The sequence below is a fragment of the Nocardia arthritidis NBRC 100137 genome, from assembly GCF_001612765.1.
Classification (GTDB): domain Bacteria; phylum Actinomycetota; class Actinomycetes; order Mycobacteriales; family Mycobacteriaceae; genus Nocardia; species Nocardia arthritidis.
The window spans coordinates 57197-112595 of record NZ_BDBB01000015.1; the positions used below are offsets into that span (position 1 = coordinate 57197).

60 protein-coding genes, 1 tRNA gene and 1 pseudogene (2 of these 62 cut by a window edge) are annotated in these 55399 nt (G+C 69.1%); 18 read left to right on the forward strand and 44 right to left on the reverse strand.

The window, feature by feature from the left end:
• Nucleotides 1-169, forward strand: the final stretch of a protein-coding gene (locus NA8_RS12250) for a LysR family transcriptional regulator (RefSeq protein ID WP_063050507.1). It extends 731 nt beyond the left edge of the window; only the last 169 of its 900 coding nucleotides appear in the window; the start codon falls outside the window, past its left edge; the stop codon is at nucleotides 167-169.
• A 6-nt stretch (nucleotides 170-175) separates the two neighbouring features.
• Here NA8_RS12250 and NA8_RS12255 read toward each other — a convergent pair whose 3' ends face one another.
• The 4 genes from NA8_RS12255 to NA8_RS12270 all read right to left on the reverse strand — a co-directional run bounded on the left by NA8_RS12255 (nucleotide 176) and on the right by NA8_RS12270 (nucleotide 4174).
• Nucleotides 176-928, reverse strand: coding sequence for an amino acid ABC transporter ATP-binding protein (locus tag NA8_RS12255; RefSeq protein WP_063050595.1), 753 nt, complete (start codon nucleotides 926-928; stop codon nucleotides 176-178).
• A gap of 32 nt (nucleotides 929-960) precedes the next feature.
• The gene (locus NA8_RS12260) at nucleotides 961-1920 is read right to left on the reverse strand and encodes an amino acid ABC transporter permease (protein ID WP_063050508.1); all 960 of its coding nucleotides are present in this window, start codon (nucleotides 1918-1920) and stop codon (nucleotides 961-963) included.
• A gap of 3 nt (nucleotides 1921-1923) precedes the next feature.
• Complete coding sequence (locus NA8_RS12265; RefSeq protein WP_245663799.1) at nucleotides 1924-2787, reverse strand: ABC transporter substrate-binding protein; 864 nt, start codon at nucleotides 2785-2787, stop codon at nucleotides 1924-1926.
• A 292-nt stretch (nucleotides 2788-3079) separates the two neighbouring features.
• Entirely contained in the window at nucleotides 3080-4174 is a 1095-nt protein-coding gene (locus NA8_RS12270; protein ID WP_063050510.1) for an isocitrate/isopropylmalate dehydrogenase family protein, read from the reverse strand.
• 78 nt (nucleotides 4175-4252) lie between these two features.
• On the opposite strand from NA8_RS12270, the gene NA8_RS12275 reads away from it, so the two are divergent.
• On the forward strand, nucleotides 4253-4783 hold the full coding sequence (locus NA8_RS12275) for a 2'-5' RNA ligase family protein (protein ID WP_063050511.1): 531 nt from the start codon (nucleotides 4253-4255) through the stop codon (nucleotides 4781-4783).
• 47 nt (nucleotides 4784-4830) lie between these two features.
• Entirely contained in the window at nucleotides 4831-5202 is a 372-nt protein-coding gene (gene trxA / locus NA8_RS12280) for a thioredoxin (protein WP_063050512.1), read from the forward strand.
• A gap of 174 nt (nucleotides 5203-5376) precedes the next feature.
• On the opposite strand, the gene NA8_RS12285 is transcribed toward trxA, so the two are convergent.
• Entirely contained in the window at nucleotides 5377-5814 is a 438-nt protein-coding gene (locus NA8_RS12285) for a 2-isopropylmalate synthase (protein WP_063050513.1), read from the reverse strand.
• A gap of 96 nt (nucleotides 5815-5910) precedes the next feature.
• Complete coding sequence (locus NA8_RS12290) at nucleotides 5911-6117, reverse strand: hypothetical protein (protein WP_157106661.1); 207 nt, start codon at nucleotides 6115-6117, stop codon at nucleotides 5911-5913.
• A 123-nt stretch (nucleotides 6118-6240) separates the two neighbouring features.
• On the opposite strand from NA8_RS12290, the gene NA8_RS12295 reads away from it, so the two are divergent.
• A complete protein-coding gene (locus tag NA8_RS12295; protein WP_063050515.1) occupies nucleotides 6241-6555 on the forward strand; it encodes a DUF6191 domain-containing protein in 315 nt (104 codons plus the stop codon).
• Nucleotides 6556-6624: 69 nt separating this feature from the next.
• Here the strand turns inward: NA8_RS12295 and NA8_RS12300 are convergent, their stop codons facing one another.
• The 9 genes and pseudogenes from NA8_RS12300 to NA8_RS12335 all read right to left on the reverse strand — a co-directional run bounded on the left by NA8_RS12300 (nucleotide 6625) and on the right by NA8_RS12335 (nucleotide 18364).
• Entirely contained in the window at nucleotides 6625-7122 is a 498-nt protein-coding gene (locus NA8_RS12300) for a beta-class carbonic anhydrase (protein ID WP_063050516.1), read from the reverse strand.
• 196 nt (nucleotides 7123-7318) lie between these two features.
• Complete coding sequence (gene polA / locus NA8_RS12305) at nucleotides 7319-10063, reverse strand: DNA polymerase I (protein WP_084466727.1); 2745 nt, start codon at nucleotides 10061-10063, stop codon at nucleotides 7319-7321.
• A 109-nt stretch (nucleotides 10064-10172) separates the two neighbouring features.
• On the reverse strand, nucleotides 10173-11849 hold the full coding sequence (locus tag NA8_RS12310) for a DUF885 domain-containing protein (RefSeq protein WP_245663793.1): 1677 nt from the start codon (nucleotides 11847-11849) through the stop codon (nucleotides 10173-10175).
• A 108-nt stretch (nucleotides 11850-11957) separates the two neighbouring features.
• Entirely contained in the window at nucleotides 11958-12653 is a 696-nt protein-coding gene (locus tag NA8_RS35015) for an ABC transporter ATP-binding protein (RefSeq protein ID WP_245663800.1), read from the reverse strand.
• A gap of 165 nt (nucleotides 12654-12818) precedes the next feature.
• Nucleotides 12819-13775 (reverse strand): annotated as a pseudogene (locus NA8_RS35020) (ABC transporter ATP-binding protein); the annotation flags it as partial.
• Nucleotides 13772-15190: a branched-chain amino acid ABC transporter permease gene (locus NA8_RS12320; RefSeq protein ID WP_063050518.1), complete on the reverse strand. Its 1419-nt coding sequence runs from the start codon at nucleotides 15188-15190 to the stop codon at nucleotides 13772-13774. The gene NA8_RS12320 and the pseudogene NA8_RS35020, both read right to left, overlap by 4 nt.
• Nucleotides 15187-16224: a branched-chain amino acid ABC transporter permease gene (locus NA8_RS12325; protein WP_063050519.1), complete on the reverse strand. Its 1038-nt coding sequence runs from the start codon at nucleotides 16222-16224 to the stop codon at nucleotides 15187-15189. The genes NA8_RS12320 and NA8_RS12325 overlap by 4 nt, the downstream gene beginning before the upstream one ends.
• A 94-nt stretch (nucleotides 16225-16318) precedes the next feature.
• Nucleotides 16319-17560, reverse strand: coding sequence for a branched-chain amino acid ABC transporter substrate-binding protein (locus NA8_RS12330; RefSeq protein ID WP_439957381.1), 1242 nt, complete (start codon nucleotides 17558-17560; stop codon nucleotides 16319-16321).
• Between the two features lie 186 nt (nucleotides 17561-17746).
• Nucleotides 17747-18364 (reverse strand): ANTAR domain-containing response regulator, encoded by a 618-nt coding sequence (locus NA8_RS12335; protein ID WP_040866041.1) that lies wholly within the window; start codon nucleotides 18362-18364, stop codon nucleotides 17747-17749.
• Between the two features lie 224 nt (nucleotides 18365-18588).
• Here NA8_RS12335 and NA8_RS12340 point away from each other — a divergent pair.
• From NA8_RS12340 to NA8_RS12355, 5 genes are all read left to right on the forward strand, one after another.
• Nucleotides 18589-18675: transfer RNA gene (locus NA8_RS12340), tRNA-Leu, on the forward strand.
• A gap of 718 nt (nucleotides 18676-19393) precedes the next feature.
• Nucleotides 19394-20092, forward strand: coding sequence for a hypothetical protein (locus NA8_RS33720; protein ID WP_157106662.1), 699 nt, complete (start codon nucleotides 19394-19396; stop codon nucleotides 20090-20092).
• A gap of 416 nt (nucleotides 20093-20508) precedes the next feature.
• A complete protein-coding gene (locus NA8_RS12345) occupies nucleotides 20509-21021 on the forward strand; it encodes a monooxygenase family protein (RefSeq protein WP_063050520.1) in 513 nt (170 codons plus the stop codon).
• 232 nt (nucleotides 21022-21253) lie between these two features.
• Nucleotides 21254-21874: an arsenate reductase/protein-tyrosine-phosphatase family protein gene (locus NA8_RS12350; RefSeq protein ID WP_063050521.1), complete on the forward strand. Its 621-nt coding sequence runs from the start codon at nucleotides 21254-21256 to the stop codon at nucleotides 21872-21874.
• A gap of 195 nt (nucleotides 21875-22069) precedes the next feature.
• Nucleotides 22070-22456 (forward strand): hypothetical protein, encoded by a 387-nt coding sequence (locus NA8_RS12355; protein WP_245663794.1) that lies wholly within the window; start codon nucleotides 22070-22072, stop codon nucleotides 22454-22456.
• 2 nt (nucleotides 22457-22458) lie between these two features.
• Here NA8_RS12355 and NA8_RS12360 read toward each other — a convergent pair whose 3' ends face one another.
• The 12 genes from NA8_RS12360 to NA8_RS12415 all read right to left on the reverse strand — a co-directional run bounded on the left by NA8_RS12360 (nucleotide 22459) and on the right by NA8_RS12415 (nucleotide 34146).
• Nucleotides 22459-23367, reverse strand: coding sequence for an acyl-CoA thioesterase (locus NA8_RS12360; RefSeq protein WP_174550071.1), 909 nt, complete (start codon nucleotides 23365-23367; stop codon nucleotides 22459-22461).
• Nucleotides 23367-24785, reverse strand: a complete 1419-nt coding sequence (gene pyk, locus NA8_RS12365; RefSeq protein ID WP_174550072.1) for a pyruvate kinase — start codon at nucleotides 24783-24785, stop codon at nucleotides 23367-23369. Before pyk ends, NA8_RS12360 begins: the two co-directional genes overlap by 1 nt.
• Nucleotides 24786-24794: 9 nt before the next feature.
• Entirely contained in the window at nucleotides 24795-25556 is a 762-nt protein-coding gene (locus NA8_RS12370) for an amino acid ABC transporter permease (RefSeq protein WP_281199014.1), read from the reverse strand.
• A gap of 12 nt (nucleotides 25557-25568) precedes the next feature.
• Nucleotides 25569-26321, reverse strand: coding sequence for an amino acid ABC transporter substrate-binding protein (locus tag NA8_RS12375; protein WP_063050523.1), 753 nt, complete (start codon nucleotides 26319-26321; stop codon nucleotides 25569-25571).
• A gap of 181 nt (nucleotides 26322-26502) precedes the next feature.
• Nucleotides 26503-27021 carry a TM2 domain-containing protein gene (locus tag NA8_RS12380; RefSeq protein WP_063050524.1) on the reverse strand — a complete coding sequence of 173 codons (519 nt, stop codon included), beginning with the start codon at nucleotides 27019-27021 and terminating at the stop codon, nucleotides 26503-26505.
• Between the two features lie 251 nt (nucleotides 27022-27272).
• Complete coding sequence (gene lgt, locus NA8_RS12385; RefSeq protein ID WP_245663795.1) at nucleotides 27273-28421, reverse strand: prolipoprotein diacylglyceryl transferase; 1149 nt, start codon at nucleotides 28419-28421, stop codon at nucleotides 27273-27275.
• The gene (locus NA8_RS12390) at nucleotides 28418-28684 is read right to left on the reverse strand and encodes a hypothetical protein (RefSeq protein ID WP_063050525.1); all 267 of its coding nucleotides are present in this window, start codon (nucleotides 28682-28684) and stop codon (nucleotides 28418-28420) included. Before NA8_RS12390 ends, lgt begins: the two co-directional genes overlap by 4 nt.
• Before the next feature lie 20 nt (nucleotides 28685-28704).
• The gene (gene trpA / locus NA8_RS12395; protein WP_063050526.1) at nucleotides 28705-29505 is read right to left on the reverse strand and encodes a tryptophan synthase subunit alpha; all 801 of its coding nucleotides are present in this window, start codon (nucleotides 29503-29505) and stop codon (nucleotides 28705-28707) included.
• Complete coding sequence (trpB, locus tag NA8_RS12400; RefSeq protein WP_063050527.1) at nucleotides 29502-30767, reverse strand: tryptophan synthase subunit beta; 1266 nt, start codon at nucleotides 30765-30767, stop codon at nucleotides 29502-29504. Before trpB ends, trpA begins: the two co-directional genes overlap by 4 nt.
• Nucleotides 30764-31582 (reverse strand): indole-3-glycerol phosphate synthase TrpC, encoded by an 819-nt coding sequence (trpC, locus tag NA8_RS12405; protein WP_062970871.1) that lies wholly within the window; start codon nucleotides 31580-31582, stop codon nucleotides 30764-30766. Before trpC ends, trpB begins: the two co-directional genes overlap by 4 nt.
• A 183-nt stretch (nucleotides 31583-31765) precedes the next feature.
• A complete protein-coding gene (locus tag NA8_RS12410; RefSeq protein WP_084466731.1) occupies nucleotides 31766-32590 on the reverse strand; it encodes a TIGR02234 family membrane protein in 825 nt (274 codons plus the stop codon).
• A complete protein-coding gene (locus tag NA8_RS12415) occupies nucleotides 32587-34146 on the reverse strand; it encodes an anthranilate synthase component I (protein WP_063050528.1) in 1560 nt (519 codons plus the stop codon). Before NA8_RS12415 ends, NA8_RS12410 begins: the two co-directional genes overlap by 4 nt.
• Nucleotides 34147-34334: 188 nt before the next feature.
• Between NA8_RS12415 and NA8_RS12420 the strand changes: the two genes are divergently transcribed.
• The 4 genes from NA8_RS12420 to NA8_RS12435 all read left to right on the forward strand — a co-directional run bounded on the left by NA8_RS12420 (nucleotide 34335) and on the right by NA8_RS12435 (nucleotide 36537).
• Nucleotides 34335-34646 (forward strand): hypothetical protein, encoded by a 312-nt coding sequence (locus NA8_RS12420; RefSeq protein WP_063050529.1) that lies wholly within the window; start codon nucleotides 34335-34337, stop codon nucleotides 34644-34646.
• A 159-nt stretch (nucleotides 34647-34805) separates the two neighbouring features.
• Nucleotides 34806-35261 carry a peroxiredoxin gene (locus tag NA8_RS12425; protein ID WP_063050530.1) on the forward strand — a complete coding sequence of 152 codons (456 nt, stop codon included), beginning with the start codon at nucleotides 34806-34808 and terminating at the stop codon, nucleotides 35259-35261.
• A 61-nt stretch (nucleotides 35262-35322) separates the two neighbouring features.
• Nucleotides 35323-35877: a hypothetical protein gene (locus NA8_RS12430; RefSeq protein ID WP_063050531.1), complete on the forward strand. Its 555-nt coding sequence runs from the start codon at nucleotides 35323-35325 to the stop codon at nucleotides 35875-35877.
• Nucleotides 35878-36078: 201 nt separating this feature from the next.
• Nucleotides 36079-36537: a MarR family winged helix-turn-helix transcriptional regulator gene (locus NA8_RS12435; protein WP_084466743.1), complete on the forward strand. Its 459-nt coding sequence runs from the start codon at nucleotides 36079-36081 to the stop codon at nucleotides 36535-36537.
• A 12-nt stretch (nucleotides 36538-36549) separates the two neighbouring features.
• Here NA8_RS12435 and hisI read toward each other — a convergent pair whose 3' ends face one another.
• The 6 genes from hisI to NA8_RS12460 form a co-directional block, all read right to left on the reverse strand.
• Entirely contained in the window at nucleotides 36550-36897 is a 348-nt protein-coding gene (hisI, locus tag NA8_RS12440; protein WP_063050533.1) for a phosphoribosyl-AMP cyclohydrolase, read from the reverse strand.
• A gap of 42 nt (nucleotides 36898-36939) precedes the next feature.
• Nucleotides 36940-37062 (reverse strand): hypothetical protein, encoded by a 123-nt coding sequence (locus tag NA8_RS35520; RefSeq protein ID WP_281199015.1) that lies wholly within the window; start codon nucleotides 37060-37062, stop codon nucleotides 36940-36942.
• A 110-nt stretch (nucleotides 37063-37172) separates the two neighbouring features.
• Entirely contained in the window at nucleotides 37173-37946 is a 774-nt protein-coding gene (gene hisF, locus NA8_RS12445; RefSeq protein ID WP_063050534.1) for an imidazole glycerol phosphate synthase subunit HisF, read from the reverse strand.
• Nucleotides 37947-37950: 4 nt separating this feature from the next.
• Complete coding sequence (locus NA8_RS12450; RefSeq protein WP_063050535.1) at nucleotides 37951-38766, reverse strand: inositol monophosphatase family protein; 816 nt, start codon at nucleotides 38764-38766, stop codon at nucleotides 37951-37953.
• Nucleotides 38763-39494, reverse strand: coding sequence for a bifunctional 1-(5-phosphoribosyl)-5-((5-phosphoribosylamino)methylideneamino)imidazole-4-carboxamide isomerase/phosphoribosylanthranilate isomerase PriA (gene priA / locus NA8_RS12455; protein WP_062970890.1), 732 nt, complete (start codon nucleotides 39492-39494; stop codon nucleotides 38763-38765). Before priA ends, NA8_RS12450 begins: the two co-directional genes overlap by 4 nt.
• Nucleotides 39495-39557: 63 nt before the next feature.
• The gene (locus NA8_RS12460; protein ID WP_063050536.1) at nucleotides 39558-40019 is read right to left on the reverse strand and encodes a MarR family winged helix-turn-helix transcriptional regulator; all 462 of its coding nucleotides are present in this window, start codon (nucleotides 40017-40019) and stop codon (nucleotides 39558-39560) included.
• Between the two features lie 99 nt (nucleotides 40020-40118).
• Between NA8_RS12460 and NA8_RS12465 the strand changes: the two genes are divergently transcribed.
• Nucleotides 40119-40637 carry a nuclear transport factor 2 family protein gene (locus tag NA8_RS12465; protein WP_063050537.1) on the forward strand — a complete coding sequence of 173 codons (519 nt, stop codon included), beginning with the start codon at nucleotides 40119-40121 and terminating at the stop codon, nucleotides 40635-40637.
• On the opposite strand, the gene NA8_RS12470 is transcribed toward NA8_RS12465, so the two are convergent.
• A complete protein-coding gene (locus tag NA8_RS12470; protein ID WP_063050538.1) occupies nucleotides 40638-41141 on the reverse strand; it encodes a hypothetical protein in 504 nt (167 codons plus the stop codon). It lies immediately after the preceding gene.
• Nucleotides 41142-41483: 342 nt separating this feature from the next.
• Here NA8_RS12470 and NA8_RS12475 point away from each other — a divergent pair, with 342 nt between their 5' ends.
• The gene (locus tag NA8_RS12475; RefSeq protein ID WP_063050539.1) at nucleotides 41484-41945 is read left to right on the forward strand and encodes an Rv1363c family protein; all 462 of its coding nucleotides are present in this window, start codon (nucleotides 41484-41486) and stop codon (nucleotides 41943-41945) included.
• Nucleotides 41946-41987: 42 nt separating this feature from the next.
• On the opposite strand, the gene hisH is transcribed toward NA8_RS12475, so the two are convergent.
• The 9 genes from hisH to NA8_RS12520 form a co-directional block, all read right to left on the reverse strand.
• Nucleotides 41988-42623: an imidazole glycerol phosphate synthase subunit HisH gene (gene hisH / locus NA8_RS12480; protein ID WP_063050540.1), complete on the reverse strand. Its 636-nt coding sequence runs from the start codon at nucleotides 42621-42623 to the stop codon at nucleotides 41988-41990.
• Complete coding sequence (gene hisB, locus NA8_RS12485) at nucleotides 42620-43234, reverse strand: imidazoleglycerol-phosphate dehydratase HisB (protein WP_040866019.1); 615 nt, start codon at nucleotides 43232-43234, stop codon at nucleotides 42620-42622. The genes hisH and hisB overlap by 4 nt, the downstream gene beginning before the upstream one ends.
• Nucleotides 43235-43279: 45 nt before the next feature.
• Nucleotides 43280-44413 carry a histidinol-phosphate transaminase gene (locus NA8_RS12490; RefSeq protein ID WP_063050541.1) on the reverse strand — a complete coding sequence of 378 codons (1134 nt, stop codon included), beginning with the start codon at nucleotides 44411-44413 and terminating at the stop codon, nucleotides 43280-43282.
• Complete coding sequence (hisD, locus tag NA8_RS12495) at nucleotides 44410-45747, reverse strand: histidinol dehydrogenase (protein WP_063050542.1); 1338 nt, start codon at nucleotides 45745-45747, stop codon at nucleotides 44410-44412. The genes NA8_RS12490 and hisD overlap by 4 nt, the downstream gene beginning before the upstream one ends.
• Before the next feature lie 253 nt (nucleotides 45748-46000).
• Nucleotides 46001-47632 (reverse strand): serine/threonine-protein kinase, encoded by a 1632-nt coding sequence (locus NA8_RS12500; RefSeq protein WP_084466732.1) that lies wholly within the window; start codon nucleotides 47630-47632, stop codon nucleotides 46001-46003.
• Between the two features lie 99 nt (nucleotides 47633-47731).
• Nucleotides 47732-49546, reverse strand: coding sequence for a penicillin-binding transpeptidase domain-containing protein (locus NA8_RS12505; RefSeq protein ID WP_439957382.1), 1815 nt, complete (start codon nucleotides 49544-49546; stop codon nucleotides 47732-47734).
• Complete coding sequence (locus tag NA8_RS12510; RefSeq protein WP_063050603.1) at nucleotides 49531-50397, reverse strand: arylamine N-acetyltransferase family protein; 867 nt, start codon at nucleotides 50395-50397, stop codon at nucleotides 49531-49533. Before NA8_RS12510 ends, NA8_RS12505 begins: the two co-directional genes overlap by 16 nt.
• 68 nt (nucleotides 50398-50465) lie before the next feature.
• Nucleotides 50466-51356: an alpha/beta hydrolase family protein gene (locus NA8_RS12515; protein WP_245663796.1), complete on the reverse strand. Its 891-nt coding sequence runs from the start codon at nucleotides 51354-51356 to the stop codon at nucleotides 50466-50468.
• 123 nt (nucleotides 51357-51479) lie between these two features.
• Nucleotides 51480-52703, reverse strand: a complete 1224-nt coding sequence (locus tag NA8_RS12520; RefSeq protein WP_063050544.1) for an MFS transporter — start codon at nucleotides 52701-52703, stop codon at nucleotides 51480-51482.
• A 104-nt stretch (nucleotides 52704-52807) separates the two neighbouring features.
• Between NA8_RS12520 and NA8_RS12525 the strand changes: the two genes are divergently transcribed.
• From NA8_RS12525 to NA8_RS12535, 3 genes are all read left to right on the forward strand, one after another.
• Entirely contained in the window at nucleotides 52808-53146 is a 339-nt protein-coding gene (locus NA8_RS12525) for an ArsR/SmtB family transcription factor (RefSeq protein ID WP_063050545.1), read from the forward strand.
• A gap of 114 nt (nucleotides 53147-53260) precedes the next feature.
• Nucleotides 53261-53743 (forward strand): TerB family tellurite resistance protein, encoded by a 483-nt coding sequence (locus NA8_RS12530; protein ID WP_169810496.1) that lies wholly within the window; start codon nucleotides 53261-53263, stop codon nucleotides 53741-53743.
• A 28-nt stretch (nucleotides 53744-53771) separates the two neighbouring features.
• Entirely contained in the window at nucleotides 53772-54950 is a 1179-nt protein-coding gene (locus NA8_RS12535) for a winged helix DNA-binding domain-containing protein (protein WP_063050547.1), read from the forward strand.
• A gap of 385 nt (nucleotides 54951-55335) precedes the next feature.
• On the opposite strand, the gene nadC is transcribed toward NA8_RS12535, so the two are convergent.
• Nucleotides 55336-55399, reverse strand: partial view of a carboxylating nicotinate-nucleotide diphosphorylase gene (nadC, locus tag NA8_RS12540; protein WP_063050548.1) — the end only. It continues 797 nt past the right edge of the window; the window shows 64 of its 861 coding nt (coding positions 798-861); its start codon lies off the right edge, out of view — the gene reads right to left on this strand; its stop codon occupies nucleotides 55336-55338.

Sequence of the window (55399 nt, forward strand, 5' to 3'; positions counted from 1 at the left end):
CGAACTCACCGCCGAGGAGGCCGCGGCTTTCGGCGTGCGGACCGTCCGCATCGTCGAGCCGGAGCTGCGCGGGCGCCTGGCGCTGGCCTGGCGCACCGACCGTCCCGCGAGCCCGGCGGCCAAAGTGCTGCTCGGGCAGCTGCGCCTCGCCCTGCGTGCCGACGCGTGAGCCGGCTCAGAGCAGGCGCGAGAGGAACGCCTTGGTGCGCTCGTGCCGCGGATCGGCCAGTAGCTCCCGGGGCGCTCCCGCTTCCACGACCACGCCGCCGTCCATGAAGACCAGCTGATCGGCGACCTCGCGGGCGAAGCCCATCTCGTGGGTCACCACGACCATCGTCATGCCCGAGCGGGCGAGTTCCCGCATGACCGTGAGGACCTCCCCGACCAGCTCCGGATCCAGCGCGGAGGTCGGCTCGTCGAACAGCATGAGCTTGGGGTCCATGGCCAGCGCACGGGCGATCGCCACCCGCTGCTGCTGACCGCCGGACAGCTGCGCCGGGTAGGCGTTCGCCTTGTCCGCCAAGCCGACCCGGTCCAGCAGTTCCCGCGCCCTGGTCACCGCGTCGGCCTTGCGCAGCTTCTTCACCTGGGTGGGCGCCTCGATGACGTTCTCCAGCGCGGTCCGGTGCGGGAACAGGTTGAAGTGCTGGAACACCATGCCGATCTCGCGGCGCTGCTTGGCCGCGTCGCGCGGGTGCATCTCGTAGAGTTTGCCGTTCTTCTCCCGGTAGCCCACGATCTCGCCGTCGACGTAGAGCCGGCCCGCGTTCACTTGTTCCAGGTGATTGATGCAGCGCAGGAAGGTGGACTTGCCCGAGCCGGACGGCCCGATCAGGCACAGCACCTCGCCGCGGCCCACCTCGAGGGACACGCCCTTGAGCACCTGCAGCGCGCCGAAGTTCTTGCAGACCCGGTCCGCGACGATCATCGGAGCAGCGGTGGTCTTCTCGACATTCACGCTCATTTCGCCTTCTCCACCTGCTGAGCGTCGGCGAGTTCCTGCAGCTGCTTGCCGGTCAGCCTGCGGGAGACGCCGCGCGAGTAGTAGCGCTCCAAGTAGTACTGCCCGACCATGAGCACACTCGTGATGGCCAAGTACCAGGTGGCGGCGACCAGCAACAGCGGGATGGGCTGGAAGTTCACGCCGTAGATGTCGCGCGCCCGGCCGAACAGATCGGTGCTCAGCGGGATGCCGGTGACCAGCGAGGTGGTCTTCAGCATGCCGATGAGCTCGTTGCCGGTCGGCGGGATGATCACACGCATGGCCTGGGGCAGCACCGTGCGGCGCATCGTCTGGCCCCACGACATGCCGAGGGCCAACGATGCCTCCCGCTGCCCCTCACCGACGGAATTGATTCCGGCCCGGACGATTTCGGCCATGTACGCGGCTTCGTTGAGGCCGAGGCCGAGCACCGCGAAGGCGAACGCGGCCTGCAGGTGCTGCACGTCGAACTCGAAGAACTGCGGCCCGAACGGAACGCCCAGGTGGATCTGCCGGTACAGCGAGGGGACCAACCCCCAGAACACCAGCTGCACGAACACCGGGGTGCCGCGGAAGATCCAGAGATACACCCACGCCGTGCTGCGCAACACCGGGTTCGGCGACAGCCGCATCACGGCGAGCGTCGTGCCGAGCGCGACCGCGATCGCCATCGCGCACACGGTCAGTTCCAGCGTCACGAGGGCGCCCGCGGTGATCCGGGTGTCGAACAGGTATTTCCCGTAGGTATCCCAGCGATAGGCCGGGTTCGTCGCCGCGCCGTAGACGAACAGCGCCACCAAGACGAGGATGACCGCCGCCGCTATCCAGCGCCCCGGCCTGCGCAGCGGAACCGCTTTGATCGGCTCCGGCTCCCGCGCCTGGTCCGCTCCGCCGGGCCTGGGATCGCCGGGCGCCGGCCGAGTGTCGTCGTCCGCCATCGATCAGCTCACAGCGCCGTTGACGACGGACTTGGTGATGGCGCCTTCCTGGACGCCCCAGTTCTTCGTGATCTCGAGGTACTTGCCGGTGTCGATCAGGTGCTGGACCGCTTTCTGCAGCACGGCGGCCAGCGGCGCGCCCTTGGGCACCGCCCAGCCATAGGGCGCGGAGTCGAACACCGGGCCCGCGTTCTCGATCTTGCCGCCGCTCTGCTTGATCGCGTACGCCGTCACCGGGGAGTCGGCCGACATGGCGTCGACCTGACCGAGCACCAGCGCGTTGGTCGCGGCGCTCTGCTCGTCGAACGGCTTGATGTCGATGGCGGGCTTGCCCTCGGCGACGCACTTGGCGCTCTTGGCGGGCACCTCGTCGGTGTGCTCCACCGTGGTGGCCTGCACGGCGACCTTCTTGCCGCAAGCGTTCTCCGGGTCGACCGGCTTGCCCTTCTGCTGGGCCCACTGGACGCCCGCGTTGAAGTAGGTGGTGAAGTCGACCTGCTGCTCGCGTTCCTTGGAGTCGGTGATCGACGACATGCCCACGTCGTAGGTTCCGGCCTGGATGGAGGGGATGATCTTCTCGAAGGCCGACTCGACGTATTCGGCCTCGACGCCGAGCACGGAAGCGACCGCGTCCATCAGATCCACATCGAAGCCGACGATCCGGCCGCTCGCGTCCTTGTACTCGTTCGGCTGATAGGGGATGTTCACGCCGACGGCGAGCTTGCCGGACTGTTTTATCTTGTCGGGGAGTTGCGCGGCGATCTCGTCGACTTTGTCCACCTGCACCTTGGCCGCCGAGGGTCCGGTGTCCTCGGTGTTCGTAGTACAGCCCGTCAGCACCAACGCACCCGCGGCGAGCGCACCCATGGTGGCTCGCAGGGCGCGCCTGCCGAGAAACGAACGATCAGACACAACAGCCCTCCACATTTCGGCTCCACGCAACCCGGGCGTCATCACCCGTTTGGCAATCTAAGCGACCGGGACGCTCCGCGCTGGACAGTAATGCAACAGCAACACGACCGGTCGCGCCGTCCGATGCCGGTTCACCGGCGGGACACCCTACCTTCCTCATCACTGACCTGCGAATTCAGGACCGGGTGCGGGCCGTGCGGCGCTCCGGGCGAGCGAACGCCGACGGCGTACGAATGACCGGGTCCGGCTACCGGCGGTGCACCCTGGCGCACACCTGCTCGGTGAATTCACTGGTGGAGGCCAGTCCCCCGAGGTCGGCGGTGGCGATGCCCGCCTCGAAGGTCGCGGCCACGGCCCGCTCGATCCGCTCACCCGCCCGCGCCAAGGTCACCTCGGCGTCCCGGGTTGCCAGCCAGCGCAACAGCATCGCCGACGACAACTGCAGCGCCGCCGGGTTCGCCCGGTTGTGCCCGGCCAGCGACGGCGCCGCGCCGTGCACCGCCTGCGCCATCGCCGTGGTGGCCGAACAGTTCAGCGACGCGGCCAGCCCGAGCGATCCGCTCAGTTCCCCGGCCAGGTCGGACAGGATGTCACCGAACAGGTTCTCGGTGACCAGGACGTCGTAATCGGCGGCGGCTCGGACCAGGTGCGCGGCCGCCGCGTCGACGTGTTCGTCGTCCACCTCGATCCCCGGGTACGCCTGGCCGATCTCGTGGCAGACGTCGCGGAACAGCCCCATCGTCAGCGGCAAAACATTGGCCTTGTGCACGATGGTCACCCGCTTGCGGCGGGTCGCGGCCAGCCGGAAAGCCTGGTGCGCGATCCGCTCGCAGGCCGCACGGGTCACCAGCCCCACCGACATCGCGACATCCGGCGTCGGCCGGAACTCCCCCGAGCCGGCGAACATGTTGCGGTCGGCGTAGAACCCTTCGCTGTTCTCCCGGACGATCACCAGGTCGATATCCGGCGCCACCGCGTGCACACCGGCGAAGGCCCGCGCGGGACGGATGTTGGCGTAGAGGCCGAAATGCTTGCGGATAAGGCCGCCGGGCGCGACACGATGTTCGGCCGGATAGGACGCGTTGTCGTGCGGGCCGAGAATCCACGCGTCCACTCCGGCCAACTCCTCGAGTGTCCGCTCGGGCAGTGGGGCGCCGAACTCGGCGATGGCGCGATGCCCCATGAGCAGCGGCACCCACTCGACCGGCGCGGCTCCCGCCGCGGCCATCGCCTCGTCGACCACCTGCCCGGCTGCTCGCACCACCTCGGGGCCGATCCCGTCGCCATCGATCAGGCCGAGCCGCAGCGCCCGGTTCCGGCGGGGTTGGTTCGCGTCGTTCACCGGAACATCCTCCCGCCGGCGCGCCGTGCTGCCGGAAGCGGCCCGCGGACACGCCGATCGCGGTTACCTTCGGGGACCATGGTGCAGTCGGTCGAACTACTCCTCGACGAGGCCGCCGACACCGAGATCCGCCGGCAGTGGCAACTGCTCGCGGAGGCCGGTGTGCGGAGCCTCGCCGCGCGCACCGACGAGTCCAATCGTCCGCACATCACCGCCGCGGTGGCCAGGCAGATCTGGCCGCGCATCGAGCAGGCGCTGGACGAGCAGGTGTTCGCGCCGATCCCGGTACGGCTCGGTGGCGTGGTGGTCTTCGGTGCGCGCCGTCCCATCCTGGTGCGGCTGGTGGTTCCGACCGAGGCGCTGCTCACCCTGCACCGCCGGATCTTCCACACGATCTCCCCGTGCCCCGGCGTACCGGCCAACGTGCAACCGGACGCGTGGACCCCGCACATCACCCTGGCCAGGCGCGTGCCGCCGCACCAACTCGGCGAGGCGATCCACGCCGTCGCCAGGGACCGGGATTTTCCGGCGACCGTGCTGGGTATCCGTCGATGGGACGGGGATCAGCGGCGCGAGTGGCCGGTCGGCCGGATCCGCCGTGGAAGATAACCGGAGCAGCCCGCGTTGTAGCAGGCACACCGAAACGAGAGGACGTCATGGCCACCCAGACGCTGACCCAGCAGAATTTCGACGAGGTAGTCACCGGAAACGACGTGGTAGTCGTCGATTTCTGGGCCGATTGGTGCGGTCCGTGCAAGAGTTTCGCACCGACTTTCGAGGCCTCCTCCGACAAGCACCCCGACGTGGTGCACGGAAAGGTCGACACCGAATCCGAGCAGGGCCTCGCGGCGGCCGCCAACATCCGCTCCATCCCGACGATCATGGCTTTCCGGGAGGGCGTGCTGGTGTTCGCGCAGCCCGGCGCACTGCCGCCCGCGGCGCTCGAGGATCTGGTGACCCAGGTCAAGGCGCTGGACATGGACGAGGTGCGCAAGCAGATCGCCGAGCAGCAGCAGGCCGCCGAGTAGCAGACCCACGGTGGACCATGCGGCGGGATAGGCCTTGCGCCGCAAGGGTATTCATTCGGGCCCGGATATCGACGCGTGCAAGCGCCAGTCCGTATCCGGGCCCGCCTGCACGTCCGGGGCCGGCCAGCGTCCAACCGCGGGACGTGATGCCGCCCCGCGGCCGGACGCCGGATCTCAGGACACGCCGAGCAGATTGACGCCCGCGATCATGGCGCGGACCGTCGACTCGGCGCCGTCGTCCGCGATCGCCGCGCCCCAGCCGCGCCTGCCGTTGCATTCGCACTGCACGAACGTGGCGGTGCCCTCCGCGGTGCGCCGCTGGTGGAATTGCAGGATCTCCACGGGATAGCCCTCCTCGTAGAGGGCAGAGGTCATCGCCGCGACGGGGCTGCCGGTGGCGATGACGGTCCGCAGATGGCCTGTGAACTCCAGCGTGGCGGTGAACTCCGCGGTCCTTGCGCCCGCGGGCGACCATTCGCCGAGGCGAATCGGACCGCCGTGCGCACAGTAGCGGCTGTGGAACTGCGCCGAGGTCAGGCCAGCCGCTTCGGCACGTAGGGCCTTGGGAGCGGCGGCGCGGAACAGGTCTGTATCAAGAGTCAGAATGGTCATTGAAAGTAGGTCTTCCCGAATAATGTCGTGGCTCAGTTGACAGAGGGGACCAGCACTAACAAGTGGAAAAGCCCGCAGCGAGGGGGCCGGCCCGGATCAGACCCCGCTACGGCGGGCTACTACGAGAACTCGGGGAAGCGGCGCCACCGTCGCGGTGAGCGGAAGTAGCTCGGCGCGAACCTCGGACTCGGAGGCGGTAGCCTGCGCAGCCACGGAGGGCCCGATGAGCGACGCCGAAAGCAGAGCGCTGTCGCGGTCTGCGACGGTGAGCGCTGCACTGCGGCGGTCGGCGGGATTCGGCACGGCATCGAGGATAGGGACATCGCGGCGCAATAGCAACCACATCCGATGCCCGATTTGTCTACTGACGAGTACCATCTGTGCAGTTCAGGACGTTGCGGCCGGTACGAGGGTAGCGTCGGTGACATGGGTCTCCTCGTGGCCATGACCATTCCGGGTCTGGCGGTGCTGCTCATCCTCCTGGCCTTCGCCGAAGTGGCCTGGAACAAGCTGACCGGCAGCCGAGCACTGCCCTGGACTCGCACGCGATCCGGCCGTCCGGTGGCGGCCGCGGGCTTCGAGGAGGTCACGGCGGTCTTCCAGGGCGGCAAGCACCGCGAGTTCGAGCAGCGCCTGACGACGCTGATGCACCGGGAGGACCTCTCCGACGGCGCGCCGCCGCGCGACGAGGTGGACCTCACAGCAGGTTCGGCGCGCCTCGTGCCGCACCGTCTCTCGTGAAACACGCCACAACACAGTGAGATCCGGCGATTCACACCCGGATCTCACTGCGGTAGTGGGGAATTCGCCTTACTGACGGCGAAGAACCTCGTTCAGCTTGCCGGTGGCCACGTCGAACACGAAACCGCGGATCGAGTCCTTGTGCGGCACGAACGGGCTGGCGACGATGCGCGCGATCGACTGCCGCACATCGGTTTCCGGGTCGGAGAACGACTCCGCCGACCAGTCCGGCTTGATGCCGGTCTCCTCCTGGATGCTCGCCTTGAAGTCGTCGTCGGTGAAGGTGAGCATGCCGCAATCGGTGTGGTGGATCAGGATGATCTCCCGGGTCCCGAGCAGTCGCTGGCTGATCGCCAGCGAGCGGATCTCGTCGGAGGTGATCACGCCGCCCGCGTTGCGGATGACGTGCGCCTCGCCCTCGGCCAGGCCGAGCGCGCCGTAGACGTTCAGCCGCGCGTCCATGCACGCGACCACGGCCACGCCCTTCGAGGGCGGTAGCGGCAGCGGGCCTCGGAAGGTGCTCGCGTAGGCCGCGTTGTTCGCCAGGTACTCCTCGGTGACAGTCATGGGCCATCCCCTGCGCTCGGTATGCGTGAATCCCTCTGTACGACCAGCCCCACGGTAGGTGGCCGCGCGGCACGGGACATCCGTCCCGTTCACCGTGATTCGTTTACTTGCACGCGGTGGCCCGATGGTAGCTCTCCGGATGCCGGATGCCGGGCCCCTGCGGTCGGGCACGGCATGTCCTCCTGTGCCGCGCCGGTCAGTGCGCGGCGGAGTCCCAGCTGTGGCCTACGCCGACCGAAACCTCCAGCGGCACGGACAGGGCGATCGCGGCGGACATCTGCTCGCGTGCCAGCGCCTCGAGCGTCTCTCGTTCCCCGTCAGCGACCTCGAACAGCAGTTCGTCGTGGATCTGCAACAGCATCCTGGAGCGCAGCCCCGCCTCGCGCATCGCCCGGTGTACGTTGATCATCGCCACCTTGATGATGTCGGCCGCGGTGCCCTGGATCGGGGCGTTGAGCGCCATCCGCTCGGCCGATTCCCGGCGCTGCCGGTTGCTGGAATCCAGATCGGGCAGGTAGCGGCGGCGGCCGAACAGCGTCTCGGTGTAGCCGACCTTGCGCGCCTGCTCCACCACCTCGTAGAGGTAGTCGCGGATGCGGCCGAAGCGGGCGAAGTAGACCTCCATCTGCTCCTTCGCCTCGGTGGTGCTGATCTTCAGCTGCGCGGACAGGCCGTAGGAACTCAACCCGTAGGCCAGGCCGTAGGACATCGCCTTGATCCGGCGGCGCAATTCCGGGCTCACTTCGGAGATCGGGATGTCGAACGCTTTCGACGCCACGAAGGTGTGCAGGTCCTCACCGGAATTGAACGCCTCGATCAGCCCCTCGTCCCCGGACAGGTGCGCCATGATCCGCATCTCGATCTGGCTGTAGTCGGCGGTCATCAGCGACTGGTAGCCGGAACCGACCACGAAGGTGTCGCGGATCTGCCTGCCGGTGTCGGTGCGGATCGGGATGTTCTGCAGGTTCGGTTCGGTCGAGGACAGCCGCCCGGTGGCCGCGATCGTCTGGTTGAACGTGGTGTGGATGCGGCCGTCGTCGGCGACGCATTTGAGCAGGCCGTCGACGGTGACCTTGAGGCGGGTGGCGTCGCGGTGCGTGAGCAGGTGCTCCAGGAACGGATGCTGGGTCTTCTCGTACAGCGACTCCAGCGCGTCCGCGTCGGTGGTGTAGCCGGTCTTGGTGCGCTTGGTCTTAGGCATGTCGAGCTCGTCGAACAGCACCACCTGCAACTGCTTGGGCGAGCCGAGGTTGATCTGCTTGCCGATCACGTCGTAGGCCGCCTCGGCCGCCTCGGCCACCCGGTCGGCGAACTGCCGCTGCAGCGTCGCGAGCTGGTCGGTGTCCACCGCGATGCCCGCCTCCTCCAAGGTGGACAGCACGCCCAGCAGCGGCAGTTCCATCTCCGCCAGCAGCGGGGTGGCCTCGATCTGGGCCAGTTCCCGGTCGAGCGCGTCGGCCAGGTCCGCGACGGCACGCGCGCGCAGCATCTGCGCCCGCGCCAGCTCGGCGTCGACGGCGTCCTCCTCGTCGAGCAGCGACAGCTGCGCGGTCTCGTCGGTCTCGGCGCGCAACTCCCGGTGCAGGTAGCGCAGCGACAGGTCGTCGAGGTTGAACGTGCGCTGGCCCGGGCGGACCAGATACGCCGCCAGCGCCGTGTCGCTGGCCAGCCCGCCGAGGGTCCAGCCGCGGCCACGCAGCGCGTGCACGGCGGCCTTGGCCTCGTGCAGGGCCTTCGGCGTCGCCGGGTCGGCGAGCCAGGCGCCCAGCGCGGCCTCGTCCTCGGGGGTGAGCACGCTGACGTCGATGTAACCGCTCTCGCCGTCGCCCGCCGCGATGGCCAGCGCGCGCACGTCGCCACCGGCCGGGGAGCCCGCGCCGAGAATCGAGACACCGTGGCGCACACCGGCTTTCGCGTGCTCGGCGAGCCAGCCCGCGACCGCGCCGATCTCCAGCGCGCCGCCGCTGATCTCGAAACCCGCCTCCGCCTCCGGCTCCGGCGGCGCCAGCGTCTCGAACAGCCGGTCACGCAGCACACGGAACTCGAGATCGTCGAACAACTGATGGATCTTCTCGCGGTCCCACGGCCCCTGCGCCAGCTGGTCGGGGGTGTAGGGCAGCGGCACGTCCCGCATCAGCTCGGTGAGCTGCCGGTTGAGCACCACGCTGCTCAGGTTCGCCCGCAGCGCGTCGCCGACCTTGCCCTTCACCTGATCGACCTTCTCGACCAACGTGTTCAGGTCGCCGTACTCGCGAATCCACTTGGCGGCGGTCTTCTCCCCCACGCCCGGGATGCCGGGCAGGTTGTCGCTCGGGTCGCCGCGCAGCGCCGCGTAATCGGGGTACTGGTTCGGCGTGAGGCCGTATTTCGTCATCACCTCGTCCGGGGTGAACCGGGTCAGGTCGGAGACGCCCTTGCGCGGGTACAGCACCGTGACGTTCTCGTTCACCAACTGGATGGAGTCCCGGTCGCCGGTGACGATCAACACGCGAAAACCCGCGGCCGTCGCCTGCGTGGTGAGCGTGGCGATGATGTCGTCGGCCTCGAAGCCCTCGATCGCCATCACCGGGATGCCCAAAGCGCCCAGCACGTCCTTGGTGAGTTCGACCTGGCCGCGGAACTCGTCCGGGGTGGCGCTGCGATTGGCCTTGTACTCCGGGTACGCCTCGGCGCGGAAGGTCTGGCGCGAGACGTCGAACGCCGCGGCCACGTGCGTGGGCTTCTCGTCGCGCAGCAGGTTGATCAGCATCGCGGTGAAGCCGTAGACCGCGTTCGTGGTCTGCCCGGTGACCGTCTTGAAGTTCTCCGCCGGTAGCGCGAAGAACGCGCGATAGGCGATCGAATGCCCGTCCAGCAACAGCAACGTCGGCCGGCCTCCCGAGCCGGGATCGCCGGAGCCGGACGCGGGGGCGGGACGAGGAGCGGTCGTGGGTGAACTCACGCCCCAGAGTCTAGGGACCGGCACCGACAAGGCGATGCGCCGACACCCAGGTGCCCCCGGCGCCGGACTTCCGGCTCGCGGGACACGTGTCGATCGCGCCCCGCGGCCGTCACAGCGTGGCGACCAGTTCTCGCAGTACGGGCAGGCTCACCGATCCGGAGCCGAGCACCACGTCGTGGAATGCCTTGATGTCGAAGTCCGCGCCGAGCCGCTCGGTGGCCGCCACCCGCTGGCGCAGGATCTCCAGCTGGCCGACCTTGTAGGCGACCGCCTGCCCCGGCATGGCGATGTAGCGGTCCACCTCGACGGTGATCTCGGCCAGTCCGACCGGCGCGTTGGCCACCATGAAGTCGATGGCCTGCTGCCTGGTCCACCCCTTCGCGTGCAAGCCGGTGTCCACCACCAACCGGCAGGAGCGCCACGAGTCTCCGGCCAGCATGCCGAGCCGGCCCAGATCGTCCTCGTACAAACCCATTTCGTCGGCCAGCCGCTCGGTGTAGAGCGCCCAGCCTTCGACGAAAGCGGTGTTGGCGAAGGACTGGCGCTGGAAGCGCGGCAGATGGTCGAGTTCGTTGGCGATGGTGAGCTGCAGGTGATGGCCGGGAATCGCCTCGTGGTAGGCCACCGACGCGGTCTCGTAGCGGCCGCGGCCGGTGGGATGGTGCTGGTTGACGAAATACGTGCCGGGCCGGGAACCGTCGGCGGCGGGCGGGAAGTAATACGCCGCAGGCGAATCCGCGGCCAGGAACTCCGGCACCGGGACGATGTCGCAGGACTGCTTCGGCAGGCGCCCGAACCAGTTCCCCATCTCGGCGCCTGCCATGGTCAGCGCCCGGCGGGCGTCGAACATGATCTGCTCCGCGTCGTCGTAGCACAGCGCGGGATCGTCACGCAGGCGGGCGAAGATCTCGCCGAGATCGCCGGTGCCGAACAGGCGCGCGCCCACCGTCGCGTACTCCTCGCGCAGCCTCGCCAGCTCGGCGAGGCCGAGGTCGTGGATCTCGTCGGCGCCCAGATCGGGCAGCGTCGTGTGGTGGCGCAGCAGTCGCTGGTAGATGTCCTCGCCGTCGGCACCGAGCCAGCACAGGCCGGGCCGGTCGTCGGGACGGGCGGCGGGCAGCAGCTCGTCGTACAGCGCGTCGCGGTAGACCTGGAACGCGGGCCGGATGACATTCCGCGTCACGTCGGCCATTTCGGAGCGCCACGCGGCCTCGCCGTCCCAGCTCTGCGGCCCTGCGAAGGTGACGAACGGGTCGGCGGCGATGTCGGAATCCAGGTAGCCGTCCAGCTGGTTGAGCGAGCGCTCGATGGTGATCCGCGCGGGCGCGCGTCCGGCGGCCAGGCCCGCCCGGAACCGTTCCACGGCCTGGCCGAGCATGTCACCGAACTGCCGGTAACGCCGCACCAGTGCCAGCGCGTGCTCGGGCCGCGGCGCGTTCGTCTGCGGCGCCACCATCAGCACGCCGGCGTGCACGCCGTTCATCTGGTCGGAGGCCATCTCCACCGGCCGCCATTCCAGATGCTCGACCGCGCCGCTCAACTCGGTGCGCAACAGGCTGCGAGTGATGCGGTCGGTCGGGCTCAACGGCTCCGCGTCGAGCGCGTCGACCGCGCGCAGCAGATCGCGCCAGGTCGACAGCAACCGCTGCTCCGCATCGACGGACAGATCCTCGATCCGATCGTCGAAGCGGCGGTCGCCGAGCAAGGTAGCCTCGCTCGGCGCCGCCTCGAGCACACTGTCCCAGTACCGCTCGGCCAGGCTCATCAGCTCGTCGTGACCATCCATGGTCACGATCATGCCTCGAGCAGCCCCGCGCGGCACCGGAGTCGGCGCGCCCGCCGGGCACCGGGCACACATGACACGCCCCGGGCCCGCGCACGGCGAGTCGGCCGCCTACCCCACGCCCAGATACGCCGATTTCACCGCGGGATCGGTGAGCAGTTCCGCACCGCGACCGGTTTTGGTGACCTCACCGGTTTCCATGATGTAGGCGCGGTCGCTGCGGGCCAGCGCCTGCTGGGCGTTCTGTTCCACCAGCAGCACCGTGGTGCCCTGCTGGTTGATCTCGCTGATGATCCGGAAGATCTGCTGGATCACCATGGGCGCCAGACCCATCGACGGTTCGTCGAGCAGCAGCAGTCGCGGCCGTGCCATCAGCGCGCGGGCGATGGCGAGCATCTGCTGCTCACCGCCGGAGAGCGTGCCGCCCACCTGCTTGCGCCGCTCGAGCAGCCGGGGAAAGAGTTCGAACACCCACTCCAGCGTCCGGTCGTACTCGGCCTTCTGCTTGAAACCCCTTCCATAGCAGCCCATGTCGAGGTTCTCCTGCACCGTCATACCGGGGAAAACGCCCCGGCCCTCCGGCGCCTGGATCAGCCCGTGCGTCACCCGCTCGTGCGCCTTCATCCGGGTGATGTCGCGGCCCTCGAACATGATCCGGCCGCGGGTCAGCGGCAGCAGCCCGGACATCGCGCGCATCGACGTCGTCTTGCCCGCGCCGTTGGCGCCGAGCAGGGTGACCAGCTCGCCCTCGGCAACGGTCAGCGAGATCCCGTGCAGGGCCTGGATCCTGCCGTAGTTGACGACCATGTCCTCGACTTCGAGCAGCGGGGCGCCCCGACCGGCGCCCGCGGGCACGCGCGTCGACTCGGGCACCGGCTCGGTGACCGCCGTCCTGCCGAGCGGCACGGCTGCGGGCTCCGGATCCGATGTCGATATACTCTCGCCGTCTTCCGTTGCGGGCGAATCGGATTCGCTCACCTCGGTATCCGGCACGCCGAGGTACGCGGCGATCACGGCGGGGTTGTCCCGGATGTCCGCGGGCAGCCCATCGGCGATCTTGCGGCCGAACTCGAGCACCACGATCCGGTCGGTCACGCCCATGACAAGCCGCATGTCGTGCTCGATCAGCAGCACGGTGAACCCGTCGTCACGGATCTTTCGGATCAGATCCATGAGCGCGGACTTCTCACTCGGATTGAACCCGGCCGCGGGCTCGTCCAGGCACAGCAGCTTCGGCTCGGTGGCCAGCGCGCGGGCAATCTCCAGACGACGCTGGTCGCCGTAGGACAGATTGCGCGCCTTCTCCACCGCGCGCGGGGCGATGCCGACGAACTCCAGCAGCGCCATGCCACGCTCGATGGCGTCGCGTTCCTCACGCCGATGCCGCGGCGTGCGGAACACCGCGCCGGGCACCGAGGTCCGGTGCCGTGCGTCGGTGCCGACCACGACGTTCTCCAAAGCGGTCATCTCGCCGAAGAGCCGCACGTTCTGGAACGTGCGCGCGATGCCGAGGCGGGTGATCGCGTTGCGCTTGGTCTTGGTCAGGGGCTTGCCGTCGAAGTACACCAGCCCGGAGGCGGGCTGGTAGACACCGGTGATCGCGTTGAAGCAGGTGGTCTTGCCCGCGCCGTTGGGCCCGATCAGACCGAGGATCTCGCCGCGGCGGATCTCGAAACTCACCTGGTCCAGGGCAGTGAGACCGCCGAACCTCACCGTGAGCCCCTCGGTGCGCAGCAGCGGCTCGCCCACCGCGGTCTCGATATCCCGATGCGGCGCGACGACTTCCGCGACGGTCTCGGCGTCGGCGAGGTCCGGGATCACCTGGGTGATGTCGACCGTGCCCGCCGACTCCGGCTGCGGTTGCGCCACGTAGCCCGCGGCCATGTCCTCGTTGTCGAACAGCGCGTCACCCGCGCCCGGCCCGGTCACCGGCCCGCTCCGATCGGCTCGGCGGAGACCGGTCTGCGCACGGCCAGGTACACCTGCCTGCCGTAGGTGAGCAGCTTCTGGCGCACCGGGAACAAACCCTGCGGACGCAGAATCATCATCACCACCAACGCGATACCGAAATACAGATATTTGAGGTCGCCCAGTGACTGCGCGCCGCCCTTGCGGAACAGCAGCACGCTGCCGAGCAACAGCAGCGCCAGCACGCCGGTCACCACCATGCCGGTGATCACGCCGCGCCGTGGCCACACGCCCAGCCGGTCGGCCCACAACCGCCAGGCAACGATCAGCGCGACGAACACCGCGACATCGATCGCCAGCAGGACGTACCCGGTCGACTCGTTGCTCACCAGGTTCACCGACTGCAGCCGCGCGGGCAGGTAGGCGATGACGAACGCGCCGAAGATCACCCCGAGTTTGTTGCCCTGCCCGCCGATGACCACCGCGCACAGGAACAGCATCGAGTTGATGATGTTGAAGCCAGTGGGATTGATGAACTGCACCTGTCCGGCGTAGATCGCGCCGGACATGCCGCCCACCGCGGCGCCGATCATGAAGGCCCACAGCTTGAACTTGAACGTCGGCACGCCCATGATCTCGGCCGCGTCCTCGTCCTCGCGGATGGCTACCCAGGCGCGGCCGACCCGGCTGCGCTCCAGGTTGCCGACCACCAGCAGCACCACGACGACCAGCGCCATGCCGAACCAATACCAGTAGGTGCCGTAGCTGGCGCGGTCGAGGAGGTTGACGGCGTCGGGGTCGCCGCTGTTGCCGCCGGAGAACACGCCCTCCGGTTTGCTCGCGGATTCGCCCACATGCGGGTAGGCCACACCCGACAGGCCGAGGCTGCCGTTGGTGATCTCCGTGAGGTTCTCGGCGAGCAGGCGCACGATCTCACCGAAGCCGAGGGTCACGATCGCCAGATAGTCGCCGCGCAGCCGCAGCGTCGGCGAACCGAGGATCAGGCCGGATACCGCGGTCACCGCCACCGCGATCGGCAGGCAGGCCAGCCACGCCCACTTCGGATCGAGCCAGCCGCCGTCGGTCTGGTTCCACGGGCTGTTGGGGCTGGTGAGCAGGCCGACGGTGTAGGCGCCGACCGCGTAGAAACCGACGTAGCCCAGGTCGAGCAGGCCCGCCTGCCCGACCACCACATTCAGGCCGATGGCCAGCAGCGCGTACATCGCGACCTGCGCCATCACCAGGCCGAAGTTGTAGGAGGGGGTGTTCAGCAGCGGCGGCGGGAACAGCGGCAGCAGCGCGAGCAGCAGGAGGATCGGGACGCCGACGCCCCACTGCGCGGGCCTGCTCAGGCCGTCCCACCAGGTGCGGATCGCATCGCCCAGGCCGCGGCGCGCGGTGTCCGGCGCGGACGCCGTCTTGGTCGTGTCGGTCATGCGCGCGCCCTTCCGAGACTCTCGCCGAGGATGCCGGTCGGGCGAACCATCAGCACCAGCACCAGCACCACGAACGCGACCACGTCGCGCCACTCGGTGCCGAAGAGGATCTGGCCGTATTGCTCCACCACACCGAGCAGCAGGCCGCCCAGCAGCGCACCGCGCAGATTGCCGATACCGCCCAGCACCGCGGCGCTGAACGCCTTGATGCCCAGGACGAACCCGCCGGAGTAGATGATCCCGTTCGGGATCTTCAGCGTGAACAGCATCGCCGCCGCGCCCGCGAGCACACCGCCGATGAGGAAGGTCAGCATGATGACCCGTTCGCGCGAGACGCCCATCAACGTCGCGGTGTCGGGGTCCTGGGCAACGGCCCGGATGCCACGGCCGAACTTCGTCCGGTTGATCAGCACCTCGGTGGCGATCGCCAGCACCACCGCCGCCGCGACTATCAGCAGCATGATGTTGGTGACGTCCGCACCGCCGAAACTGAACTGAATGGTGGGCTCGACCAGCCGGATCGGCTGCTGAGCGTTGGTGCCACCGAGATCGGGGCGCAGCTTCGGCAACACGAAGTGCACCAGTTCCTGCAGCACGAACGACATGCCGATCGCCGTGATCAGGAAGGCCAGCGGTTTCGCGCCCCGTTTGCGCAGGGGCCGATAGGCCACCCGCTCCAATCCGACGGCCGCGCCGCCGGATACCAGCATGCCCACGATCATCGCCAAGCCCAGATAGACGACCGTGAGCACCACGCCCTGGGTGTAGACATCCGGACTCGCGACGAATCCGAAGATCATCAACCCGATCAATTGCCCGAACAACCCGAGCATGAAAATTTCCGAATGGGCGAAATTGATCAGCCGCAATACGCCGTAGACCAAGGTGTAGCCCACGGCGACCAACGCATAGATGGCGCCGTATGTCACGCCGTCCACAGTCAGTCGCCAGAAACTATCGACCAACCCCTCGTAGTTGAAGTCGATCGAACCGGCAGCGAGTTGAATCCCACCGGCCGATAGCGTTTGTTTCATTTATTTCTGCCCCTCATCCTTTCGCCCACCGAACAACGGCACGTACGGGGATTCGGATGAACCCCCGTACGTGCCGTTCGCCCGGGATCCGGGACTACTTGACCTCGTACACCCAGATCAGCGCGTTCGTCAGCTCGCCGTTCGGGTTCCACTTGTACTGACGCGCGAGGCCGGCACCGTCGTACGTCCGCACATAGTCGAGCAGATCCGGGCGGGTGACCTTACCGCCGTCGATGCCCTTGGCCAGGATCGTGGTCAGGTCGTACGCCTCGACGGAGTAGACACCGGGCGCCTGGCCGTTGAGCGCCTCGTAGTCCTTGGCGAATTTCTCCGGGGCGGGACCGCACGGGCACGACAGCTTCGCGCCCTTGGCGGCGCTGCCCGCCTGGGCGACGAACTGCGGGTCGTTGGTGCCGTCGGCGGAGACGAACACCGCCTTCACCCCACCGGACTTCAACTGCTGGGCCAGCGGCGCGCCCTCGGAGTAGTAGCCGGAGTAGAAGATGGCGTCGGGATTCGCGGCCGCCACCTTGGTGACCGTCGCGGAGAAGTCCTTGTCGCCCTTCTTGATGCTGGCGGCGCACGCCGGGTCGGCGGCGGCGCCGAGGCCCTCGGTGATCGACTTCGCCAGACCTGTGCCGTAGTCGGTGTTGTCCTGGATGACGCAGACCTTCTTGTAGCCCGCACCGTTGACCAGGTACTTCGCCACCGAGGGACCTTGCACGTCGTCGTTGGCGAGACCGCGGAAGAAGGTGGTCCAACCGTTCTGCGTCAGCGTGGCGTTGGTCGCCGACGAGGTGACCGACACCAGGCCTGCATCGCTGAGAATCTTGCCGGTCGCCTTCGTCTCGCCGGAGAAGGCGGGACCGACCAGCCCGATGATCGAGCGGTCGTTGACGATCTGCGGGATCACCTGGGTGGCCTTCTGCGGATCACCCTCGGTGTCGAACTGCTTCAGCTCGATCTTGCAGCCCGGGTTGGCCTTGTTGTGCTTGTCCAAGGCCAGCTTGACGCCGTTGACGATGTTGATGCCGAGCGCGGCGTCGGGGCCGGTCAGCGCGCCCGCCATCGCGATGGCCGTACCGGGCGCGCAGGTCGCCTTGCCGTCACCCGCGGGATCGGCCGCCGCGGCCGCGTCGGCCTTCGGCACTTCCTTGCCCTGCTGGTCGACCTGGAGAAGCGGCTGGATGGACAGGCCGCCCGCGCCGTTGGTGCCCGAGGAATCCGAACCGCTGCTGGTGGATTTGTCGCTACAACCCGTCAGTACCAGCGCGGCGGCGGCGCCGACGGCCAGAACAGCTCGCGTCGAGCGACTGCGCCATGTCGAACTAAGCACGTTTCACCTCATCTAAGTTCTGTGCTCCCCCGGGGTCGCCGAGGAGGCCGAGACATCAGCCCGGTCAGAACATAGCGTCGGCACGTTAGTTCCGCATCACATTCGGATCATGCGCGCGCCATCGTTTCGAATTCTTCTTCACCGCGACGTTTCGACTGCGTAAATTCTCCCGCTGCGCGCGCTCGGTCACTTCGGCGTCAGGTTCTCCAAGACGACCTCCGCGACCGCCTTCATCGTGGTGCGGCGGTCCATTGCGGTGCGCTGAATCCACTTGAACGCCTGCGGCTCCGAAAGGCCCTGCGTCTGCATCAGAACACCCTTGGCACGCTCGACCAGCTTGCGCGTCTCCAGCCGCTCGGCGAGATTCGCGACCTCGCTCTCCAGCGCGGTGATCTCATGGAAGCGGCTGGCCGCCAATTCTATGGCGGGCACCAGATCCGATTTCGTGAACGGCTTCACCAGGTAGGCCATCGCGCCCGCGTCGCGCGCCCGCTCCACCAGATCGCGCTGGCTGAAAGCGGTCAGGATGACCACCGGGGCAACGCGTTTCGACGCGATCTCGGCCGCCGCGTCGATGCCGTCGCGGCGCGGCATCTTCACGTCCATGATGACCAGATCCGGCCGGTGCTCCACCGCGAGATCCACCGCCTGCTGGCCGTCACCCGCCTCGCCGACCACCTGATAACCCTCTTCGGTCAGCATCTCGACCAGATCCATGCGAATGAGCGCCTCGTCTTCGGCGACGACGACCCGCTTCGCGCCGGCGTCCCGCTTGGTGCCGGTGCCCCCAGCTGCTGTGCTCATAGGTAGACCCCTCTGGTTCCGATGCCCTGTCCCGACCCAACCGAAAGAAAGCCGCGCTCGCACCGGGCGACCATCGGCCATCCATCGGGCTGTCGAGTGATGTAAAGAGTACCTTTCACTTCGGCATAGAACGCATATACCCTGCGCAAACCGCGCCCTCGCGCCGCAGAGGACAACCCATTCGCGCACACGCCACCCGACCCGCTATAGTTGCCACCCGGTGCGCCGAGTTGGCGGAACTGGCAGACGCGACGGTCTCAAAAACCGTTGTCCGAAAGGACGTGTGGGTTCGAGTCCCACACTCGGCACCAAGGTGGAACGCGGCTTCCGCGATGGCCTCTCCACTCACACAGTCCGCAGCTGCGACGCTCCACTGTCTATCCCATCGGCCTGCACGCCCGAATCGGTCGGGAGCAGATGCACCCAGGCAGGGCCAACGTCCTTCGCCGCTCGGTCGAACGCTCACCTGGACTCGGTCGAGCCGAGGTCGCGCCCTGTAGTCGGCAATTAGCAGTGCAGCCGCCGACGACCGGACAGGACGCGCAGGGCTTCGCGGCCTTCTCGCACGATGCCACGAGAAAATCAGCACCGATCCGGACGGTTGTCACCTCCGGAGCCGAAGCGGTTACGACGACATCGCTCACACGTTGGGCACGACCGTCCATTACGGGGTGCGCATTTCTCATTTCCGAAACGTCCATTGAGAGATGGGACCGAAGCTGACCCGCATGACACTTCGGAGACGCGCATTGAGCGATCGCAGTACCTGCCCCGTGTGCCAGGAAGCCGATCCCGACTCAATTGAATCCTGCACTTCACCTACACCTGGATCGAACGGCTCGAACTCGGCGTCCGCTGGCGGAGAAGCGTTCCGGCACACCACAGAGCCGCAGACGCCGCCGGCCCAACCAAGGACAGACGGACTTACACGCCTTCAGACCTGTATTTCGTGCTGGCTACAGGGTAACATCCAATTATGTTTGCGGCGAAGTAGCCATGTGAAATCCTAGCATGATAAGGAGTCGTCGCATGGATAGCACAGAAGTTGCCGTGGCAATCATAGGGCCGATAGCAACCGGACTGGTGGCAGCGACAGGCGTCCTGATTCAGCAGTGGAGCCTGGCCCGCGACTTGGAGATGCGGCGCAGAAGGCAGATCGGCTTCGCCCATGATCAGCTTGCCGCGGTGCAATTGCTGCATTCCATGAGAGACACTCGATCGAATCCCGGCGAACTCTCCAGGAAAATTGACTACATAATCGATGCGGCGATGGAAGGTATACTTCAGGCACAGTCCATGCAGCAATCGTCACGCCGTATCCGTGAGCATAATCTTCGCAGAGAACTCTGGCTGATCGGAATAATCCGGACCGGGCCGGGCAAAATCGCAAGAGCTTTCTACTACGCTTCGTTCATCTGGACGAGCTATCTGATAATCGGCACTGTTACGGCATTGGGCTACACTTCGTCGTTCGACGTCTTCGTGACATTCATCTTCTCCGCAGCGATACTCGGTGCCGTGCCGGTTTTTATACTGAGACGGATTACGATCTCCATTGATCAGCGCCGGAGAGCTGCCATTTTGAACAAGCGCCGTAGGACCGGACACCCACCGCATGTGCCGGTTCGGCCTCCTCCATTTATGCAGCAGCAGCCACCGAATCCTCATCCTGGGCTCTATCCGCCCCCAGGGCCTCCTGCCTGGAGGGCCGATCCGAGAAACGGGTGATGCGGTCGGACCGAAGAAGACGGCTTCGACGCCGGCGGAATGTGCGCCACGGGGACCAGAGGGCTCAGACGTAGGTGGCAGTGCGAACCGATGGTCGCCGAGGAACGGGTCGATGCCTCATCGGCGAGGGGCGGCGCTGCGGCATTGTCGTAGTGGGACTCGAGGACGCCACCCGGTTCATCTTGCTCTCTCGCCGGGCCGATTCGGGGCTGTCGCTCGTGCCGGCAATGGCGAGTTCTGTTCATAGATTTCCCTCGGGCGCGGTCACAGCGCCGCGAACCGCGGACTGTCCAGCAGCGGATACCCGAGGACGCGAGGCGTGGTTTCGGATGATCGGCGTTTTCCTATTCGAACCGGTTCGGTTGGTGCATCGTTGTCCATGTGGCGGCGTCGGCGGCCGGGCAGCGAGGTATGCGATGCGAGTGAACAGGACCACTGTGGATCTATCCGGGTATCCGGACCTGGTGGTCATCTACATCGGCATGCGGGTGCGGCGGCCGAGGGGGATGCTGCGGCTGCTCGGGCTGGGGCCCAAACTCTATCGCTCACACAAGGATCGGCCGGACGGGTTGTTGCTGCACGAAGACGTCGTGTGGGCGCTGTTCCCGCCGCACTGGGGCGCGCGGCAGTACTGGCGCGATCTGGACAGCCTCGAAGCGTGGACCCGGACGGCGCCACACCGGGACTGGTGGCAGAAGTTCCTGCGCGACTCCGGGGGCACCGGGTTCTGGCACGAGGCCTACTTCGCCCGCGGCGGCATCGACGCGATGTACGACGACATGGACCCGGCGACGGGATTGGCGCGGTTCGCGCCCGTCGTCGCCTCACGTGGTCACCGGTTCTCCACCCGCGGCCGAGTCGACGGCAGACCGTCCGAGGTCGAACCGGTCGTGCCCGAATCCGTCTACTACAGCGGCGAATCCGAGTAGCCCGCGCGCGCCGTCATATCACAAAGCAATCACAAAGCAGCGTCTGAGTGCGTGAGTTCTCGGATACACAAGACCGCACTGCTCTTCGAAGTGACGCACGTCGCAGGCCGGTGGCCGAAATCGGCGCACTTCGTGTACGGCGCGCTACGAGCAGATGAATATGCTGTTCCCACATGTGGGACCAGCGAATTGGGACCGTCTGATAGCCTCCCTGCCGTTTATCGTGTTCTGTATGCACGTCCTGTTCGTCTGCAACGGCAATGTTTGCCGGTCGGTGATCGCCGAGCGGCTCACGCGCGCCCTCGCGGTCGAACACGATCTCCCCTATCTCACCGCCGAAAGCGCCGGAACACGTGCCTTGGTGGGATTTCCGGTCGAGCCGCTCGCCGCGCAGACCATCACCGGGCTCGGCGCGGACGCGAGCAATTTCCGGGCCCGTCGCCTGAAGCCGGAGATGATCGATAAGGCCGACCTGGTCCTCACGATGACCGAGCAGATTCGCGAGCACGTGGTCGACTCGGCCTTCGGCGCGGGCGCGCGCACCTTCACGCTGCTGGAGGCCCAACGCATCGCGCACGTCACCGGCGCGAGGACGGTCGCCGAACTGCACCGGGCGCGCAACGACCTGTCGCTGGTCGGCCGGGAGAACATCGCCGACCCGGTGGGGCTGTCCGCCCAGGCGTTCTGCGAGGTCGGCGATCGCATCGCCGAAGCGCTCGTGCCGCTGCTGCTGGCGCTCGCCCCGCACGAGCAGCCGCGCTGGCCACACGATGAGCGCCGGGGACTTGTGATTCGCCCCGGCGGCGCGCCGGCGCCGCTGGCGACCTTCCTCGCCGCCCAGCGCACCCGGTGACCGCCCCAGCGGCGACCGCACCGGGCATCGCGCCCGGATACACCGCGTATCAACCTGTTACCACGCGGCTGTGTCCATTTCCGTCCCCGACGCACTAAACTCCCGCCGGACACCATTCTCCGCCGTTGCTGCGTCGACACAGGACAGGAATCAGACATGCCGAAACGCATTTCGGATGTTTCGCTCCATGTTTATGTGACATCGGAAATACTCGAACGCGTCGTCGATACCGTGCGCGAGGTGGTCGACGATCACCTCGCCGACCGCGACGTATTCGCCTGGCGCTTCACCTTGCCGGTCGACTCCGACGACCCGGCCCACGTGGCGCTCGAGAGCAGCGGCCTCGCGGACCCGCCCGGCGGAATTCCGGGCGACCGCGGCACCTACGAAATCGCGCTCAGTTTGGTCGGCGCACCGGATCAGCTGACCGACGCCCACATGGCCGCACTGGAACATCAACTGCTGCACGCTGTTTCGGGACTGGCGCGGACCGAGCCGGGAGGCGGGATTCCGGTCTCGATCCGCGCGTCGCAACGCACCGACGTCGATCTGGACATCGATCGCGACCGCGAACTGCTGTAGTGCTAACGCCGCGGCGGGAAGTGGCGAATGAGCCCCTCTTGCACCGTGGTGGCCAGCAGATCGCCGCTGCGGGAGTAGAAGCGGCCGGTCGCCAGGCCACGGGAGCCCGCGGCCACCGGTGACTCGGTGCAGTACAGCGCCCACTCGTCGAAACGGAACGGGCGGTGGAACCAGATCGAATGGTTGACCGTAGCCGCGACGATGCGGTCCAGACCCCACGACAGCCCGTGGGTGGTGATGATCGAGTCCAGCACCGTGGTGTCGGACGAATAGCCCAGCGTCGCCACATGGATCAGCGGGTCGTCGGGCAACCTGCCGTCCGCGCGCATCCACACGCGGTTGTGGTTGAGCCGCTCCCCGGTGCCCTTGAGAATCCAGGCCGGATCGTTTGTGTAGCGCATGTCGATCGGATGCGGCGCCTTGACGAACATCTCCAGCTTGTCCTCCAAGCCTTCGAAGCTCTCCTCCACCCGCGGCAGCGTCTCCGGATCCGGTACGTCCGGCTGGGCGTGCGCGTGCTCGAGCCCCGTGCCCCAATCCTGGAACGCGGCGAGCATCACGAACAGCTCCTGGCCGTCCTGGCTGGCGGTCACCGTGCGGTTGGCGAACGCGCGACCGTCGCGATGCCGGTCCACTCGGTACTCGATCGGCTTCTTCACATCGCCGCCGCGCACGAAATGCGCGTTGATGGCGTGCACCGGACGGTCACCGACCGTCCGGCCCGCCGCGATGATGGCCTGCGAGACGAGCTGACCGCCGAAGGTCCGGCTCCACACCTTCTCCGGGTGCTGTCCGACGAACACGTCCTCGTCTATCTGCTCGAGATCGAGCAGGCCCAGCAGCACATCCAGGTCGGAGCGCGGCGCGGGCGCATTCGCGATGTCGACGGGGCTGCTCAGGGAAGCACTCACTAGTGGTCCTCCTCACCGATTCGGTGAACGTGGATCAGGTTGGTGGAACCGACGGTACCGGGCGGCGACCCGGCGACGATGACCACCAGGTCACCCTTCTGGTATCGGTCCATCGACAGAAGTGCTACATCCACCTGGTGGATCATGGCGTCGGTGCTGTCGACCGTCGGCACGATGAAGGTCTCGGTGCCCCAGGTCAGCGCCAGCTGACTGCGCACCTCCGGCAGCGGCGTGAACGCCAGCAGCGGCAGCGGAGTGTGCAGCCGGGCCAGGCGGCGCACCGTGTCGCCCGACTGGGTGAACGCGACCAGCGCCTTGGCGTTGAGCCGCTCGCCGATGTCGCGGGCGGCGTAGGAGATCACACCGCGCTTGGTGCGCGGCACGTGGGTCAGCGGCGGCACCCTGGTCGATTCCGTCTCCACCGCGTGCACGATGCGCGCCATCGTGCGCACCGTCTCGATCGGGTACTTCCCCACCGAGGTTTCGCCCGACAGCATCACCGCGTCGGCGCCGTCGAGCACCGCGTTCGCCACGTCCGATGCCTCGGCGCGGGTGGGGCGGGAATTCTCGATCATCGATTCCAGCATCTGCGTGGCGACGATGACGGGCTTGGCGTTCTCCCGGGCCATCTGGATGGCGCGCTTCTGCACGATCGGCACCTGCTCGAGCGGCAGTTCGACACCGAGGTCGCCGCGCGCGACCATCACCGCGTCGAAGGCCAGCACCACGGCCTCCAGGTTGTCGATCGCCTCCGGCTTCTCCAGCTTGCCGATCACCGGCACCCGGCGGCCCACCCGGTCCATCACGTCGTGCACCAGCTCGACGTCGGACGGGGACCGCACGAACGACAGCGCGATGAAATCCACCCCGAGCTTCAGCGCGAATTCCAGGTCCTCGATGTCCTTCTCCGACAGCGCGGGCACCGACACGTCCATGCCCGGCAGCGAGACGCCTTTGTTGTTGGAGACCGGGCCGCCTTCGGTGACCCGGCAGACCACGTCGTTACCGTCGACGCGAGTGACGATGAGGCCCACCTTGCCGTCGTCGACCAGCAGGCGGTCGCCGGCCTTGGCGTCCTGTGCCAGCTCCTTGTAGGTGGTGGACACGCGGTCGTGGGTCCCGTCGACGTCGTCGACGGTGATGCGGACCTCTTCGCCCGTCGCCCAGACGGTTCTGCCTTCCAGGAAGCGCCCCAGGCGGATCTTGGGACCCTGCAGGTCGGCGAGAATGCCGACCGCCCGGCCGAGGTGGTCGGCTGCCTGACGCACCTTCTTGTAGTTCTCGGCATGGTCGCTGTGCTCGCCGTGGCTGAAGTTCAGCCGAGCCACGTCCATGCCGCTCTCGACGAGTTCGCGGATACGGTCCTCGGTGGCAGTGGCCGGGCCGAGCGTGCACACAATCTTCGTCCGTCGCATCACGAGTAGAGCCTAGTCCCGCTCGGTGGGCAGGTCCTGCCGTGGCCATGGTGAAACCTTGGTGAAAAATATGAACGACAGCCGCGTGGCAGGTACAAACGGATACTCATCGAGCGACATGACGGCCAATCTCGTTTCCAGCCGGGTCTGCCCGAACCCGAGGATCAGGCAGATCACCCAGTAGTACAGCGCCGCGACCCCGTAGAGCGCGAAGAAGTCGAACGTCGGCGCGGCGGCGAGCTGCGCGACGCGCAGCAGTTCGGTCACCAGGATGGTCGAGGCCAGCGAGGTGTCCTTCACCAGGGAGATCAGCGTATTCGACAGCGGCGGCACGGCGATGCGCGCGGCCTGCGGCAGGATGATCAGCCGCAGCATCGACGGATACGACATGCCGAGCGCCTGCGCCGCCTCCCACTGCCCCGCCGCGACGCTCAGGATGGCGGCCCGCACCACTTCGGCCGCGTAGCCGCCGACGTTGAGGCTGAACGCGATCACCGCTGCGGGAAACGGATCGATCACGATGCCGAACTGCGGCAGCGCGTAGAACACGATGAACAACTGCACCAGCAGCGGTGTGCCGCGAATGATCGAGATGTAGCAGCGGGCCGCCGCCGACAGCGGCCACACCGGCGACATCCTGGCCAGCGCGACGAACAGCGCGAGCGCCAGGCCGACGGCGAAGCTGATCGCGGTGAGCGGCAGGGTCTTGGTGAGGGTGGCCTGCAGCATCGGCCACAGGTTGTGCCAGATGAGATCCCGGGTGGCGGCGTCCATGAACGATGTCGGCTACTGGCTGACGTCGGTCCCGAAATACTTCTCGGAGATCTTCGCCAGCGTGCCGTCGGCGCGCAGCTGGTTCAGCGCGTTGTCCACGTCGGTGATCAGCGCGTCGCCCTTGCGCGCCGCGAACGCCTGCTTGCTCACCGATCCGGTCCGGGCGGCGATCTTCACGCTGGTGTCACCGGTCTTCTCGGTGTACTCGGCGACGGCCAGGTTGTCGTTGACGGTGGCGTCCACGCGGCCGTTCTTCAGCAGCTGGATGGCCTGCACGAATCCCTCCACGGCCTCGACCTTCGCGCCCGCGTCGGTGGCGACCTTGCTCCAGTTGCTGGTGGCCGACTGCGCGCAGGTCTTCCCGGCGAGGTCGGCAAGCCCGGTGACGGCGTTGTCGTCGCTACGGGTGACGATCACGCCCGCCGAGGTGGTGTAGGGCGCCGACAGCGCGTATTTCGCCGTGCGCTCGTCGTTCACGGTCACCTGATTCGCCACCAGATCGAAGCGCTTGGACTCCAGGCCCGCGAAGATGGCGTCCCATGGCGTCTGCACGAATTCGACCTTCTTGCCGAGTTTGTCGCCGACCGCTCGGATCACCTCGACGTCGTAGCCGGTGAGCTTGCCGTCGGAGCCCTGGAAGCTGAACGGGGTGTAGGTGCCCTCGGTCCCGACCTTCAGCACGTTCGGGTCGCTACCGCCGCACGCGGTCAGCCCTGTGGCGGCGAGTATTGCGAGCACGGCGGCGGCGAACAACCTACGGCGCACGGAATCCCTCTCTTCGGTGCGTGGAGTTCCACACACGGCACGCGAATCCCGGTCATGCTACGCCCGGACCGCCGCGAGCGACAGTATCGCGATCATGGTGCGCGGAAGAGTTGCGCTCGGTGATCTTCGCGCTGTGACCGGAAGGCGGGCACCCCGCTCCCGCCTCCCGGGTTCGCCGAGATCAGTCGCGCAGCGGGCGGCCGTTGCTGTCCGGCACCTTGCCGGTGAGCATCAGGACGCCATCGACGATGCCCCAGATCCAGCCGACGGTGAAACAGGTGAGGATGCCGACGACCAGCTGAGCTACGCCCAGGCCGGTGTATCCGAGGTAGAAGCGGCCGACGCCGAAACTGCCCAGGAAGATCTGCAGGAGCCCCGCGACGAGCTTCTGCTTGTCCGACAGCGGTACACCGAAAGGGTCACGGCCCCAGGGCGCCTCCGGATCGTTGGGGTTGTAGCCCTGCGGCGCGACCGGGTAGGGGCCTGCCGGGTAGCCCCCGGGCTGTTGACCGTACGGATCGGCGGGCTGGCCGTAAGGATTCGACGGTGGGCTGTACTGCGGCTGGCCGTAGGGGTCCGAGGGCGCGCTGTAGGGCGGCCGGCTCTGCGCGTCCAGCGGCTTGGTCAGATCGGGACCGGTGCCGGGCGGGCCGTACTGCGGGCCACCGGGATCCGGATTCTGCTGGTAAGGGTCGGTCACTCAGATCCTCCTCGGTCGTGCGGGCACCCTCTGGTCGGCCCCCGGTCCTCCTGGATCGCCGAACTGCCGTTCCTCGACGATCACGAGCCATTGTCACGGGGATCGACCTGGTTGTCGCCCCCGTGGCATTCGGCCCCGCGCACAGTTATCGCAGCGGGTCGCCCGAACGTTGCCGCCGCGGCCCTTCTGTGCCGACGATGCTGGGTCGGGTCGAGAACCGCGCCCGTCGGCGTCCCGGCCGCGCCGGGCGATCAGTTCTTGTCGGAGGCCGACTTTCCCGAATCGGCCTTCTCCGCGGCGGTACGGGAGGACTCCTCGGCCTCGCCCGCCTGCTGCCCGTTCGGTTCCGCCGCGCCGGACTCGGCATCGAGCACCGGGGTCCCGGACGCCGGTGCGTCGACGCCGGTCGTGGATTCGCCGGTCCGCGAGGGCTTCCCGGGCGCCGTCCCGGCCGCCCGCAGGGCACGGATCTGCCACGGCCACGGCCGCGGGCTCGCGGCTGGTTGCAGCTGCTCGGGCGTTTCGCGGCCCTTCGTCGCGAACACGAAGTAGGCGATCGCGGCCAGGAAGACGACCGCGGAGGTGAACGAGTTGATCCGGATGCCAGCGATCTTCGTCGCCTCGTCGGCGCGCATCAGCTCGATGAAGAACCGACCGAAGCAGTAGCCGGCGACGTACAGCGCGAACAGGCGGCCGTGCCCGATCCGGAAACGCTTGTCCACGTATACGAGCAGGACGACGACGAGCACGTTCCACAGCAGTTCGTACAGGAAGGTGGGATGCACGATCTTGTCGACCACGCCGGTGGAGGCGCCGTTCATCATGTCGAGCCTGCCGTCGTCGCCCACCCGCCGGTAGATCTCCAGGCCCCAGGGCAGGTCGGTCTCGCGGCCGTACAGTTCCTGGTTGAAGTAGTTGCCGAGCCTGCCGATGGCCTGGGCGAGCAGGACCGGCGGGGCGACCGCGTCGCCCAGGGCGGGCAACGGGATCCGGTACACCCGGCAGCCGATCCACGCCCCGATGCCGCCGAGCAGCACCGCGCCCCAGATGCCGAGCCCGCCTTGGTAGATCTTCAGCGCGTCGACCGGATTTCCGTCCGCGCCGAAGTACTTCTGCCAGTCGGTGGCCACGTGGTAGAGCCTGCCGCCGACCAGGCCGAACGGCACCGCGAACATCGCGACGTCCAGGATCGCGCCGGGCTGCCCGCCGCGTGCGCGCCAGCGCCGTTCGCCCCACCAGATCGCGACGACGATGCCGAGGATGATGCACAGGGCGTAGGCCCGCAGCGGGAACGGCCCGAGCTGCCACACGCCCCGCGCGGGGCTGGGGATATAGGCCAGCAGGGCGCCGCTGACGCCGCCGTCGGCCAGGACACTGTCTGCGAGGACTCGTAACGTCACGGGGTCACCGTAGCGGAGAAGCTTCGCCGCCACGCGGGCAGCGCACCGCCCTTGTCGTGGTGAGGCGTGCCATCGCGAAGCCCCGCCCACCGGTAGCGCCGCGAGATCCCCGTGGTTGCGGTGAGCGCGGCCGAGCGCACTCCCGTGACTTGCACGTCCTTCGACAGGAACCGCGCCATCCGCTGCACCGGCTTGTCCGCGTCCGGTTCGCCGGACGGGATCGCCGGTCTCGTGTCACAGCGGCGGGGCCGGGCCGATTTCACCGCCCGGCCGAACCGCCTTCCTAGGACGACACGGTGGCCGAGCGCACGCCTTCGGCGAGTTCCGCCGTCAGTGCCCGCACGGCATCGAGACCCTGTCCCGCCGCGCTCACCAGCGCCGAGCCGACGATGACGCCATCGGCGAAGGACGCGATCTCGGCGGCCTGCTCGCCCGAGCGGACGCCGAGGCCGACCCCGATCGGGATGTCGGAGTGCGTCCGGATCCGCGCGCACAGCGCGGGCGCGGCCGAGGACACCACGTCGCGCGCGCCGGTCACGCCCATGGTCGATGCCGCGTAGACGAAGCCGCGGCTGGCCTCGAGCGTTTTCACCAGGCGCTCCTCGGTGGACGACGGCGCGACCAGGAAGATGCGGTCCAGGTTGTGCGTGGACGAGGCGACGAACCAGTCGTCGGCCTCTTCCGGAATCAGGTTCGGGGTGATGATGCCCGCGCCGCCCGCAGCGGCCAGATCCCGCGCGAAGCGATCCACGCCGTACTTGAGCACGGGGTTCCAGTAGCTCATCACGACGGCCTTGCCGCCCACGCCGGTGATCGCCTCGACCACCGTGAACACGTCGCGCACCCGCACGCCGCCGCGCAGCGCCTGCTCGGCGGCGGCCTGGATGGTCGGGCCGTCCATCACCGGATCGGAGTAGGCGACGCCGACCTCGATGATGTCGCATCCGGCTTCGACCATGGCGCGCACGACCTCGATCGAACCGGCCAGATCGGGGTAGCCCGCGGGCAGGTAGCCGATCAGCGCCGCGCGGCCTTCGGCGCGGCAGGCGGCGAAGGTGTTCGCCAAGCGGGACTGCTGGCTCACCGGCCCTCCTCCTTCGGCTCGTCGAACAGCCCGAACCACCGCGCTGCCGTGTCCATGTCCTTGTCACCGCGGCCCGAGAGGTTCACCAGGATGACCGCGCCGGGGCCGAGTTCCTTGCCCAGTTGCAGCGCGCCGGCCACCGCGTGCGCCGACTCGATCGCCGGAATGATGCCCTCGGTGCGGCTGAGCAGCAGCAGCGCGTCCATCGCCTCGGTGTCGGTGATCGGCCGGTACTCGGCGCGGCCCACGTCCTTGAGGTAGGCGTGCTCCGGGCCGACACCCGGATAGTCCAGGCCCGCCGAAATGGAATGCGACTCGATGGTCTGGCCGTCCTCGTCCTGCAGCAGGTACGAGTAGGCGCCCTGGAACGCCCCGGGCGTGCCCCCGGTGAAGGTGGCCGCGTGCCGGCCGGTGTCGACGCCGTCACCGGCCGCTTCGTAGCCGATCAGCCGGACGTCGGTGTCGTCGAGGAACGCGTGGAAGATGCCGATGGCATTGGATCCGCCGCCGACGCAGGCGACGACCGCGTCGGGCAGCCCGCCGGTGGCGGCCTGCACCTGGGCGCGAGCCTCCATGCCGATGATGCGCTGGAAATCGCGCACCAGCATCGGGAACGGGTGCGGGCCCGCGGCGGTGCCGAAACAGTAGTAGGTGTCGTCGGCGTTGGTCACCCAGTCGCGCAGCGCCTCGTTGATGGCGTCCTTGAGGGTCTGCGAACCGGAGGTCACCGAGATCACCTCGGCGCCGAGCAGGCGCATGCGCGCCACGTTCAGCGCCTGGCGGGCGGTGTCGACCGCACCCATGTAGACGACGCAGTCCAGGCCGAGCAGCGCGCAGGCGGTGGCCGTGGCGACGCCGTGCTGGCCCGCGCCGGTCTCCGCGATCACCCTGGTCTTGCCCATCCGCTTGGCGAGCAGCGCTTGGCCGAGCACGTTGTTGATCTTGTGCGAGCCGGTGTGGTTCAGGTCTTCGCGCTTGAGCAGGATGCGCGCGCCGCCCGCGTGCTCGGCCAGGCGCGTGCACTCGAACACCGGCGACGGGCGCCCGGTGTAGTCACGCTGCAGCCGGTCCAGTTCGTTGAGGAAGGATTCGTCGATCCGGGACTTCTCGTATTCGGCGGTCACCTCCTCGATGACCGCCATCAGGGCCTCGGGGACGTGCCTGCCGCCGTAGACGCCGAAGTGCCCGCCCACGTCGGGCTCGTGGCCGCTACGCTGGGCGACGCCGTCACTGGCCTGTGGTACCGCTGCCACGCCGGTCACCGGCCCCGCCGTGCCGGCTTCGGGCAGGACGGGTGGGTGCCCGCGGTCACCAGTTCCGAGACCGCCGCGCGGGGGTCGCCACTGGTCACCAAGCCCTCGCCGACGAGAACGGCGTCCGCGCCCGCGCCCGCGTAGGCCAGCAGGTCGGCGGTGCCGCGGATGCCGGATTCGGCGATCCGGATCACCTCGGTGGGCAGTCCGGGCGCGATCCGCGCGAACACGTCGCGGTCGACCTCGAGCGTCTTGAGGTTGCGGGCGTTCACACCGATCACCGACGCGCCCGCCTCCAGCGCGCGGTCGGCCTCCTCCTCGGTGTGCACCTCGACCAGCGCGGTCATGCCCAGCGACTCGGTGCGGTCGATCAGGGAGGACAGCACGTCCTGCTCCAGTGCCGCGACGATCAGCAGGATGACGTCCGCGCCGTGTGCGCGCGCCTCGTGGATCTGGTAGGGGCCCACGACGAAGTCCTTGCGCAGGATCGGGATGTTCACCGTGGCGCGGACCGCGTCCAGGTCGTCGAGCGACCCGTTGAAGCGGCGGCCCTCGGTGAGCACGCTGATGATCCGCGCGCCGCCGTCCTCGTAGGACTTGGCCAGGCTCGCCGGGTCCGGGATGTCCGCCAGCTCGCCCTTGGACGGACTTGCTCGCTTGACCTCGGCGATCACGCCGATGCCGTCCTCGAGCAGCGCCGCGCGGGCGTCCAGCGGCGCGGGCGCGGCCGCGGCGGCCGCCTTGACCGCCTGGAAGTCGAGAAGGGCTTCCCGAGCGGCCACATCCGCGCGGACCCCGTCGAGAATCGAGTCGAGTACCGTCATCTGGCTCGAATCCTTTCTGGGGAGACGGACTTGCTACCTGAGAATCCCCCCAGGCGCTGTCTCACCGATGCTGACAAAGAATAAATGGACCTACCGGGCGCGGATGCGCCGGGGCCGGGGTTGAACCATGTGGAAGGGCTCCGCGCAAGGTGGCACCCGCCACACCCGCCGCGCGGAAACAGCTCAGCGGCCACGTCGGTCCGCCTCACCGTGCTCCGGGTCCTCCGGGCCCGACGGCCCGGCAGCGGGCTCGTCGGTCGGGTCGGTCCCCGCGTCCAGCGCGTCCCACAGCACGCGCTCGGACAGCTGGGGCGAGGACACATCGTCCGGGGACTGCGCGCGCCGCTGCGTCACCTCCGCGGTGGCGGCCGCGCGCCGGAAGACCGGGTTGTCGTACTTGCCGGACATCGGTGCCGCCTCGGCGGGCATCCGAGCCAGCAGCGCGCCCGCGCCGAACGCGGCGAGCGCGCCGAGCAGCGCGAGCACGGCCGGGAACGCCGACGTGGTCGCCGTCTCCACCTGGGCGCGCGCCGGGAGCTCGGCTAGTGTCGCGGCCCGCTCGGTGATCTTGCCGGAATCGGTCAGCAGCGCGAACGCGGGCACCGCGGCCACCGCCGCGACCAACGCGATCAGCACGCCGACCACGCGGCGCAACCAGCCCCGGGTGGCCAGCACGGCCGCGATCGAGGCGAGCAGCACCAGCGCCAGCGGCGTGAGCGCGCCGAACCACACCCCGCCGTCGAGATGATCGGTGCGGGGCTGGGTGAGGCCGTCGGAAGAGGTGACGGTCACCCAGGTCATCCGGGACGAGGCCCACAGCGCGGCGGCGGCCACGGCAAGCAACGCGACCGGGGCCACGGGGTATTTCCGGCGCGAATCGCTTCCCGGGTCCGGCGACTCGGTGCGTGCGGCGGAATCCGCTGCGGCTGGACCGGATTCCGGCCCGCCGGTCTCCGGGGCGGACTCTCGCGCCCGGTTCGGTTCGTCTTCGGGATGGGCAGCTGTCATAGCGGTCCGCCGTCCGCCGCATCCGGCTCAGTGCCGTAGGCCCGCACCGTTCCGGCCGCCGCGACCGCCTTCAGCACCGCCATCGCCTTGTTGCGCGACTCCACGTCCTCGTATTCCGGATCAGAGTCCGCGACCACGCCCGCACCGGCCTGCACGTAGGCCGTGCCGTCCTTCAGCAGCGCGGTGCGGATGGCGATCGCGGTATCGGCATCACCGGCGAAGTCCAGGTACCCGACGACGCCGCCGTAGACGCCGCGCCGGGTCGGTTCGAGTTCCTCGATCAGTTCCATCGCGCGCACCTTGGGCGCACCGGACAGGGTGCCCGCCGGGAAGCACGCCCGCACCGCGTCCAGCGCGATCCGGCCGGGCGCCAACCGGCCCGACACCGTGGACACCAGGTGCATCACATGGCTGTAGCGCTCGATGTGCCGGTACTCGGTGACCCGCACGGTGCCCGGCTCGCACACCCGGCCCAGGTCGTTGCGGCCGAGGTCGACGAGCATGAGGTGCTCGGCGTTCTCCTTCTCGTCGGCGAGCAGGCCCTTCTCCAGCAGCAGGTCCTCCTCCTCGGTGCCGCCCCGCCAGCGGGTGCCCGCGATCGGATGGGTCGTCGCCACACCGTCTTTCACGGTGACCAGCGATTCCGGGCTGGAGCCGACGATGGAGAACGCGGTGCCGCCCTGGCCGTCCGGGATGTGCAGCAGATACATGTACGGGCTGGGATTGGACGCGCGCAGCATCCGGTACAGGTCGATCGGCGCCCCGTGGTACTCCATCTCGAAACGCTGGGACAGCACCACCTGGAACGCCTCGCCCGCCTCGATCTCCTTGACCAGGCGGCGCACGCCTGCGCCGAACTCCTCGGTGGTGCGCCTGCGCCGGTACCGCGGCTCGGGCTGGTCGAAGACCGACACAGTGGATTCGGCGGGCGCGCCGAGCGCGGCGGTCATCCGGTCCAGCCGGGCCACCGCGTCGTCGTAGGCCTCGTCGACGCGCTCGGCGGTGCCGTTCCAGTTGACCGCGTTGGCGATCAGCGTGATGGCGCCCTCGTGGTGGTCGAACGCGGCCAGGTCGGTGGCAAGCAGCAGGACCATCTCCGGCAGCCGCAAGTCGTCCAGCGCCAGGCTGGGCAGCCGCTCCATCCGGCGCACCGCGTCGTAGCCGAGGTACCCGACCATGCCGCCGGTCAGCGGCGGCAATCCGGGCAAGCGCTCGGTGCGCAGCAGTTCCAGAGTCTCGCGCAGCGCGACCAGCGGATCACCGCCGGAGGGCGCGTCCGCCGGGACGCTGCCCAGCCAGGCCGCCTCGCCGTCCACCACGGTCAGCGCCGACGGGCTCCCCGCGCCGATGAACGACCAGCGCGACCACGACCGGCCGTTCTCCGCGGACTCGAACAAGAAGGTGCCCGCCCGGTCGGCCGCGAGTTTGCGGTAGGCCGACAGCGGAGTCTCGGAGTCCGCCAAGACCTTTCGGGTCACCGGGACCACCCGGTGCTCCGCGGCCAGTTGATGGAACTGTTCGCGGGTCGTGGTGGTGGGAGTGGACGCGCCTGGCATGCACTCATCATCCCAGGCCGGACCGATCGACCGGTGAGCGGTGCCGGTGACGCGGGGCCGGACGCGACAAACGCGACAAATCAGGTCGACCGTCCGGTTCTCACGCGCCCGCCGGAGGTGTGGCGACGCTCACTACACTCGCGGCGTTCCACGTCGCATGCGGTATCCATCTCGAGAGGAGACAACTGATGTACCCCTCGCAATCGGTAGCGCCCGAGGGTCCTCGGCACATCCCGAACCACAGCGTCCCGCGCCCACACGCCCCGCGCCCAGGGGTCACCGGGCATCCGGCCCACTCGCAGGGTGCTCCGAGCAACGCGCTCGCGTCCTTCGTCACCTACGTCAAAGCACTGGAGTCCCTGGACAAGAACCGTTTTCCCGACGAATACGCCGTCCACAGCCACCGCATCAAAGAGCTTCGGCCGTTCCTGCGAGCCCACGGCATCCTCGATGTGATGGCGATCAAGAACCCTGAGGTGGCAGCGCTCATCGGCGCGTAGCCGCCACACCCTCGGCTCGTGCCCGGCCACCGGCGCGGCGATCGGAGCGCAGGCGGCGCCTCGACGGGCACGAGCAACGGAGCGTGGTTTCTCTGACCTCCGCCGCCGGAGAGAGCGGGATACCCGATTCGACCGAGCGCCCCGGTAGGCTTCCCGACTATGCAGCAAGGACAGCTCGCCCCCGCTTTCGAGCTTCCCGATCAGTCCGGCACCCCCCGCTCGCTCGACGCGCTGCTGGCGGACGGCCCCCTGGTCCTCTTCTTCTATCCCGCGGCGAATACGCCCGTGTGCACGGCCGAGGCCTGTCACTTCCGTGACCTCGCCGCCGAGTTCGCCGCACTCGGCGCCACCTGCGTCGGTATCAGCACCGACAACGTGGACACCCAGGCCGGGTTCGCCGACAAGCAGCGTCTCGGTTATCCGTTGCTCTCCGACGCCGACGGCGCCGTCGCCGCGAAGTTCGGCGTGAAGCGCGGACTGCTCGGCAAACTCGCTCCGGTGAAGCGGCAAACGTTCGTCATCGACACCGACCGCACCATTCGCAAGATCATCACCGGCGAGTTGCGCGCCGCGGTGCACGCCGACGAAGCCCTGAACTACCTGCGCACCAAGTAGCCCGCGGCGCGCCGCGGCCGCGCAGCCGCTGCGGGGCGGCGGTGCGGCCTAGGCTGGACCCATGACTTCGACCGAGGTCCAGCCCGGCGAGGGCAAACCCACGGCAGCGGTCTGGCGCACCCGGATCATCGGCGGAGCCGTGCTGCTGGCCGTCCTCGTCGTCCTCTACGTCATCCTGTCCGCGTTCATCCCGCGCTGGTGGGCGCAGCGGGTGGGATCGATGGTGCACGGAAGTTTCGCCAACGGCATCGGCTGGGGCCTGTTCTTCGGCGGGCTCTGCACCACCGTCAGCCTTTTCCTGCTGCTGTTCGCCGTGCTGGTGTGGCGGCGCAAGGCCGGCAGATTCCTCGCCGGTGCGGCCGGGGTCGTCGCGATCCTGTTCGCGCTGCCCAACCTGATGACGCTGACCATCGTGCTCGGCAACAGCAGCGCCGCCCACGCGGGCGAGCGGATCCTGGATGTCGACGCGCCCGCCTTCCGTGGCGCCTCGCTCACCGGCGCCGTCATCGCGACACTGCTGTTCCTGCTCGCGGTAGCGCTGTTGCTGCTGCGCCGGTGGCGGCGCACGCACCCGCGCCGACCGAAGACCGAGGAGACGCCCGCGAGCGGCGTGTGAGTGAACTCACGTCGTGCGGCATCTTTGTGACGGCCGAGCGAAGTCGTGGCAAACTCGTTGTCGCGGGTGACTGTGCACAAGCTTCTCGACAATCACTAGGACAACGAACAAGACCACGTCACTTGGCTTGAAAGAAGGCACACAGTGACGAAGTGGCTCGACCCGGTCGAACAACGCGCTTGGCGTGCGATCGTGGCGCTGATGACGCGGCTGCCAGGAGCTCTGGACACCCAGCTCCAGCGCGAGTCCGGCGTGACGCATTTCGAGTACTGGGTACTGACTCTATTGTCGGAGGAACCGGGCCACCGACTGCAGATGAGTGAGCTTGCCCACAAGGCAAATGCATCGCTATCGCGCTTGTCACATGTGGTTTCCAAGCTGGAGCGGATGGGCTGGGCGCAGCGCTCGGCGACGGCGGGACGGCGCGGCGTGCACGCCGTGCTCACCGACGACGGGTACCTGAAGGTGGTCGAGGCCGCGCCGGGATATCTGGCGGCCGTGCGGCACCTGGTCTTCGACGGCTTGGACGACGGGCAGAAGGCCCAGATCGCCGAACTGGGCGGACTGCTGGCCGAGCGGCTCGTCGACGCGCTCGACCAACTCGACCAGCTCGGCGGACTCCCCCCGGCGAGGGACGACCAGCGCCCGAACGGCGGCTAGCCCGCCGCCTGTTCAAGATCGCGGGGCCAAGAGCACGTCCGAGTCGAAGCAGGTGTGCGTCCCCGTGTGGCAGGCCGCCCCCTCTTGATCGACGACCAGCAGGATCGTGTCACCGTCACAGTCGAGCCGCACTTCGTGCACGTGTTGGGTGTGACCGGAAGTCTCCCCTTTGACCCAGTACTGCCGGCGGGAGCGCGAATAGTACGTCGCCTTACGGGTTTCCAGCGTGCGCGCCAGCGCCTCGTCGTCCATCCACGCCACCATCAGCACATCACCGGTGGCGCGTTCCTGCGCGACGGCCGACACCAGCCCGGCGTCGTTGCGCTTGAGACGGGCGGCGATAGCGGGATCTAGACTCATGGCACCGTTATAACAGGGGCGCACGTGGCGCGGAGTACGCGGTCAGCGCACCCGGGAGCGCTGGAGTTCGCCGAGCACCTCCCAGGTGCGCCGCTGGTCCTCCGGGGTGGTCGGATCGGTCTGCGAGAAGACCACCTCCGCCGCGCCCGCCGCGAAGTGCCGCACGCGCCGCCCCGGAGGGTCCCGTCCTGGTCCCCGGCGTGGTCACGGCCCTCATGCCCGATGCGACCGTGCCGCCGCGAAGCGCCTTCCAGCTCGGCGGATTCCGCCAACCCCTACCGGATGACGATCTTCTGCGCCCGCATCGAATCCTTGACCTGGCCGATGGTGAGATCGCCGAAGTGGAACACGCTGGCCGCGAGCACGGCGTCGGCCCCCGCGTGCACGGCCGGAGCGAAGTGCTCGACCGCCCCCGCGCCCCCGCTGGCGATCACCGGGACCGTCACGGCCTCCCGCACGGCGCGGATCATCGGCAGGTCGAAACCGGCCTTGGTGCCGTCGGCGTCCATGGAGTTGAGCAGGATCTCGCCGACGCCGAGTTCGGCGCCGCGCACCGCCCATTCGACGGCGTCGATGCCGGTGCCGCGTTTGCCGCCGTGTGTGGTGACCTCCCAGCCGGAGGGCGTGTCCGGCTGCCCGGCCGGCACGGTGCGCGCGTCCACCGACAGCACGATGCACTGGGAGCCGAAGCGCTCGGACATCTCGCGCAGCACCTCCGGCCGCGCGATCGCGGCGGTGTTCACCGAGACCTTGTCCGCGCCCGCGCGCAGCAGGCGGTCCACGTCCTCGACCGTGCGCACCCCGCCGCCGACGGTGAGCGGGATGAAGATCTGCTCGGCGGTGCGGGTCACCACGTCGATCATCGTGCCGCGGTCGCCGGTGGAGGCGGTCACGTCGAGGAAGGTCAGCTCGTCGGCGCCCTGCGCGTCGTAGAGGGCGGCCAGTTCGACGGGATCACCCGCGTCGCGCAGGTTCTCGAAGTTGACGCCCTTGACCACCCGTCCCGCGTCGACGTCCAGACACGGGATCACCCGTACGGCCAACGTCATTGCCTCACCCTTCCTCCGCGGCCGCCGGATCGGCGACCGTGCAGATCATGTCGAGCAGTTCCTCGTGCACGCCGGGCGCGGCCGCGAGCACGGAGCCGGAGGTGATGGTCCACGGCCTGCCCACCAGGTCGGTGACCACGCCGCCCGCCGCGCGCACCAAGGCGACGCCCGCCGCGTTGTCCCAGGGATGATGCCCGAACACGATCGCGCCGCCGAGCACGCCGGAGGCGGTGAACGCCAGATCGATGCCGGTCGAGCCGTGCATGCGCACCCGGGAGGACAGCCTGCTCAGCGGTCCGAGCAGGTCGAAGCGGAATTGTCCCGGGATGCGACCGTGCGCGTCCACGTTGAACGCGCCGAAACCGATCATCGCCTCGGAGAGCTTCCCGTGCGGCAGCGGCGGCAGCGGCTGCCCGTCCAGCAGCAGAGGGCCCCCGGCCATGGCGGCGTAGCGGCGGCCGAGCAGCGGCAGCCAGGTCAGTCCCAGCACCGGTTCCCCGTCGCGGACCAGCGCGAGCAGCATGCCCGAGAGCGGATGCCCGGAGGAGTAGTTGAATGTGCCGTCGATCGGGTCGAGCACCCAGGCGGTGCCGGAGGCGAGCTGCGGTCCGCCGAATTCCTCGCCGTGCACCTCGATCCCGGTGCGGCGCAGCAACTCGGCGGAGACGGTGCGCTCCAGCTCCAGGTCGAGTTCCGTGGCGAAATCGTTTCGGCCCTTCTCGACCGCGCTCGGCGCGCCGATACCCTCGACGAACCGCGAACGCACCGAATCCAGGACCTCGCTCGCCGCCGCGAGCAGGTTCGACAGTTCCTGGGTCATCTCACCGCGGCCAGCGCCTCGGGCAGGGTGAACCGGCCCGCGTAGAGCGCCTTGCCGACGATCGACCCCTCGACGCCGTCCGGCACGAGTTCGGCGATCGCGACCAGGTCCGCGATGGTGGACACGCCGCCGGAGGCGATGACGGGTGCGTCGGTGGCCGCGCAGACCTCGCGCAGCAGGTCCAGGTTCGGGCCGGTGAGCGTGCCGTCCTTGGTCACGTCGGTCACCACGTAACGCGAGCAGCCGTCGCGCTCCAGGCGCTCGAGCACCTCCCACAGATCGCCGCCGTCGCTGACCCAGCCGCGGCCGCGCAGACGGTACTCGCCGTCGATGATGCGTACGTCCAGACCGACCGCGATGCGCTCGCCGTGCCGGGCGATGGCCTTCGCGCACCAGACCGGGTCCTCCAGCGCGGCGGTGCCGAGATTCACCCGGGCGCAGCCGGTGGACAAGGCCGCCTCGAGGCTCTCGTCGTCGCGGATGCCGCCGGACAGTTCCACCTTGACGTCGAGTTCACCGACCACGCCCGCCAGCAGTTCCCGATTCGAGCCGCGCCCGAACGCCGCGTCCAGGTCGACCAGATGCACCCATTCCGCGCCGGCTTCCTGCCAGGCCAGCGCCGCCTCGCGAGGCGAGCCGTAGCTGGTTTCGCTGCCGGCCTCTCCTTGCACGAGGCGCACAGCCTCTCCGTTGGCGACATCGACGGCGGGTAGCAGCACAAGACTCACGAGAGCAGCCTAGTGGTTACCCGGCCGCGTCCGAGTGCAGGGCCTGGGCGGATGGGACCTCGATCACCGGGGCGGGCCGGCCGCGTGCGCGTCCAGGATGCGAGTCAGCAGCGTGACCAGGCTGTGCCGATCCCGCTCGGAGAAGCCTGCGAGCAATTCGTCCTGGGCGACCTTCAGGCGCTCGTCGAGATCGTCGAGGTGGCGCGCGCCCGCCGTGGTGAGCGTGACGATGTTGCGGCGGCGGTCGGCGGCGTCGGGGTTGCGCTCGACCAACCCGCGCGCGGCGAGATCGTTCATCGCCGCGACCACGTCACTGCGGTCGATACGGGTGCGCCTGCCCAGCTCCGCCTGGCTGGCCGGACCGAACTCACCGAGCGTGGCCAGCAGCGCGTAATGGTGCCGCCGGGAGCCGGTGGGCTCCAGCGCCCGCTCGGTCGCCCGATTCGCCACCAGCGCGACCTGATTGACCAGCCTGGTGGGCAGGACCCGGAGCCGTCCCGCGGCGTCTTCGTGCGCGATGTCCATGCGGCCACTCTAACAAAACTTGTTGGCATCACCCACGATCTGTTACGTTGGATACACCAACGTTGGAATGGCCAACGTTATGTTCGGAAGGCGATTTCGATGCGCAAGATTCGCTCGGCCCTCCCCCTGCTCGCACTCCCCTTGGCTGCCCTGACCGCCGCCTGCGCCTCCGCCACCGCGACCCCCACGCCGGAGGTGCGCGAGATGCTGGACCGCCGGCAGATCGCCGCTCTGGTCGACCGGCTCGGCCGCGCCTTGGACGAGGGCCGCTTCGAGGAACTGCGGGCGATCTATACCCAGGACGCGACCGCGAAGACGCCCGGCGGCACCGCCGAGGGGCGCGAGGCGCTGATCGCCCAGGCGAGCCGCAACCACAGCGACGGCAAACGCATTCAGCACGTGATCAGCAATGTGCTGATCGATCTGCGCGGCGACGCGGCCGACGTGCGGGCCAACTTGATCGCCACCTTCGCACTCGCTCCCTCCGACGGGACGATTCCGCAGCCGCAGTACACCCTCGGCGAGGTCTACCGCTTCGACGCGGTCCGCACCGCCGACGGCTGGCGGCTGACGCGGGTGCAGACCACCCCGGTCTGGTCCACCGGCACCCTTCCGTGATCAGCGGGTGGCGAGCACGCGTGCGCGGTAGCAGGTCAGGGCGGCGAGCACCGCGCACAGCGCTGTCACCGCGGCCGCCGCGATCCGCAAGCCCTGACCGATCTGGAATTCCGTCGCCGCGCGTTCGATCTCGGCGAGCGTGTGCGCGTTCCGGTCGTCGAACAGGATCGACGCCCGCGGCCACTGGTAGAGGATCGACAGCAGCAACTGCCCGCTGAGCAGAGCTGCCAGGGAGAGACCGAGCCATCGCCGTCCGATCCGGTACGCCAGCGAGGCCGCGCCCGCTACCAACGCGCACAGCGTCAGCGCCGCGCCGAGCGGGCGCATGACGTCGCCGACGGCGACGACGCTCATGAATCGCTCGGTGAGTTCCAGCGATTCGGGGATGTCGCGAAAGATGTTGGGATACAGCAGCAGTGTCTCCGCGGCGGTCGTCCCGAACGCGAAGCACGCGACCACCGCGTAACCGGTGATCACCGTCAGCGGAACAGTGACGCTTCTCATAACGGCCTCCTCGTATCGACCGTAGAACCTGGCGGCCACCGGCGAATCCGGAGCGAGCCCCCATGGACGGGTCAGGGTCTACCCCGAGCTCCCGGCTGTTTCGTCGGCATGGGTCGCAACACCCGGCTGGCGAGAGGCGCCCGGTTGCCCCAACCGGTCGAGCACTCGACTCGCGACAGCGGGCGGCCGTGACCCGTCGTCGACCGCGGCGGCACGAGACCGGCGGGACGCAACCGGGCAACGTGCCGCAGGCGACGCCCGCCGCGGGATCGGCGCGGACGGTATCGTCTCCGCTCGGCGATCATCCCCGGTCGCCGCTTCCCTTTCGCACCGAGGAAGTGCATGTCACGATTTGAAATCGCTGCCGCCCTGTCGCTTTCGGCAGCAGCCTGCTTCGCGGCCTTCGTCGCCGCACCCGCCGCCAACGCCGCCGCGCCCGAGGAGGCGCGCCTGGCGGGATGCGAATTCGGCTCCGCCGCGGCGACCTACGACTACGCGCGGTTCGGCGAACACGCCCGCCGGATGCTCGACCTCAGCACCGGAGAGTTCCGCGCCGAATTCGAGAGCTTCCGCGCCAATATCCAATCCAGTGCCGAGGCCGCGCACATCCGTGCCGAGGCCAACTCCGCCGACTGTCGCATCGTCTCCGGCGACGACAACCGCGCCGAGGTGGACGTCGACGTGGTGCGGACGGTGACCAGCGATGAGACCGACGGTCTGCCGCAGACCAGCCGCATGGCGATGACCGTGACGGTGGACAACGTCGACGGACGCTGGCTGGTCAGCAAGGTCCGCAAGCACTGACCGCGGCGGCGGTCCCGCGCGCCGCGGTGCGCGGGACCGGCCCTACAGCGAGTTCACCCAATTGCGCAGCAGGTGGGCGCCCGCGTCACCGGATTTCTCCGGGTGGAACTGGGTCGCCGACAGCGCGCCGTTCTCCACCGCCGCCAGGAACGGCACCCCATGCTCGGCCCAGGTCAGCTTGGGCGCGGCGAAGTGCTCACCGGGCGGCAGGTCCCAGGTCTGCGCGGCGTAGGAGTGCACGAAGTAGAAGCGAGTCTGCGCGTCCAGGCCCGCGAACAGCACGCTGTCGGACGGGGCGGAGACGGTGTTCCACCCCATGTGCGGCAGCACCGGCGCCGACAGCCGTTCGACCGTGCCGGGCCATTCGGCGCACCCGTCGCTCTGCTCGCCGAATTCCACACCCCGCTCGAACAGGATCTGCATGCCGACGCAGATGCCCAGTACCGGGCGCCCACCGGCCAGCCGCTGACCGATCAGGCGTTCGCCCCGCACCGCACGCAGTCCCGCCATGCACGCGGCGAACGCCCCGACCCCGGGCACGACCAGTCCGTCGGCGGCGAGCACGGCCTGCGGGTCCGCGGTCACATCGACGCGCGCGCCCGCCCTGGTCAGCGCCCGCTCGGCGGAGTGCAGGTTGCCCGAACCGTAGTCGAGCAGGGCCACCGTTTTCGTGCTCACAGCGTTCCCTTCGTCGAGGGGACCCCGCTCACCCGCGGGTCGAGTTCCACCGCGGCGCGCAGCGCACGCGCCACCGCCTTGAATTCGGCCTCGGTGACGTGGTGCTGATCGCGGCCGTAGAGCACCCGCACGTGCAGCGCGATGCGCGCGTTCAACGCGATCGACTCGAAGACGTGGCGGTTGAGCACGGTGGAGTACGGCGCGCCGGGACCGGACCCGGGAATCACCGTGTGCACCAAGTGCTCCGGCTCTCCGGTGTGCACGCAGTAGGGGCGGCCGGACACGTCGACGGCGGCGTGGGCCAGCGTCTCGTCCATCGGGATGTAGGCATCGCCGAACCGGCGGATCCCCGCCTTGTCGCCCAGCGCTTTGCCGAGCGCCTGACCGAACACGATCGCGGTGTCCTCGACCGTGTGATGCGCCTCGATCTCGGTGTCGCCCTCCGCCCGCACGGTCAGGTCGAAGCTCGCGTGCGCGCCGAGTGCGGTCAGCATGTGGTCGTAGAACGGGACGCCGGTGGCGATCTCGGTCTTGCCGGTGCCGTCCAGATCCAGCTCGACGACGATGCCGGATTCCTTGGTGACCCGCTCCACCCGGGCGGTCCTACTCATGCTCACGTCCAATCGAATTGTCGCCGAAAGCTTTCCGGCGCTGGTTCATCGCGGTGCGAGGTCGCTGCCTGCCAGCAGCCCGCTGACCCGCAGCAGTTCGTCGTTCTCGGCGGCGAGGCCGACCGTGGTGCGCAGATAGCCGGGAATGCCGACGTCGCGGATCAGCACGCCGTGCTCGAGGTAGCGCTGCCAGCTGCGCGCGGCGTCGGCGAAGCGGCCGAACAGCAGGAAGTTGGCGTCGCTGGGGATCACGTCGTATCCGAGTTCTCGCAATGCCGCCGCCACCCGGTCGCGCTGGGCGGCCAGTTCGGCGACGCTGCCGAGGGTCTCGTCGGCATGCCGCAGGGCCGCGCGCGCTGCGGCCTGGGTGACCACCGACAGGTGGTAGGGCAACCGCACCAACAGCATCGCGTCGATCACCGCGGGCGCGGCGACCAGATAGCCCAGGCGTCCACCGGCGAACGCGAACGCCTTGCTCATCGTCCTGGTCACCACGAGCTTCGCGGGGAACCGGTCGATCAGCCCGATGGCACTCGGCTGCGCGGAGAACTCGCCGTAGGCCTCGTCGACCACCACGATGCCGGGCGCGGCCGCGAGAATGCGCGCCAGGTCATACTGCGGGATGCTGTGCCCGGTGGGATTGTTCGGGCTGGTCACGAACACCACGTCCGGCGTGCGCTCGGCGATGGCGGCCAAGGCGTGGTCGATGTCGAGGGAGAAGTCGGCGTTGCGCTCGGCCTCGATCCACTCGGTGTCGATGCCTTCGGAGATGATCGGGTGCATCGAGTACGAGGGCACGAAACCCAGCGCGCTGCGGCCCGGTCCGCCGAATGCCTGCAACAGCTGCTGCAGGATCTCGTTGGAGCCGTTGGCCGCCCAGACGTTGCCTGCCTGCACCGCCACGCCGGTCTGGGTGGTCAGGTACCGCGCCAGGTCGGTGCGCAGCGCGACGGCGTCGCGGTCCGGGTAGCGGTGCAGGTCCGCGGCGGCCGCGCGGATCGACTCGGCGACGTCGTCGATCAGCGCCCGGCTGGGCGGATGCGGATTCTCGTTCGTGTTGAGCTGCACGGGGACCGTCAATTGCGGTGCGCCGTAGGGCTTCTTGCCGCGCAGGTTCTCCCGCAGCGGCAGGTCGTCCAGAGTCAGCTCGGCGCCGGGCGCGCTCACCGCGCGCGTCACGACAGGGCCTCGAAACGCGCCTGCACGGCCTGGCCGTGCGCGGGCAGGTCCTCGGCGTTCGCCAGCGCCACCACGTGGCCCGCGACATCCTTCAGCGCCGCTTCGGTGTACTCCACGACGTGGATCCCGCGCAGGAAGGTCTGCACGCTCAGGCCGGAGGAGTGCCGCGCGCAGCCCGCGGTGGGCAGCACGTGGTTGGAGCCCGCGCAGTAGTCACCCAGGCTGACCGGCGCGTACGCGCCGACGAACACCGCTCCGGCGCTGCGCACCCGTGCCGCGACCGCGGGCGCGTCGGCGGTCTGGATCTCCAGGTGCTCGGCGGCGTAGGCGTTCACCACGCGCAGGCCCTGCTCGATGTCGTCGACCAGGACGGTGCCGGACTGCTTGCCGCGCAGCGCCTCGCTCACCCGGTGGGCGTGCTTGACCACGGTCAGCTGCGCGGTCAGCGCCGCGTCCACCGCGTCGGCCAACTGCTCGCTGTCGGTGACCAGCACGCTGGCGGCGAGCACGTCGTGCTCGGCCTGGCTGATCAGGTCGGCGGCGACGTGCACCGGATCAGCGGTCGCGTCGGCGAGGATGGCGATCTCGGTGGGGCCCGCCTCGGCGTCGATGCCGACCAGGCCGCGGCACAGTCGCTTGGCCGCGGTGACGTAGATGTTGCCCGGCCCGGTGATCAGATCCACCGGCTCCAGCTGCGCGCCGTCGGTGTCGACGCCGCCGTAGGACAGCAGCGCGACGCCCTGGGCTCCGCCGACCGCCCATACCTCCTCGACGCCGAGCAGCTGCGCGGCCGCCAGGATGGTGGGGTGCGGCAGCCCGCCGAACCGCGCCTGCGGCGGTGAGGCCACCACCAGCGAGCCGACGCCCGCGGTCTGCGCGGGTACCACGTTCATCACGACGCTGGAGGGGTACACGGCGTTACCGCCGGGCACATACAGGCCGACCCGCTCGACGGGCACCCAGCGCTCGGTGACGGTGCCGCCCGGCACCACCTCGGTGGTCTTGTCCATGCGCCGCTGATCGGCGTGCACCTTGCGCGCCCGGTCGATGGACTCCTCCAGTGCCGCGCGGACCGCCGGGTCCAGCCGCTCGAGCGCGGCGTCCAGCTCGGCCGCGGGTACCCGCACCGTCGCCGGGATCACCCCGTCGAAGCGCTCGCTGAACTCCAGCGCCGCCGACACGCCCTGATCACGGATCGCCTCGACCACCGGACGCACCTGATGCAGCACCGAGTCCACGTCGACTCCCCCGCGCGGCAGCGCGGCGCGCAGCTCGGCGACGGAGGGAGTACGACCGCGCAGATCGACGCGGGCGAGCTCGATGCGGGATGTCATGTGGTGTCGGTCCTTGTCTCCAGCTGAATCCGCAACAGGAAAGTTGCCGCTACCAGCCTAATGGGCCGACGCAGGCCGTTATCGCCGTGGTCCGGGCGGCCGGGTCGCGAGGCAGCGGTGTGCGCAGGTCCGGCGGTCGGTAGACGCCGTCGGTGCGCCGAACTGTGGCGTTGCTCTCGTCAGGCGGAAGGCGTCGCGCCTGGCGCCGCCGCGACAGCGGCCTCGTCGTCGCTTCCGGACACGGACGCCCGCGTCAACGAGTGTCGCTGTCGATCTGCACGGACCCGTTGCCGGGATTGATCACCCGCAGCGTCACCGACTTGTTCCGGCCGCCGTAGGTCACGCTGGCCACGTTGACGTCCACCGACCCGTCCGCGTTGGTACCGGTACCGCCACCGGCCGTGTCGACGGTGTTGAAGCCGGTGACCCGGTTCTGCGTCCAGTAGTCCTCGAAGGCTTGCTGGCTCCCGTAGACCTGCTGGGCGGCGGGGGTCAGCTGCTTCCAGGCAGCGGAGAGACTCAGGTAGGTGAGGTTGTTGTAGAAGTTCACCACCAGATCGATGGACTGCCGCGAGTCGGCCTTGCCGACGCTCTTCGTCTCCCCCACGGGGACGGCGGCCGACGTCGTGTTGTCGCCGGGGCGCGTGGAGGCGACCGCCGACGAGGTACCGCCCTGCGAGGCGTTGGTGTTCGAGCCTGATGAGCTCAGCATGTTCACCATGATGGCTCCGGCCACTATGACCGCACCGATCAGCGCCCCGATCAGCACCGCGCGCCGTTTCCCTCCCGAGCCCTGCCTCGGCGTCGGGCGCGGCTGCGCCATGGTGCGGGGATGGGCCGCGGTGTCCGGGTGCACGGGCGGCGCGGGCGTGGGACGGGGACGCGGCTGGCGCTCGGTCGGCGTGTAGGGCGCCGAGGCCATCGCCGAGGGCCGCAGCGCGCGGGTCGCCGATTCGGGCTCGCCCGCCCTCGGCCTGGTGAAGGCTTCGCTGGCAGGCACGAACCCGGCGGCCACCGGCGCGGGGCCGGCATCGGCGAACGCTGCGAGGTGGTCGCGTGCGGCCCGCATGCTCGGGCGCTCGCGCGGCTCGGGGCTGAGCAGGTCGAGCAGGAAATCCGTGGCGGGCCCGGCGTTGCGCGGCTCGCTCAGCTGACCGTTGGCGGCGGCGTAGAGCACCGCGAGCGGGTTGGAGCCGGCGCCGTAGGGCGGTTCGCCCTCGAGCGCGTGAAACAGCGTGGCGCCCAGTGCGAACACGTCGGAGGCGGGGCTGGGATCGGAGCCGCGGGCGACCTCCGGCGCGAGGTAGGCGGCGGTGCCGCAGATCAATCCGGTCTCGGTGAGCGTGACGTCGCCCGTCGCGCGGGAGATGCCGAAGTCGGTGATCTTCACCGTGCCGTGATCGTCGAGCAGGATGTTGCCCGGTTTCACGTCGCGGTGCACGATGCCCGCCTGGTGCGCGGCGATCAGCGCCGAGGCGACCTGTTCGCCGATCCGCGCGACCTGGGTCAGCGGCAATGTGCCCTGGGCGCCGATCACCGCGGCCAGGCTCTTGGACTTCAGGTACTCCATCACCAGGCAGGGATCGCCCTCGTGCTCGGTGATGTCGAACACGACGATCGCGTTCGGATGCTGGAAGCGGGCGGCGTTGCGAGCCTCCCGGATGGCGCGCTGGCGCACCACGACGCGTTCGGCCTCGGGCAGGCTCGGCTGGATGTGGATCTGCTTGACGGCCACGGAGCGCTGGAGGCGTTCGTCGACGGCACGCCAGACCACGCCCGTGCCGCCGCTACCAATCCGCTCGACCAGGCGGTAATGCTCCGCGATCAACTGACCGGTATCGATGGCGCCTACTCCGAACCTTCTCGAAATCGTGACATCCCGCATATTGATTACTCACGCGGTCCGGGGATGAGTGTAGCGGGCGCCGGAACACTCGTACGCGTCAGCCGGACCTTTCCGCGGCCCCCGATCGCCCGGAGCGGACTATCCGCGAGCACGCAGCATCCGGCCCGCGGCGTCCACCGCGGGCGCCGAACTGCTCGCGTCGCTGATGAAGACGGCAAATGCCAGGTCGCCGTCGATGCCGACGAACCAGCCGTGGGCGTGGGTGTCATCGATGTACTCCGCGGTACCGGTCTTGCCGAGCAGCCCGGGGAGGTCGCGCAATTGTGTCGCGGTGCCGTCGGTGATCGTCTCGCGCATCATGACTTTCAGCTGGTCGTCGACCTGCGGGGGCAGTGCGTCCGCCGTCCGGTCGGGAGTGCCCGGCTTGCCCGCGACGAGGGTGGGCGCGGGCACGGCGCCGTGGGCGATGGACGCGGCGAGCAGGGCCATGCCGAACGGCGACGCTGTCACCTGGCCTTGACCGATCGCCGACTCCACCCGCAACGCGGAGGTCTCCGCCGCGGGAACTTTTCCGGTGACAGTGGTCAGGCCCGGTGTGACGTAGTCGATGCCGAGTCCGAGCTGCGCGGCGGCTTTCGTCAGGGCATCGGCGGGCAATTGCGCGCCGAGCGCGCCCATCGTCGTGTTGCAGGACCGGGCGAACGCCGTGTGCAGCGGGACCGAGCCGAGTTCGAAGTTGTTGTCGTTGGGGATGCGGCGGCCCTCGATGTCCGCGGTGCCGGGGCAGGGCAGCACGGTGTCGGGCGTCACGGCGCCCGCCTGCAGCGCGGCGGAGACGGTGACGGTCTTGAACGTCGATCCCGGCGGGTAGAGCCCGGTGAGCGCGATCGGGCCCTGCGCGTCGGCGGCGGCGTTCTGCGCGACCGCCACGACCGCACCGGTCGAGGGCCGCAGAGCGACGATCGCGGCGGGCTGGGCGACCGGGTCCAGCGCCGCCTCCGCCGCGCGCTGCAGGCCGAGGTCGAGCGTGGTGGCGATGTCGGCGGTGGGCCTCGGGTCCGTCCCAGCGACGCGCTGGGTGCCCTGCGGGGTCTGGGCGCGCACCGCCCATCCGGCGTTCGCGTCGGCGGACTCCTGCCACAACTCGGCCAGTCCGGACAGCGTCGGAGCGGCCAGCGCCTTGTCGGTCGTCAGCAGCCGGGTCTGCGGCGCGAGGGTGACGCCCGGCAGCGCGATCAGGCGCTCCTGGATCGGGGCGAGGTCCGTCTCGCGCAGGGTGATGGCGGTGATCGGCTTGCCTTGCGCCGCGGCCAGTTCCGTTTGCAGCGACTGCGCGCTCACGCCGGGCGAGAGCGGGCCGAGCAGGTCCGCGACCGCGGCGAGGTCGGTGCCGGGGGCGAGATTCACCAGCGTGACGATCTGCTCGGTCATCAGTTCGCCGCCCGCGGCATCGAGGATGCGCGCCGGTTTCGGATAGACCCTGCTGTAGCTCAACGGCCCGCCGGCCAGGCCAGGGGCGACCGTGGCCGGATCCCACTTCACCCGCCACCCCCTCCCGTCGTCGTGCGCGGCGCCGTTGGTGGTGTAGGTCCACTCGGACTTGCCGTCCCCGCCCAGTTTCCAGGTGGCGGCCAGCGTGAAACTCTCGTCGTCGACCGAGCGGACCTCGTAGCGCACGTCCTTGCCGAGCCCCTCGTAGAGCGCGCCGAGGGTGTCGGAGGCCAAGGCCGGGTTGTCGGTGAGCGCGGCCGCCGCGGCGACGTCGTCCTGGTTCAGCGCCTCGGCGAACTGCCCGGCCACGGTATCGGGTTGATCCGGTCCGGACGAGCAGGCGGCGAGCACGAGCATCGGTGCGGCGAACAGGACGAGGGACTTCCGGTTGGTACGCACGCCGACGACCCTATCGGGCCGGACGCGATGCCGGGCGGGGCTCGATGTCAGTCGCGCGACCACCTGGCCTCCGCCAGCGCGGCGGCGTCGTCGTCGGTGAGGTCGATGTCGAACACCTCGGCGAGGACCTTGGGGAGTTCGGCGGGTTCCAGTTCCCGCGTGTCGCTCGTGCCGTCGGGATACTCGGTGACGAACGTGGTGCCGTCCAGCACGTGGTGCGCGTCCGGGTGGAAGCGCTGCACGTACGGCCGGGTGGTGAAGGGGGAACGCGGCGAAGTCGATACGAAGTGGTTGCCGACGGCGTAGTCGATGCGGTACTGCGGATTCAGTGTGAAGCTGTGCCGGTCCACCCATCCGTCGCGGCCGTATTGGTGCAGCACCCACAGCTGCGAATCCAGCTCACCGCGCGTGCGCTCCAGCCGGAACTTCCACTCCCCCGCCGCGAACTCGCCGGTCTCCGAGGACAATTCGAACGGCGCGAGCGGTCCGGCGCCGAAGCCCACGTCGCACAGCCAGACCCGCTCGTCGTCGGTGGTCGTCACGCGCAGCAACGCGTGGGTGGCGGGCCGCAACCCGGCGCCCGCGCCCATGCTCACCCGCCCGCTCAGCCCGGTGACGCCGAAACCGAGTCGTTCCAGCGCGGCCGCGAACAGTCCGACGTTCTCGTAGCAGTAGCCGCCGCGGCGGCGGCGCACGATCTTGTCCTGCAAGGTCGCCAGGTCGAGGGAAATCGACCGGCCCAGGATGATCTCCAGGTTCTCGAACGGGATGGCGGTGGTGTGCGCCCGCACCAGGTCGTGCAGCGTCCGGACGGTAGGGGCGCGCTCGCCGTCGAAACCGATCCGGGACAGGTAGGCGTCCAGATCGAGATCCGCTCCGTTCCAGTGGTAGGCCGGGTCGGTCGGCTTGCTCATCGCGTCCTCGCTTCGTCGTTGGGTCTTCACGATCAACCGCGCGGGATGACGATCGTGTTCCCGGCGCCTCACGCCGCGCACTTCGCGCCCGCGGGTGCGGGCGGGGCGGTGACGACGCCGTGCGCGACGTCGACGAGGTAGTCGCGGTCCGGGCCGTCGACCGGTTCCGTGCCGAGCAGCAGGCGCTCGACGACGCAGCCGCCTTCGAAGAAGGCCGGGCCGACGCTGTGGTCGCCCGGCGCCACCCGGCCGTTCAGGTCGCGCCCGGTGACGACGGTGTACATGGAGGTGGGCTTGCCCGCGGCGGCCAGCCCCGCGCGCATCTCGACGCTCGTGGCGTAGGGCACCACGTCGTCGGCGGTGCCATGGACGATAAACGCGCGCCGCACGTCCATCCGGGCCGCCAGCAGGGCGGGCGAGCGTTCGGCGTAGGCGAGCGGACAAGCGGCGGGCGGGCAGCCACCCGCGTCACGTTCGATCTGCGCGGGCAGTGCCTCATCCACGGCCACCGCACCCAGCCACATCGTGAAATCGTCTGCGGGACCGTAGTTGTCGACCCAGTAGTCGAACATCCCGCGCGGACCGTGCGCCGCCGCCAGACCGCTGGTGATGCCGCCCTGACTCCAGCCCCACAGCACCGTGCGGGTGATCGAGCCGTGGACCCGGCGGTACCACGCGGTCGCGGCGACGACATCGCGCCAGCCCGCCCACAGATTCCACTCTCCGGTGCGCCACCGGCTGTGAGCGGAGCGTAGATCCATCGACAGGATCGGAGTCGCGGTGCGCCGCGCGATCGAGTCGAGGTAGCCGGCGAAATCCGCCGACGACCCGTCGTGCCCGTGCACCGCGACCACGAGCGCCTCCGCGGTCACGTCCCCCTCGACGCACCGGTAGGGCTCGTACACCCGCCCGGTCGCTTCCTCACCGTCCACGGTCAGCGAGACCGGACGCACCGTCACACCCGTCGCGCAAACTGGATCCGCCGAGACACGCGGCGCGGCAGCGATTGTCGTCACGAGCACGGCGGCCAGCGCGCAGCATAGAAGGAGTACCGGATATGCCCGTCGCATCCTCGGATGATGTCACGCCGTCAGCGGCGTCGCCTCCCGGCGGGGGCGCGTCAGGACCAGCAGTCCGCCCCCGGCCGCGGCGAGACCCACCACCGCGCCGAAAACAGCCACCCCGGCGCTCAACCCGTGGGCGTCGGCGAGGAACCCGGCGGCCAGCGGCAGCACCGCGGCGGGAAGATAGCCACCGACGTTCTGGGCGGCGTTCGCCTCGGCCAGCCGCCCGCCCGGCACGCTCGAACTGATCGCCGTCAGGCCCCCGAACTGGCCGAGCCCTTGACCGGCCCCGGCGAGCACCGCGGACGTCACGAACCACGCGAGCGAGGTCGCCGCGAGCGACACCACCAGCGCGACCATACTCGTCACGGTCGCGACCGCACCGCCGAGCAGGACGGTGCGCACGCCGAATCGCCGCGCGGCGAACTGAACTCCGGTCGCGGCCAGGAACATCGTGAACGCCACCACACCGGCGAGCACCCGGTCGGCGACGCCGAGCAGCTGCGTCAGCACCGATGGTCCCAGCGACAGGACGAACGACGTCGCGGTGATCCCCGGTCCGAACACCGCGATCCCGAGCAGTACAGCGGTCCGGCCCTCCCGCGCGACCGAAGGAATCCGCAGCCACGGCCCGCGCCCGCCGGAACCCGCAGGCAACGGCAGCCGGGCCGTCACCGCGAAAGCCGCGGCCAGCACGGCGATCTCGACCAGGAAGACCGTCACCGTGGGACCGGGCAGCGTTTCGGACAGGATGCCCGCCAGCAATGGCCCGCTCCCGGCCCCGAGCACCATCGCCGTGGAGGCCGCCAGCGCGGCGACGCGCCTGCGGTCGGGCCCGCCCACATCCGTGACCGCCGCCATGCCCGCCGAAACGGCCGCGCCGACCGCCACACCGGTGAGCAGCCGCGCCAGTGCCAGCAGCACAACCGACTGCGCGACCGCGAACAGCGCGCAGGCCGCCATCGCCGCCGCCACCGCGGGCAACAGGACGGGCTTGCGCCCCACCCGGTCCGACACCACGCCCGCGACCAGCAGCGCTCCCAGCAAGCCGACGATGTAGCAGGCGAACACCGCGGTCAGCGTGCCGGAGGAGAACCCGATCGTCCGCTGCCACACCACATACAACGGCGTCGGCGCGTTCGACAGCACGAACACCGCGCACACCGGCCACGCCGCGAGCCACACCGAAGAGCCGTCCGACCGGCGCACTCGCGAGTGGGGCTCCGCCACCGTCGATCCCATCACCACTCCTTGTTTCGACTTTTCTCGTACCGGTACGACAATAACCGAACATCTACCCTAGTACGATAGAAGTCGTACAAAGCACCCGAGAGCGAGGAGACACGATGCCAGCGGCCACCGAGGACACCGCCGTGCTGCCCGAGCCGGATCACGCCGATCTGCGGCTCGACCATGTCCTGGCCGCACTGAGCGACCCACTGCGCCTGGCCATCGTGCGCAAGCTCTTGCTGGACTCTCCCGACGACGACCGGCCCTGCTCCTGGTTCGGCATCGATCGGCCCAAATCCACGCTGACGCATCATTTCCGGGTGCTGCGCGAGGCGGGCGTCACCCGGCAGCGGCGCTACGGACTGGAGCGCCGCAGCCAGGTGCGCGTCGCCGATCTCGAAGCGCGCTTCCCCGGCTTGCTCGACCTGGTCCGCGCCTGGGAACCGGAGGGCTGATTCCGATTTTTGGGGGCAGGACCCCGCGGCGCGGCCCTGTTACGGTCCCGGTATTCATTCCGAGTCCGGATGGCACGGGTCCGCGCGTTCGGACGTCTTCTCATGGAGTCCGCCATGACCTTCGCACCCCGCCGTATCCCCGACGCGACCCTGATCAATACGGCCGAGACCGCCGCGGCGTGGCGAGAACAATTGCTGGCCGACCGGAACAAGCTGCGCGGCGGGACGTTCCGTGACGCCGCCGTCGCCCTGTGCGCGCTGGTCGCGGTGGCCGACAGCACGACCGCGGCGACCGGCCGCGCCACCGTCGCCGAGCTGGTCACAGCCGATCCGATTCTGCGCAATTTCCCGGTCGACGACTTGCGCGCCCTGTTCGAGGACAACTGCAATCGGCTGGCGAACGATCCGATCCGCGGCTGCGCGCACGTGCTGCGACAGATCGCCAAAGCGGGCGGGCGACCGGCCGAGGCGGACGCGGTGATCCGCACCGGCATCCTGATCGGCAGCGACGCCGGCGCCTGCGGCGCGGAGGCGACCGAGGCCGTCCGCGACGCCTGCCGGACGCTGCGCCTGGCCCCGGAGCGCTTCGGCCTCTGAGCCACGGCGCGAACGCTACGATTCGCCTATGCGTTCGATTGATGCCGCGCAGCGGCGCGCTCGGCTGGCGGTGCGGCACCGGTTGGCCATGCCGGAGCGCACGGGGCAGGTCGCGGAGATCGCCCGCTCGGTGGTCGCGCTGCACGCGACCGATCCGGCGACCGTGTACCTCTCCGTCGCGGCCCGGGCCGACGGGCTCACGCCCTCGGACGTCGAACAGGCGCTCTACGAGGATCGTTCGCTGCTGCGGATGCTCGCCATGCGCCGCACCATGTTCGTCGTGCCGGTGGAATCGGTTCCGATTCTTCAGACTTCGTGCGCGGACGCCCTCGCGCACAAGCAGCGGCGCACCTACGGCAAGTACCTGACGCAGGCGGGCATCGGCGACGGCGATACGGCAGGCTGGTGGGCGGAGGTCGAAGCCGAGACGCACAAAGCGTTGCTGGCCCGTGGCGCGGCGACCGGCGCGCAGTTGAGCAAGGACGTCCCGCGGTTGCGCACCCAGGTGAACACCGCGCCGGACAAGGCGTATTCGAAGCCGACGAACATCACCACCTGGGTACTGGTGACGCTCGGCTGCGAGGGCCGCATCGTGCGCGGCAGGCCGAACGGCGGCTGGACCAGCAGCCAGTACACCTGGGCGCCGATCGAATCGTGGCTGCCGGACGGCGTTCCCGCTCTTCCCGCCGCCGAGGCCAGGGCGGAACTGGTCCGTCGCTGGTTGCGCGCCTTCGGTCCCGCGCCGGTATCCGACGTCAAGTGGTGGACCGGGTGGACGCTCGGCGAGGTGCGCGCGGCGCTGGGCGTCCTGGATCTGGTCGAGGTCGACCTGGACGGCGTGACCGGCGTGCTCCTGGCCGACGACGTGGAGCCGGTCGCCGCGCCGCAGCCGTGGGCGGCGCTGCTGCCCGCCCTCGATCCGACCCCGATGGGCTGGCAGGCGCGGGAGTGGTACCTCGGCTCGCACGCACCGCGCCTGTTCGATCGCAACGGCAACATCGGACCCACCGTCTGGTGGGATGGACGCGTCGTCGGAGGCTGGGCGCAGCGCAAGGACGGCGAGATCGTCTACCGCCTGCTCGAAGACGTGGGCGCGGACGCCGAAACGCTGATCGCCGCGCAAGCGCAACGCGTCGCCGACTGGTTCGGCGAGGTCCGCGCCATCCCGAGGTTCCGGACGCCGCTGGAGCGCGAGCTCACCGCCTGAGCGAACGGCACCGGATAGCTTGGACGGCTTGGAGATTCGCGGTTTCGCCGACAGCGACCGAGCAGCGTTTTGTCCGGCTCGGAGCCCTGGTCCCCGGCATGCGCTATCGCCGCGACCGGGTGCATTGTAAGTGCAGCGGATTGCACTGGACGTCGCCGAGAACAAGTCGCTGAACGATTCAGCGAACACCGGCGTCAGCTACTCCGCAGTATCGATTGCTCCGGCCCGATCACGCAGTTGCCGAGTTGGCAGCAGTTGGTGAAGGACATCGAGTCTGCCGCCGCAGAGCTCGGATCGCGCGACGGCAAACGTAGTTCTGACGCACTCTGGTAGATCAACACCCTCCATCGCACGCGGCGTCGGCGCGGGTACTTCACCAGAACACCTACATGTCCAGCCCGAGGTCGAGCACCCGGACCGAGTGGGTGAGCGCGCCGACGGCGAGGTAG

Excerpts from the sequence above, each read along its gene's own strand:
- NA8_RS35015 (WP_245663800.1), bottom strand. The coding sequence starts at position 12,653 with ATGGTCGTCAACTACGGCAGGATCCAGGCCCTGCACGGGATCTCGCTG.
- NA8_RS12465 (WP_063050537.1), top strand. The coding sequence starts at position 40,119 with ATGCGCAAGATTCGCTCGGCCCTCCCCCTGCTCGCACTCCCCTTGGCT.
- trpC (WP_062970871.1), bottom strand. The coding sequence starts at position 31,582 with ATGACGGTACTCGACTCGATTCTCGACGGGGTCCGCGCGGATGTGGCC.
- NA8_RS12470 (WP_063050538.1), bottom strand. The coding sequence starts at position 41,141 with ATGAGAAGCGTCACTGTTCCGCTGACGGTGATCACCGGTTACGCGGTG.
- NA8_RS12500 (WP_084466732.1), bottom strand. The coding sequence starts at position 47,632 with ATGCGGGATGTCACGATTTCGAGAAGGTTCGGAGTAGGCGCCATCGAT.
- NA8_RS12535 (WP_063050547.1), top strand. The coding sequence starts at position 53,772 with ATGCGTTCGATTGATGCCGCGCAGCGGCGCGCTCGGCTGGCGGTGCGG.
- NA8_RS33720 (WP_157106662.1), top strand. The coding sequence starts at position 19,394 with ATGGATAGCACAGAAGTTGCCGTGGCAATCATAGGGCCGATAGCAACC.
- NA8_RS12325 (WP_063050519.1), bottom strand. The coding sequence starts at position 16,224 with ATGAAACAAACGCTATCGGCCGGTGGGATTCAACTCGCTGCCGGTTCG.
- NA8_RS12435 (WP_084466743.1), top strand. The coding sequence starts at position 36,079 with ATGACGCGGCTGCCAGGAGCTCTGGACACCCAGCTCCAGCGCGAGTCC.
- NA8_RS12370 (WP_281199014.1), bottom strand. The coding sequence starts at position 25,556 with ATGGACGCCGCCACCCGGGATCTCATCTGGCACAACCTGTGGCCGATG.
- hisD (WP_063050542.1), bottom strand. The coding sequence starts at position 45,747 with ATGACATCCCGCATCGAGCTCGCCCGCGTCGATCTGCGCGGTCGTACT.
- NA8_RS12410 (WP_084466731.1), bottom strand. The coding sequence starts at position 32,590 with ATGACAGCTGCCCATCCCGAAGACGAACCGAACCGGGCGCGAGAGTCC.
- NA8_RS12320 (WP_063050518.1), bottom strand. The coding sequence starts at position 15,190 with ATGACCGACACGACCAAGACGGCGTCCGCGCCGGACACCGCGCGCCGC.
- NA8_RS12510 (WP_063050603.1), bottom strand. The coding sequence starts at position 50,397 with ATGAGCAAGCCGACCGACCCGGCCTACCACTGGAACGGAGCGGATCTC.
- NA8_RS12260 (WP_063050508.1), bottom strand. The coding sequence starts at position 1,920 with ATGGCGGACGACGACACTCGGCCGGCGCCCGGCGATCCCAGGCCCGGC.
- NA8_RS12415 (WP_063050528.1), bottom strand. The coding sequence starts at position 34,146 with ATGCCAGGCGCGTCCACTCCCACCACCACGACCCGCGAACAGTTCCAT.
- hisB (WP_040866019.1), bottom strand. The coding sequence starts at position 43,234 with ATGAGTAGGACCGCCCGGGTGGAGCGGGTCACCAAGGAATCCGGCATC.
- NA8_RS12275 (WP_063050511.1), top strand. The coding sequence starts at position 4,253 with ATGGTGCAGTCGGTCGAACTACTCCTCGACGAGGCCGCCGACACCGAG.
- trxA (WP_063050512.1), top strand. The coding sequence starts at position 4,831 with ATGGCCACCCAGACGCTGACCCAGCAGAATTTCGACGAGGTAGTCACC.
- NA8_RS12295 (WP_063050515.1), top strand. The coding sequence starts at position 6,241 with ATGGGTCTCCTCGTGGCCATGACCATTCCGGGTCTGGCGGTGCTGCTC.
- NA8_RS12520 (WP_063050544.1), bottom strand. The coding sequence starts at position 52,703 with ATGGGATCGACGGTGGCGGAGCCCCACTCGCGAGTGCGCCGGTCGGAC.
- NA8_RS12460 (WP_063050536.1), bottom strand. The coding sequence starts at position 40,019 with ATGGACATCGCGCACGAAGACGCCGCGGGACGGCTCCGGGTCCTGCCC.
- NA8_RS12345 (WP_063050520.1), top strand. The coding sequence starts at position 20,509 with ATGCGAGTGAACAGGACCACTGTGGATCTATCCGGGTATCCGGACCTG.
- hisI (WP_063050533.1), bottom strand. The coding sequence starts at position 36,897 with ATGAGTCTAGATCCCGCTATCGCCGCCCGTCTCAAGCGCAACGACGCC.
- NA8_RS12335 (WP_040866041.1), bottom strand. The coding sequence starts at position 18,364 with ATGAGCACAGCAGCTGGGGGCACCGGCACCAAGCGGGACGCCGGCGCG.
- NA8_RS12300 (WP_063050516.1), bottom strand. The coding sequence starts at position 7,122 with ATGACTGTCACCGAGGAGTACCTGGCGAACAACGCGGCCTACGCGAGC.
- NA8_RS12420 (WP_063050529.1), top strand. The coding sequence starts at position 34,335 with ATGTACCCCTCGCAATCGGTAGCGCCCGAGGGTCCTCGGCACATCCCG.
- NA8_RS12255 (WP_063050595.1), bottom strand. The coding sequence starts at position 928 with ATGATCGTCGCGGACCGGGTCTGCAAGAACTTCGGCGCGCTGCAGGTG.
- NA8_RS12310 (WP_245663793.1), bottom strand. The coding sequence starts at position 11,849 with ATGGATGGTCACGACGAGCTGATGAGCCTGGCCGAGCGGTACTGGGAC.
- NA8_RS12350 (WP_063050521.1), top strand. The coding sequence starts at position 21,254 with ATGCACGTCCTGTTCGTCTGCAACGGCAATGTTTGCCGGTCGGTGATC.
- NA8_RS12450 (WP_063050535.1), bottom strand. The coding sequence starts at position 38,766 with ATGACCCAGGAACTGTCGAACCTGCTCGCGGCGGCGAGCGAGGTCCTG.
- NA8_RS12265 (WP_245663799.1), bottom strand. The coding sequence starts at position 2,787 with ATGGGTGCGCTCGCCGCGGGTGCGTTGGTGCTGACGGGCTGTACTACG.
- NA8_RS12285 (WP_063050513.1), bottom strand. The coding sequence starts at position 5,814 with ATGACCATTCTGACTCTTGATACAGACCTGTTCCGCGCCGCCGCTCCC.
- NA8_RS12530 (WP_169810496.1), top strand. The coding sequence starts at position 53,261 with ATGACCTTCGCACCCCGCCGTATCCCCGACGCGACCCTGATCAATACG.
- NA8_RS12430 (WP_063050531.1), top strand. The coding sequence starts at position 35,323 with ATGACTTCGACCGAGGTCCAGCCCGGCGAGGGCAAACCCACGGCAGCG.
- hisF (WP_063050534.1), bottom strand. The coding sequence starts at position 37,946 with ATGACGTTGGCCGTACGGGTGATCCCGTGTCTGGACGTCGACGCGGGA.
- NA8_RS12425 (WP_063050530.1), top strand. The coding sequence starts at position 34,806 with ATGCAGCAAGGACAGCTCGCCCCCGCTTTCGAGCTTCCCGATCAGTCC.
- NA8_RS12475 (WP_063050539.1), top strand. The coding sequence starts at position 41,484 with ATGTCACGATTTGAAATCGCTGCCGCCCTGTCGCTTTCGGCAGCAGCC.
- NA8_RS12525 (WP_063050545.1), top strand. The coding sequence starts at position 52,808 with ATGCCAGCGGCCACCGAGGACACCGCCGTGCTGCCCGAGCCGGATCAC.